52 protein-coding genes (2 of these 52 cut by a window edge) are annotated in these 56,362 nt (G+C 69.3%); 24 read left to right on the top strand and 28 right to left on the bottom strand.

What is annotated here, in order from left to right; all coding sequences use genetic code 11:
* Positions 1–233: the 3' end of a patatin-like phospholipase family protein gene (locus tag AAIL17_RS04665; protein ID WP_424681654.1), read on the top strand. 667 nt of this gene lie to the left of the window's left edge; only the last 233 of its 900 coding nucleotides appear in the window; its start codon lies off the left edge, out of view; it ends in the stop codon at positions 231–233.
* Positions 234–402: 169 nt separating this feature from the next.
* Positions 403–2,421 carry a prolyl oligopeptidase family serine peptidase gene (locus tag AAIL17_RS04660; protein ID WP_424681653.1) on the top strand — a complete coding sequence of 673 codons (2,019 nt, stop codon included), beginning with the start codon at positions 403–405 and terminating at the stop codon, positions 2,419–2,421.
* 42 nt (positions 2,422–2,463) lie between these two features.
* On the opposite strand, the gene AAIL17_RS04655 is transcribed toward AAIL17_RS04660, so the two are convergent.
* Positions 2,464–2,640, bottom strand: a complete 177-nt coding sequence (locus tag AAIL17_RS04655) for a hypothetical protein (RefSeq protein WP_424681652.1) — start codon at positions 2,638–2,640, stop codon at positions 2,464–2,466.
* A 195-nt stretch (positions 2,641–2,835) separates the two neighbouring features.
* Here AAIL17_RS04655 and AAIL17_RS04650 point away from each other — a divergent pair, with 195 nt between their 5' ends.
* On the top strand, positions 2,836–4,521 hold the full coding sequence (locus tag AAIL17_RS04650; RefSeq protein ID WP_424681651.1) for an ABC1 kinase family protein: 1,686 nt from the start codon (positions 2,836–2,838) through the stop codon (positions 4,519–4,521).
* A 149-nt stretch (positions 4,522–4,670) separates the two neighbouring features.
* Here AAIL17_RS04650 and AAIL17_RS04645 read toward each other — a convergent pair whose 3' ends face one another.
* Entirely contained in the window at positions 4,671–5,756 is a 1,086-nt protein-coding gene (locus AAIL17_RS04645) for a PA0069 family radical SAM protein (protein ID WP_424681650.1), read from the bottom strand.
* 106 nt (positions 5,757–5,862) lie between these two features.
* Here AAIL17_RS04645 and acs point away from each other — a divergent pair, with 106 nt between their 5' ends.
* The 3 genes from acs to AAIL17_RS04630 all read left to right on the top strand — a co-directional run bounded on the left by acs (position 5,863) and on the right by AAIL17_RS04630 (position 9,334).
* Positions 5,863–7,803 carry an acetate--CoA ligase gene (gene acs / locus AAIL17_RS04640; protein WP_424681649.1) on the top strand — a complete coding sequence of 647 codons (1,941 nt, stop codon included), beginning with the start codon at positions 5,863–5,865 and terminating at the stop codon, positions 7,801–7,803.
* 103 nt (positions 7,804–7,906) lie between these two features.
* Positions 7,907–8,548 carry a 4'-phosphopantetheinyl transferase family protein gene (locus AAIL17_RS04635; protein ID WP_424681648.1) on the top strand — a complete coding sequence of 214 codons (642 nt, stop codon included), beginning with the start codon at positions 7,907–7,909 and terminating at the stop codon, positions 8,546–8,548.
* Positions 8,549–8,590: 42 nt separating this feature from the next.
* A complete protein-coding gene (locus AAIL17_RS04630) occupies positions 8,591–9,334 on the top strand; it encodes a pyridoxine 5'-phosphate synthase (RefSeq protein WP_424681647.1) in 744 nt (247 codons plus the stop codon).
* A gap of 159 nt (positions 9,335–9,493) precedes the next feature.
* Here AAIL17_RS04630 and AAIL17_RS04625 read toward each other — a convergent pair whose 3' ends face one another.
* The 9 genes from AAIL17_RS04625 to dnaA all read right to left on the bottom strand — a co-directional run bounded on the left by AAIL17_RS04625 (position 9,494) and on the right by dnaA (position 19,927).
* A complete protein-coding gene (locus tag AAIL17_RS04625; protein WP_291190825.1) occupies positions 9,494–9,901 on the bottom strand; it encodes an ExbD/TolR family protein in 408 nt (135 codons plus the stop codon).
* Between the two features lie 4 nt (positions 9,902–9,905).
* Positions 9,906–10,319: an ExbD/TolR family protein gene (locus AAIL17_RS04620; RefSeq protein WP_424681646.1), complete on the bottom strand. Its 414-nt coding sequence runs from the start codon at positions 10,317–10,319 to the stop codon at positions 9,906–9,908.
* An 11-nt stretch (positions 10,320–10,330) separates the two neighbouring features.
* Positions 10,331–11,098 carry a MotA/TolQ/ExbB proton channel family protein gene (locus AAIL17_RS04615; protein ID WP_424681694.1) on the bottom strand — a complete coding sequence of 256 codons (768 nt, stop codon included), beginning with the start codon at positions 11,096–11,098 and terminating at the stop codon, positions 10,331–10,333.
* Between the two features lie 53 nt (positions 11,099–11,151).
* Positions 11,152–11,811: an energy transducer TonB gene (locus AAIL17_RS04610; protein WP_091462007.1), complete on the bottom strand. Its 660-nt coding sequence runs from the start codon at positions 11,809–11,811 to the stop codon at positions 11,152–11,154.
* Positions 11,812–12,016: 205 nt separating this feature from the next.
* On the bottom strand, positions 12,017–13,318 hold the full coding sequence (locus tag AAIL17_RS04605; RefSeq protein WP_424681645.1) for a tetratricopeptide repeat protein: 1,302 nt from the start codon (positions 13,316–13,318) through the stop codon (positions 12,017–12,019).
* A gap of 299 nt (positions 13,319–13,617) precedes the next feature.
* Positions 13,618–16,032: a DNA topoisomerase (ATP-hydrolyzing) subunit B gene (gyrB, locus tag AAIL17_RS04600; RefSeq protein WP_424681644.1), complete on the bottom strand. Its 2,415-nt coding sequence runs from the start codon at positions 16,030–16,032 to the stop codon at positions 13,618–13,620.
* Between the two features lie 66 nt (positions 16,033–16,098).
* Positions 16,099–17,178 carry a DNA replication/repair protein RecF gene (gene recF, locus AAIL17_RS04595; RefSeq protein ID WP_424681643.1) on the bottom strand — a complete coding sequence of 360 codons (1,080 nt, stop codon included), beginning with the start codon at positions 17,176–17,178 and terminating at the stop codon, positions 16,099–16,101.
* 87 nt (positions 17,179–17,265) lie between these two features.
* Positions 17,266–18,366 carry a DNA polymerase III subunit beta gene (dnaN, locus tag AAIL17_RS04590; protein ID WP_424681642.1) on the bottom strand — a complete coding sequence of 367 codons (1,101 nt, stop codon included), beginning with the start codon at positions 18,364–18,366 and terminating at the stop codon, positions 17,266–17,268.
* A gap of 229 nt (positions 18,367–18,595) precedes the next feature.
* Complete coding sequence (gene dnaA / locus AAIL17_RS04585) at positions 18,596–19,927, bottom strand: chromosomal replication initiator protein DnaA (RefSeq protein WP_424681641.1); 1,332 nt, start codon at positions 19,925–19,927, stop codon at positions 18,596–18,598.
* A 184-nt stretch (positions 19,928–20,111) separates the two neighbouring features.
* Between dnaA and rpmH the strand changes: the two genes are divergently transcribed.
* From rpmH to AAIL17_RS04560, 5 genes are all read left to right on the top strand, one after another.
* Entirely contained in the window at positions 20,112–20,246 is a 135-nt protein-coding gene (gene rpmH / locus AAIL17_RS04580) for a 50S ribosomal protein L34 (RefSeq protein WP_325163143.1), read from the top strand.
* 14 nt (positions 20,247–20,260) lie between these two features.
* Positions 20,261–20,641, top strand: coding sequence for a ribonuclease P protein component (gene rnpA / locus AAIL17_RS04575; protein WP_424681640.1), 381 nt, complete (start codon positions 20,261–20,263; stop codon positions 20,639–20,641).
* Between the two features lie 61 nt (positions 20,642–20,702).
* The gene (gene yidC, locus AAIL17_RS04570; RefSeq protein ID WP_424681639.1) at positions 20,703–22,403 is read left to right on the top strand and encodes a membrane protein insertase YidC; all 1,701 of its coding nucleotides are present in this window, start codon (positions 20,703–20,705) and stop codon (positions 22,401–22,403) included.
* A gap of 107 nt (positions 22,404–22,510) precedes the next feature.
* On the top strand, positions 22,511–23,851 hold the full coding sequence (gene mnmE / locus AAIL17_RS04565; protein WP_424681638.1) for a tRNA uridine-5-carboxymethylaminomethyl(34) synthesis GTPase MnmE: 1,341 nt from the start codon (positions 22,511–22,513) through the stop codon (positions 23,849–23,851).
* Between the two features lie 151 nt (positions 23,852–24,002).
* Positions 24,003–24,539 carry a ferritin-like domain-containing protein gene (locus AAIL17_RS04560; protein WP_424681637.1) on the top strand — a complete coding sequence of 179 codons (537 nt, stop codon included), beginning with the start codon at positions 24,003–24,005 and terminating at the stop codon, positions 24,537–24,539.
* A gap of 115 nt (positions 24,540–24,654) precedes the next feature.
* Here AAIL17_RS04560 and rbsK read toward each other — a convergent pair whose 3' ends face one another.
* Positions 24,655–25,545, bottom strand: a complete 891-nt coding sequence (gene rbsK / locus AAIL17_RS04555) for a ribokinase (RefSeq protein WP_424681636.1) — start codon at positions 25,543–25,545, stop codon at positions 24,655–24,657.
* Between the two features lie 110 nt (positions 25,546–25,655).
* On the opposite strand from rbsK, the gene AAIL17_RS04550 reads away from it, so the two are divergent.
* A complete protein-coding gene (locus AAIL17_RS04550) occupies positions 25,656–26,258 on the top strand; it encodes a cation transporter (RefSeq protein WP_424681635.1) in 603 nt (200 codons plus the stop codon).
* A gap of 70 nt (positions 26,259–26,328) precedes the next feature.
* On the opposite strand, the gene AAIL17_RS04545 is transcribed toward AAIL17_RS04550, so the two are convergent.
* The 3 genes from AAIL17_RS04545 to hslV all read right to left on the bottom strand — a co-directional run bounded on the left by AAIL17_RS04545 (position 26,329) and on the right by hslV (position 28,945).
* Positions 26,329–26,943, bottom strand: coding sequence for a hypothetical protein (locus tag AAIL17_RS04545; RefSeq protein WP_424681634.1), 615 nt, complete (start codon positions 26,941–26,943; stop codon positions 26,329–26,331).
* A gap of 36 nt (positions 26,944–26,979) precedes the next feature.
* The gene (gene hslU / locus AAIL17_RS04540) at positions 26,980–28,317 is read right to left on the bottom strand and encodes an ATP-dependent protease ATPase subunit HslU (protein WP_424681633.1); all 1,338 of its coding nucleotides are present in this window, start codon (positions 28,315–28,317) and stop codon (positions 26,980–26,982) included.
* Between the two features lie 61 nt (positions 28,318–28,378).
* On the bottom strand, positions 28,379–28,945 hold the full coding sequence (gene hslV / locus AAIL17_RS04535) for an ATP-dependent protease subunit HslV (protein WP_424681632.1): 567 nt from the start codon (positions 28,943–28,945) through the stop codon (positions 28,379–28,381).
* A gap of 404 nt (positions 28,946–29,349) precedes the next feature.
* Here hslV and AAIL17_RS04530 point away from each other — a divergent pair, with 404 nt between their 5' ends.
* Positions 29,350–32,358, top strand: coding sequence for a TonB-dependent receptor (locus tag AAIL17_RS04530; RefSeq protein ID WP_424681631.1), 3,009 nt, complete (start codon positions 29,350–29,352; stop codon positions 32,356–32,358).
* 80 nt (positions 32,359–32,438) lie between these two features.
* Here AAIL17_RS04530 and xerC read toward each other — a convergent pair whose 3' ends face one another.
* From xerC to lptM, 4 genes are all read right to left on the bottom strand, one after another.
* A complete protein-coding gene (gene xerC, locus AAIL17_RS04525; RefSeq protein ID WP_424681693.1) occupies positions 32,439–33,332 on the bottom strand; it encodes a tyrosine recombinase XerC in 894 nt (297 codons plus the stop codon).
* On the bottom strand, positions 33,329–34,015 hold the full coding sequence (locus AAIL17_RS04520; RefSeq protein ID WP_424681630.1) for a DUF484 family protein: 687 nt from the start codon (positions 34,013–34,015) through the stop codon (positions 33,329–33,331). Before AAIL17_RS04520 ends, xerC begins: the two co-directional genes overlap by 4 nt.
* A gap of 113 nt (positions 34,016–34,128) precedes the next feature.
* Positions 34,129–34,968, bottom strand: coding sequence for a diaminopimelate epimerase (dapF, locus tag AAIL17_RS04515; RefSeq protein WP_424681629.1), 840 nt, complete (start codon positions 34,966–34,968; stop codon positions 34,129–34,131).
* Between the two features lie 4 nt (positions 34,969–34,972).
* Positions 34,973–35,137: an LPS translocon maturation chaperone LptM gene (gene lptM / locus AAIL17_RS04510; protein WP_424681628.1), complete on the bottom strand. Its 165-nt coding sequence runs from the start codon at positions 35,135–35,137 to the stop codon at positions 34,973–34,975.
* Between the two features lie 63 nt (positions 35,138–35,200).
* On the opposite strand from lptM, the gene AAIL17_RS04505 reads away from it, so the two are divergent.
* Complete coding sequence (locus AAIL17_RS04505) at positions 35,201–35,884, top strand: hypothetical protein (RefSeq protein WP_424681627.1); 684 nt, start codon at positions 35,201–35,203, stop codon at positions 35,882–35,884.
* A 99-nt stretch (positions 35,885–35,983) separates the two neighbouring features.
* Here the strand turns inward: AAIL17_RS04505 and AAIL17_RS04500 are convergent, their stop codons facing one another.
* Entirely contained in the window at positions 35,984–36,457 is a 474-nt protein-coding gene (locus tag AAIL17_RS04500) for a GNAT family N-acetyltransferase (RefSeq protein ID WP_424681626.1), read from the bottom strand.
* Between the two features lie 212 nt (positions 36,458–36,669).
* On the opposite strand from AAIL17_RS04500, the gene AAIL17_RS04495 reads away from it, so the two are divergent.
* Positions 36,670–38,154 carry a RimK family protein gene (locus AAIL17_RS04495; protein ID WP_424681625.1) on the top strand — a complete coding sequence of 495 codons (1,485 nt, stop codon included), beginning with the start codon at positions 36,670–36,672 and terminating at the stop codon, positions 38,152–38,154.
* A 37-nt stretch (positions 38,155–38,191) separates the two neighbouring features.
* On the opposite strand, the gene AAIL17_RS04490 is transcribed toward AAIL17_RS04495, so the two are convergent.
* Positions 38,192–40,291: a putative bifunctional diguanylate cyclase/phosphodiesterase gene (locus tag AAIL17_RS04490; protein ID WP_424681624.1), complete on the bottom strand. Its 2,100-nt coding sequence runs from the start codon at positions 40,289–40,291 to the stop codon at positions 38,192–38,194.
* A 201-nt stretch (positions 40,292–40,492) separates the two neighbouring features.
* Positions 40,493–40,702: a hypothetical protein gene (locus tag AAIL17_RS04485; protein ID WP_424681623.1), complete on the bottom strand. Its 210-nt coding sequence runs from the start codon at positions 40,700–40,702 to the stop codon at positions 40,493–40,495.
* A 126-nt stretch (positions 40,703–40,828) separates the two neighbouring features.
* Here AAIL17_RS04485 and aroE point away from each other — a divergent pair, with 126 nt between their 5' ends.
* From aroE to AAIL17_RS04470, 3 genes are all read left to right on the top strand, one after another.
* Complete coding sequence (gene aroE, locus AAIL17_RS04480; protein WP_424681622.1) at positions 40,829–41,668, top strand: shikimate dehydrogenase; 840 nt, start codon at positions 40,829–40,831, stop codon at positions 41,666–41,668.
* A 278-nt stretch (positions 41,669–41,946) separates the two neighbouring features.
* Positions 41,947–43,707 (top strand): peptide-N4-asparagine amidase, encoded by a 1,761-nt coding sequence (locus tag AAIL17_RS04475; protein ID WP_424681621.1) that lies wholly within the window; start codon positions 41,947–41,949, stop codon positions 43,705–43,707.
* A gap of 113 nt (positions 43,708–43,820) precedes the next feature.
* Positions 43,821–44,333: a hypothetical protein gene (locus AAIL17_RS04470; RefSeq protein ID WP_424681620.1), complete on the top strand. Its 513-nt coding sequence runs from the start codon at positions 43,821–43,823 to the stop codon at positions 44,331–44,333.
* Here the strand turns inward: AAIL17_RS04470 and AAIL17_RS04465 are convergent.
* Entirely contained in the window at positions 44,318–44,848 is a 531-nt protein-coding gene (locus AAIL17_RS04465) for a gamma carbonic anhydrase family protein (protein WP_424681619.1), read from the bottom strand. The two genes, AAIL17_RS04470 and AAIL17_RS04465, sit on opposite strands and share 16 nt — an antisense overlap.
* Positions 44,849–44,942: 94 nt before the next feature.
* Here AAIL17_RS04465 and AAIL17_RS04460 point away from each other — a divergent pair, with 94 nt between their 5' ends.
* A complete protein-coding gene (locus tag AAIL17_RS04460; RefSeq protein WP_424681618.1) occupies positions 44,943–47,009 on the top strand; it encodes a M3 family metallopeptidase in 2,067 nt (688 codons plus the stop codon).
* 18 nt (positions 47,010–47,027) lie between these two features.
* On the opposite strand, the gene AAIL17_RS04455 is transcribed toward AAIL17_RS04460, so the two are convergent.
* Positions 47,028–48,812 (bottom strand): glycosyltransferase 87 family protein, encoded by a 1,785-nt coding sequence (locus AAIL17_RS04455; protein WP_424681617.1) that lies wholly within the window; start codon positions 48,810–48,812, stop codon positions 47,028–47,030.
* Positions 48,805–49,755 carry a glycosyltransferase family 2 protein gene (locus tag AAIL17_RS04450; protein ID WP_424681616.1) on the bottom strand — a complete coding sequence of 317 codons (951 nt, stop codon included), beginning with the start codon at positions 49,753–49,755 and terminating at the stop codon, positions 48,805–48,807. Before AAIL17_RS04450 ends, AAIL17_RS04455 begins: the two co-directional genes overlap by 8 nt.
* A gap of 130 nt (positions 49,756–49,885) precedes the next feature.
* Here AAIL17_RS04450 and AAIL17_RS04445 point away from each other — a divergent pair, with 130 nt between their 5' ends.
* The 5 genes from AAIL17_RS04445 (at position 49,886) to AAIL17_RS04425 (ending at position 54,427) form a co-directional block, all read left to right on the top strand.
* Positions 49,886–51,241 carry a cation:proton antiporter gene (locus tag AAIL17_RS04445; RefSeq protein WP_424681615.1) on the top strand — a complete coding sequence of 452 codons (1,356 nt, stop codon included), beginning with the start codon at positions 49,886–49,888 and terminating at the stop codon, positions 51,239–51,241.
* A 34-nt stretch (positions 51,242–51,275) separates the two neighbouring features.
* Positions 51,276–52,046, top strand: coding sequence for an exodeoxyribonuclease III (xth, locus tag AAIL17_RS04440; protein WP_424681614.1), 771 nt, complete (start codon positions 51,276–51,278; stop codon positions 52,044–52,046).
* 6 nt (positions 52,047–52,052) lie between these two features.
* A complete protein-coding gene (locus AAIL17_RS04435; RefSeq protein WP_424681613.1) occupies positions 52,053–52,733 on the top strand; it encodes a YecA family protein in 681 nt (226 codons plus the stop codon).
* A 6-nt stretch (positions 52,734–52,739) separates the two neighbouring features.
* Positions 52,740–53,495, top strand: a complete 756-nt coding sequence (locus AAIL17_RS04430; protein WP_424681612.1) for a DUF4336 domain-containing protein — start codon at positions 52,740–52,742, stop codon at positions 53,493–53,495.
* Between the two features lie 98 nt (positions 53,496–53,593).
* A complete protein-coding gene (locus AAIL17_RS04425) occupies positions 53,594–54,427 on the top strand; it encodes a pirin family protein (protein WP_424681611.1) in 834 nt (277 codons plus the stop codon).
* A gap of 38 nt (positions 54,428–54,465) precedes the next feature.
* Here the strand turns inward: AAIL17_RS04425 and AAIL17_RS04420 are convergent, their stop codons facing one another.
* The 3 genes in view from AAIL17_RS04420 to AAIL17_RS04410 are tightly spaced (at most 58 nt apart) and all read right to left on the bottom strand, a layout consistent with a single transcriptional unit that may run on beyond the window.
* Positions 54,466–54,996 carry a gluconokinase gene (locus tag AAIL17_RS04420; RefSeq protein ID WP_424681610.1) on the bottom strand — a complete coding sequence of 177 codons (531 nt, stop codon included), beginning with the start codon at positions 54,994–54,996 and terminating at the stop codon, positions 54,466–54,468.
* Positions 54,997–55,054: 58 nt separating this feature from the next.
* Complete coding sequence (locus AAIL17_RS04415) at positions 55,055–55,876, bottom strand: carbohydrate ABC transporter permease (protein WP_424681609.1); 822 nt, start codon at positions 55,874–55,876, stop codon at positions 55,055–55,057.
* A protein-coding gene (locus AAIL17_RS04410) for a carbohydrate ABC transporter permease (RefSeq protein WP_424681608.1) crosses the window boundary here: on the bottom strand, positions 55,873–56,362 show its 3' portion. It continues 389 nt past the right edge of the window; only the last 490 of its 879 coding nucleotides appear in the window; its start codon lies off the right edge, out of view; it ends in the stop codon at positions 55,873–55,875. Before AAIL17_RS04410 ends, AAIL17_RS04415 begins: the two co-directional genes overlap by 4 nt.

The following is a 56,362-nucleotide window of genomic DNA, read 5'->3' as shown; positions in this document are numbered from 1 at the left end:
TCGGCATCGTCGGCCGCGCGGTGGTGATCATGGGCCAGCACCTGGGTGCGCAGGAACTGGCGCGCGCCGACGTGGTGATCCGCCCGCAGGTCAACGGCATCGGTTCGGCCGACTTCGCGCAGAAGGACCGCGCCATCATGGAGGGCGAGAAGGCGGCGCTGGCGGCGATCCCGCTGATCCGCGCGCGCCTGGCCGCCACGCGGTTGGCCACGCCGGCCGTCGCCGTCCACTGACGCAAGCTCTTGCGGAAGCGCGTGTGCGCGACCGCGAACCCATGCCTGCCCGGAAAATCGCCAAGGCAGCCGCACGCGGGATCCCGCGGCGGCGTACGGTGTGACCCTCCGCACTGGAGGGAGTGCCAATGCGCTGCTAGCGTGGCTGCTTTCCCCGCGAGAGCAGCCCATGCCCCCTTCCCTGCGCCTTCTGCCTTTGCTCACCCTGGCCTTCGCCCCACTGGCTCTGGGCGCCACCGGCAAGGTCGACCCGCGCATCGACCAGCTGCTCGACCAGCTCGGCAAGGTCCGCGCGATCCACGCCGTGCAGCTCTCGCCCGATGGCCAGCGGCTGGCCTGGGTGGTGACCACGGACGGCAAGCCGGCGATCCAGGTCGCCCGCGCCGACGGCAGCGGCGCGCACGCGCTGGCGATGGGCGACGCGTGCCGGCAGGAGGAGATCGCCTGGGCGCCCGACTCGCACCATCTCGCCTTCCTGTCCGACTGCGGCGGCAAGGCCGGCGACATGGACGTCTATACCGCCGACGTCACCGCGACCGCCGCGCCGCGCCGGCTGGCCGACCTTCACGGCTACGCACACGACCTCGCCTGGTCCGGCGACGGCCGTACGCTGGGCTTCCTCTACGTGGAAGGCGCCACCCGCCGCGCCAGCGCGGTGGCCGCGGCCAAGCCGCAGGTGGGCGAAGTCGGCGTGGAGGGGTTGGAGATCCAGCGCGTGGCCACCCTGTCCGCCAGCGGCGGCGCGCCGGTGCTGGTGACGCCCGCGGACAAATACGTCTACGAGTTCAGCTGGTCGCCCGACGCCAGACAGCTGGCCTACGTCGCGGCGCCCGCGCCGGGCGACAACAATTGGTGGATCGCCAGGCTCTACGCCCAGGACGTCCGCGCCGGCGCCACGCCGCGCGTGCTGGTCGATCCGAAGACCGACACCGGTTCGCTGCACGGCCTGCAGTTGGCGCTGCCGCGCTGGTCGCCGGACGGCCAGCGGCTGGTCTTCATCGGCGGCCTGATGAGCGACCAGGGCGCCACCGGCGGCGATCTCTACGCGGTGCCCGCCGCGGGCGGCGCAACGATCAACCTCACTCCGGGTATCCGGGTCACGCCGTCGTGGTTCGCCTGGACCTCGCCGCGCACCCTGCTGGTCAGCCAGGTCAGCAACGGCCGTAGCCAGGTGACCGACTACGCGATCGGTACCGACCGCGCCAGCCAGCAGCATGTGCGCTTCACGCTGCCGGCCGGCATCGGCGACGGCAGCGCGTCGATGGGTCTGTCGCTGTCGACCGACCACCGGCGCGTCGCCTTTACGCAGAGTTCCTACACGGCCGCGCCGGAAGTGCACGCCGGCCCGCTCGGCGACAGCGCGCCGCCTGCGGTCACCGCGATCAACGCCGCGCTCAAGCCGAGCTGGGGCAAGGCCGAATCGGTCGAATGGGAGCACGACGGCCGCCACGTGCAGGGCTGGCTGCTGTATCCGGCGCACTACGATCCGAAGAAGAGCTATCCGATGATCGTCAGCGTGCACGGCGGCCCGGCCAGCGCCGTGATTCCGCGCTGGCCCGGCGTGGGCTACGGCAGCGTGCCGTTCTCCAACCTGGGCTACTTCGTCTTCATGCCCAACCCTCGCGGCAGCTTCGGCCAGGGCGAGGCGTACGTGCAGGCCAACCGCAAGGACTTCGGCTACGGCGACCTGTCCGACATCCTGGCCGGCATCGACGCGATCGAGAAGAAACTGCCGGTCGACGACAAGCGGCTGGGACTGACCGGCTGGAGCTACGGCGGCTTCATGAGCATGTTCGTGCCCACGCAGACGCAGCGCTTCCACGCGGTGGTGGCCGGGGCAGGCATCGCCAACTGGCAGAGCTACTACGGCCAGAACCTGATCGACCAGTGGATGATCCCGTACTTCGGCGCCTCCGTTTACGACGACCCGGCGGTGTACGCCAAGAGCTCGGCGATCAACTTCATCAAGCAGGTGAAGACGCCCACGCTGATCGTGGTGGGCGATCGCGATGCCGAATGCCCGGCGCCGCAATCGTTCGAGTACTGGCATGCGCTGCGCGCGCAGGGTGTGCCGACCTCGCTGGTGGTGTACCCGAACGAAGGCCACCATTTCGTCGACCCGGCGCACCAGCGCGACGTACTGCAGCGGGCGCTGGAGTGGTTCGCCAAGTACCTGCCCGCCAGCTGAGCGGGGTTGTCGCGGCTACGGGCCGGGACGCGCCGGCCCGGCCTATTTCGGCGGATCGCGCCGCTGCGTGTGCTTGACCGCGCCCAGGATGCCCAGCCCGAACACCACGATCACCCCGGCGCCGATCCATTGCAGCGGCACGTGCACCAGCCAGGCGACATAGGCCAGGCCGGCGATCAGCACGATGATGCCCAGCAGGTAGAGCGAGAACGAGGACATCGCCGGCCTCCGTCGGCGTGGATGGCAACGGCAAGCAGAACGGCTGGCCGATCACCGCCGCGTGAAGCGCGTCGAACTTCGCGCGCGCTGGTCATGCGGAAAATCCTACCCAGGCACACTGTGTGTCGGCTCGCCGTTGACGCCCTGTTGCCGCCGCCCGCTCCACGCTGCGTGAATGCATTGGAGCCCGAAGGCGTGAACGAAACCACTCGTCTGTCCCGCTATGCCCGGATCGGCGCCTTCCTGCTGCGCTACCGCAAGGCCGGGCTGTTCAGCGGGCTGGAACTGGACATCCAGGAAGCGGCGCTGGCCGACGAGGGCGAGGCGGTCAGGCCGGGACAGCCGAAGCAGTTCGTGGACGACCTGGAGGCGCTGGGTCCGACCTTCATCAAAGTCGGCCAGGCGCTGTCCACGCGGCCGGACATGGTGCCGGCGCCCTACATCGCGGAACTGGAGCGCATGCAGGACGACGTGGCGCCGGTGCCGGTGGCCGAGATCCGCGCGATCGTCGAGACCGAGTTGGGCGCACGCATCGGCACGCTATTCGCCCGCTTCGACGACGTGCCGCTGGCGGCGGGTTCGGTGGCGCAGGTGCACGCGGCGACGCTGCACGACGGCCGCGAGGTGGTGCTCAAGGTGCAGCGGCCGAACATCGCGCAGACCCTGCGCGAAGATCTGGCGATCCTGGAGAAACTCGCCGGCGCCGCCGACCGCATGACCGACGTGGGCCGCCGCTACGGCTTCGCCGGCCTGGTCAACGAACTGCGCCACAGCCTGGCCAACGAGATCAACTTCGAACTGGAGGCGGAGAACCTGCGCCGCTTCGCCGAGAACCTGCGCGGCTACGACACCCTGCACGTGCCGTTGCCGCTGGCCGACCTGACCACCACCCGCGTGCTGACCATGGAGCGCGTGCGCGGCATCAAGGTCACCCACGTCCCGCCGCTGCGGCGCATCGAGCATCCGCTGCACGAGCAGGCGCGCGAGCTGCTGCGCGCCTACCTCGACCAGGTGTTCATCCATGGCCTGGTGCATGCCGATCCGCATCCGGGCAACGTGCTGCTGATGGAGGATCACCGCCTCGCGCTGTTCGACCTGGGCATGGTGGTGCGGCTGGTGCCGCGCACGCGCCACCAGTTGCTCAAGCTGATGCTGGGCGCGATCTCCGGCAACGGCGACCAGGTCGGCGACATCAGCGAGACGATGGGCACGCCGCTGGAGGATTTCCGCCGCAACCAGTACCGCCGGCAGGTCGAGCAACTGGTGGCCAGCTATGTCGGCCTGCACAACTCCAGCCGGCAGTTTTCCGAGGGCCGGCTGGTGCTGGAGCTGGCCCGCGTGGGCGCTTCGTGCAGCCTGCGCCCGCCGGCGGAACTCTCCATCCTGGGCAAGACCCTGCTCAATCTCGAAGCGGTCACCAGCGCGCTCGATCCGACCATCGACACTCGTCGCGTGGTCGAGCAGCACCTGCAGAAGGTGCTCCGGCGGCAGGCGCTGGGCACGCTTTCGCCGGCCAACCTGGCCAGCGAATGGCTGGACCTGCAGGACCTGGCGCGGCACACGCCGCAGCACGTGGCGTCGATCCTGCGCACGCTGGCGCAGAACCGCCTGCGCGTGCGCGTGGACGGGCTGGAAGAGTCGCACATGATGGAAAGCCTGCAGAAGATCGCCAACCGGATCAGCACCGGGGTGATCGTCGCGGCACTGGTGATCGGCGCAGCGCTGACCGCGCGCATGACCAACGGACCGATGCTGTTCGGCCTGCCGATCCTGTCCACGCTGTTCATCGGCGCGGCGGTCGTGCTGGGGCTGGGACTGGTGTTCAGTGCGCTCAGGCGCGACGGCAAGGTGGAGCGGGCGGCGAACCGGCCACCGGATTGAAAGGTTGGGGCGGAGCCTCCCCCATCCGCCCTTCGGGCACCTTCCCCGCAGGCGGGGGAAGGATCCCAGGCTTCTCGCGTGAGGACGGCGAGCGAACGTTCCCCCGTTCGACGGGGGAAGGTGCCGACAGGCGGACGGGGAAAGGCCGCCTAGAACAGCGAGCCTTGCGGCGAAGCCTCCCGCGGCGGCACGAAGCGCGAGATGTCGAGCTGCAGCTCGCGCGCACGCCCGTAGCCATGCCTGCGGCAGGCCACCTCGAAGCGACGCTTGAGTAGCTGCGCGAACACGCCCTGCCCGCGCATGCGTGTGCGGAAGTCGCTGTCGTAGTCGCGGCCGCCGTTCATCTGCTGGATCAGGCTCATCACGTGCGCCGCCCGCTGCGGCGCATGCAGCGCGAGCCATTCGCGGAACAGCGCCTTCAGTTCGTAGGGCAACCGCACCACGGTGTAGCCGGCGCAGCGCGCGCCGGCGGCATGGGCCTGTTCCAGTACCGCCTCCATGTCGCGGTCGTTGAGCGCAGGGATGATCGGCGCCACCAGCACCCCCACCGGCACGCCGGCTGCGGCGAGCGCCCCGATCGCCTGGATCCGCCGGTGCGGTGCGCTGGCGCGCGGCTCGAGCTTGGCCGCCAGGTGGTTGTCCAGCGAGTTGACCGAAACGAACACCTGCACCAGGTTCTCGCGCGCCATGCCGCTGAGCAGATCCAGGTCGCGCTCGATCAACGCGTTCTTGGTGACGATCGTGCACGGGTGGTGGCACTCGGCCAGCAGCTCCAGCGCCGCGCGGGTCAGCCGCCAGCGCTTCTCCACCGGCTGGTAGGGGTCGGTGTTGCTGCCGATGTTGATCGGGCTGGGCACGTAGCTGCGTTTGGACAACTCCAAGCGCAGCACCTCCGCCAGGTTGGTCTTGGCGCGTAGGCGCGTTTCGAAGTCCAGCCCCGGCGAGAGGTTGAGGTAGCCGTGCGAAGGTCGTGCGTAGCAGTAGATGCAGCCGTGCTCGCAGCCGCGGTACGGGTTGATCGCCTGGTCGAAGCCGATGTCGGGCGAGTCGTTGCGGCTGATCACGCTGCGTGCGCGTTCCTCGGTGACCTCGGTGCGCGGGCGCGGCGCGGCCTCGTCCAGCAGCGCGCCCTGCCAGCCGTCGTCCTCGGCCTGGCGGCGCACGGTCTCGAAGCGCCCCTCCGGATTGGAGGCGGCGCCGCGGCCCTTGATGGCAGGCGAGGGTGGCTGGGACATCGCGCGAATCTACCGCGCCCGCGTCTCACTCGCCGCGACCGGCCCATCGTCACGCCGGCGACGCTACACTTGGACGTCCAAATCGCGCTACCGAGGAGATGTCCCCATGTCCACGCTCCATCCGGTCCAACCTGCGTTTGCCGCCAGGGCACGCATCGGCAAGGCGGACTACGAACGGCTTTACGCCGAATCGGTGCGCGATCCGGAGGGCTTCTGGGGCCAGGTGGGCAAGCGGCTGGACTGGGCCAAAACACCGACGCAGATCAAGGACGTCTCCTTCGACCCGGCCCACCTGCACATCCGCTGGTACGCCGACGGCACGCTCAACGTGGCGGCCAACTGCCTGGACCGCCACCTGGCCGAGCGCGGCGACAAGACCGCGATCATCTTCGAGGGCGACGACCCCAACGAGTCGCGCCGGATCAGCTACCGCGAACTGCATGCCGAGGTGTGCAGGTTCGCCAACACGCTCAAACACCTCGGCGTGGCCAAGGGCGACCGCGTGGCGATCTACCTGCCGATGATCCCGGAGGCGGCGGTGGCGATGCTTGCCTGCGCGCGCATCGGCGCGATCCACTCGGTGGTGTTCGGCGGCTTCTCGCCCGACTCGCTGGCCGGGCGCATCGCCGATTCGCAATGCAAGCTGGTGGTCACCGCCGACGAAGGCCTGCGTGGCGGCAAGCACATTCCGTTGAAGGCGAATGTGGATGCCGCGCTGGAGCGCCCCGGCACCCACAGCGTGGAAACCGTCGTGGTGGTGCGTCGCACCGGCGCCGCGGTGCCGATGCAGTCGCCGCGCGACCGCTACTGGCACGTACTGATGGAGGGACAGAGCGCCGATTGCCCGGCCGAACCGATGGAGGCCGAACATCCGCTGTTCATCCTCTACACCTCCGGTTCGACGGGCAAGCCCAAGGGTGTGCTGCACACCTCCGGCGGCTACCTGGTGTTCGTCAGCTACACCCACGAATGCGTGTTCGACCTGCGCGAGGACGACGTCTACTGGTGCACCGCCGACGTCGGCTGGGTCACCGGCCACAGCTACGTGGTGTATGGGCCGCTGGCCAACGGCGCGACCACGGTCATGTTCGACGGCGTACCGAGCTATCCCGACTGCAGCCGCTTCTGGCAGGTGATCGACAAGCACAAGGTGACCCTGTTCTACACCGCGCCCACCGCGATCCGCGCGCTGATGCGCGAGGGCGAGGCGCCGGTGAAGGCGACGTCGCGCGCGTCGCTGCGCCTGCTCGGCACCGTCGGCGAGCCGATCAACCCGGAAGCGTGGGAGTGGTACTGGCGCGTGGTCGGCGACGAGCGCTGCCCGGTGGTCGATACCTGGTGGCAGACCGAGACCGGCGGCATCCTGATCACTCCGCTGCCCGGCGCGATCGCGGCCAAGCCCGGCTCGGCCACGCTGCCGTTCTTCGGCGTCAAGCCTGCCATCGTCGACGCGATGGGCCAGGTGCTCGATGGCGTGGCGGAAGGCAACCTGCTGCTCACCGACTCCTGGCCCGGCCAGATGCGCACGGTCTATGGCGACCACCAGCGCTTCATCGACACCTACTTCAGCGCCTACCCGGGCAACTACTTCACCGGCGACGGCGCGCGCCGCGACGAGGACGGCTATTACTGGATCACCGGCCGCGTCGACGACGTGATCAACGTGTCCGGCCACCGCATCGGCACCGCGGAGGTGGAGAGCGCGCTGGTGGCGCATCCGAAGGTGGCCGAAGCGGCCGTGGTCGGCTGCCCGCACGAGATCAAGGGCCAGGGCATCTACGCCTACGTCACCCTGGTCGCTGGCGAGGAAGGCAGCGAGGCACTGCGTAAGGAACTGGTCGCCTGGGTGCGCAAGGAAATCGGCCCGATCGCCACGCCTGACTACCTGCAGTGGGCGCCGTCGCTGCCGAAGACGCGCTCGGGCAAGATCATGCGTCGCATCCTGCGCAAGATCGGCGAGAACCAGCCCGACCAACTGGGCGACATTTCCACCCTCGCCGATCCGGGCGTGGTGCAGAAGCTGGTCGACGAGCGGCTGGTGAAGTAGCGGGGGCCGACGGGCGGGAAATTGTCGGCACGTAGCGACCGCCTTCCACCGTGCCTGAGGTCGATGGCCCGCGGCACGGCTGGCTGATGCTACCGTTCCGCGCATGCCGACCTCGCTCACCGACGTTCCCGCCATCGCCGCCCGGCTGGACGCGAACGCGCTGCACGTGTGGCGCCTGCATTACGAGCCGCGCCACGGCCGCGCGCCCTTGCGTGCCCTGCTGGGCGCCTACCTGGGCCTGCCGCCCGACGCCATCGAGCTGGCCGCGGGTGCCCATGGCCGCCCGCAGCTGGCGGGAACGCAAGCCCGCGGGCTCGACTTCAACTGGACACACAGCGGTGATTGCGCACTGGTCGCGATCGGTCGCGAGGTGATGCCGGGCATCGATGTGGAACGCCGACGCACCCGGCCACGCGGACTGGACATCGCGCGGCGCTACTTCGCCCCCGACGAGGCGGAATGGCTGGCGTCGCAACCGCCGGAGGATCGGGACGAGGCGTTCCTCACCTTGTGGACCGGCAAGGAAGCCGTGCTCAAGGCACTGGGACGCGGCCTGGCCTTCGGCATGCACCGGCTGGCGATCGGCCGGGAGGCGGAACGACTGCAGTTGCTCCGGCTCGAGGGCGACGAGGCCGCCACCTGGCAGCTGCAGCCGCTGGACGTGGACCGCGACCACGTGGCGGCGCTGGCCTGGCGCGGGGCACCCCGCCGCGTCGCGCAATGGGTACTTGCCGGCGGCGGCTGATCGGCGCACTGTTGCCGGTCCCGTTCCAGCTTGGGGCCGTACATGACCCTGCTCAGCGTCAACCTCAACAAGATCGCCGTGTTGCGCAACTCGCGCGGCGGCAACGAACCGGACATCTTGCGCGCCGCGCATACCTGCATCGAGGCCGGTTGTGGCGGCATCACCGTACATCCACGCCCCGACCTGCGTCACGTGCGGCCGGACGACGTGCGTGCGCTGGCGGCGATGCTCCGCGGCAAGGTCGAGTACAACATCGAAGGCAATCCGTTCGCGCCCGCGCGCGGCCCCTATCCGGGGCTGATCGCGCTGGCGCGCGAGGTACGCCCGACCCAGGTCACGCTGGTGCCGGACAGCGACGGCCAGATCACTTCCGATCACGGCTTCGACCTGGCTGCCGATGGCGAGCGCCTGCGTCCGCTGGTGGCCGAACTGCGCGATCTCGGCTGCCGCGTGAGCCTGTTCGTGGACGCCGGCGCCCAGAGTTTCGGACAGGCGCTGGCGATCGGCGCGGAACGCATCGAAATCTATACCGGGCCTTATGCCGAAGCGTTCGTCGAGGGCGATGCGCGCGCGGCGCTGGCGGCCTGCGCAGAGACCGCGCGGCGCGCCCAGCAGGCGGGGTTGGCGGTCAACGCCGGGCACGATCTCAACCAGGCCAACCTGGGCGGCTTCAAGGCGGCGATTCCAGGTCTGGCCGAGGTCTCGATCGGTCACGCGCTGATCGGCGAGGCGTTGTACGACGGCCTGGCGCCGACGGTAAGGCGCTACCTGCAGATCCTGCGCTGATCGCTGCCGGGTCCGTAAGGGGGTTTCAACCCACCGGAGTTCGCAGTGCTATCGGGAGCGGTGGGCTGAAGCCCACACCCTACGGATACTGAGGCTGGTTCCATAAAGCAAAACCCCCGCTTGCGCGGGGGTTTGCCGGTAGCGTTGATCCGCCTGAGATCATTGCCCTTCGGTAAAGCCGATCTTGGTCAAACCGTAGCTCTTGGCATCAGCCAGCACGCGGGCCACCGCCTCGTAGGCCACGCCGTCGTCCGCGTTGATCTGCAGCTCCGGCTGATTGGTCTGCTGGGCGATCACCGCGATCTGCGCCTTCAGGCCCAGCTCGTCGACCGGCGTATCGTTCCAGTACAGCGCGCCGGCGCGGTCGATCTTGAGCCGGATCGGTTCCAGCGGGTTCTCTGGCTGCACGATGTTCGGGTTCGGCTGCGGCAGGTCGACCTTCACCTTGTGGGTGAGCATCGGCGCCGTGATCATGAAGATGATCAAGAGCACCAGCATCACGTCGACCAGCGGCGTGACGTTGATGTCGGCCATCGGGCCGCTGGTGTTTCCGGAACTGAAAGCCATCGTCTTACTCCTTGCCGGTCGTCATGAAACCGACATGGACCATGCCTGCCGCCTTGGCGTCGCCGAGGATCTTGCGGACGTACCGGTATTCGGTGTCCTTGTCCGCGCGCAGCTGGATCTCCGGCTGCGGCGTCTTGGACGCCGCCACCGCGAACTGCGCCTTCAGCTCCGCCTCGGTCACCTCGGCATCGTTGAGGTACATCGTGCCGTCCTGCTTCAACGCCACGTCCATCGGCTCGACGTATCCCGTGTCAGGCGTCTTGGGGTTGGCATTGGGCAAGGGCACCGTGATCCGGTGCGACATCAGGGGTGCGGTGATCATGAAGATGATCAGCAGCACCAGCATCACGTCGACCAGCGGCGTGACGTTGATCTCCGACATCGGGCCGCCGGAATTGCCTCCGGTACTCATCGCCATGGCTCAAGCCCTCACTTCTGGGTCGGCGCCACGCCTTCGACACGCGAACCGGTGGCGAAGAAGTCGTGCAGGTCGTGCGCGAACTCGTCGAACTGCGCGTAGGTCATGCGGTTCGAGCGGTTGAAGAAGTTGTACGCGAGCACGGCCGGGATCGCGGTGAACAGACCGAACGCGGTCATGATCAGTGCCTCACCCACCGGGCCGGCGACCGCTTCCATCGAGGCGTTGCCGGAGGCGGAGATCTTGATCAGCGCGTGGTAGATGCCCCACACGGTACCGAGCAGACCGATGAACGGCGCGGACGAGCCGACCGTCGCCAGCAGGGTCATGCCGGTTTCCAGACGCAGGCTCTCGCGGGCCACGGCCTGACGCAGGGCGCGGTCGATGAACTCCGAGCGGCTCAGCGACTCGGCCAGGCGGCCACCGCCGGCAGCGGCCGCCGTGGCCTGCTGGTGGTGGGCGACCGCCGAGGCGGCGTCCAGCGCGATCTTCGAGAAGGGTTCGCCCTTGGGCTGGGCTTCCAGCTCACGGATCGCTTCCTGGGTGGAGGCGGTGCTCCAGAAGCCCTGGATCACCTTCTCGGCGCGCGAACGCACCATCGCGTTGCGGATCGCGTTGGCGATGATGAAGTACCAGGAGGCGAACGACATCACCACGAGGGTGACGAAGACGATCCAGCCGAGCGGGTCGAAGTTGTGGATCAGGTCCCCGAAGCCCATGTGCTTCATGGCTTCGGCGTTGGAGGTGCCGCCCTGGGTCGGTGCAGTTTGTAGGAACATCATGACGCTACCTTTAGAGATGTCAGGCGTGAACTGGTGGACTGTAACTCGCGTTACAGCTGGTTGAGATTCCAGGCGACGGGAACGCGCACGTAGCCTTCGGTCTTCTGACCATTCTTGATGGCCGGATTGAAGCGCCATTTCCTGGCCGCTTCAATGGCTGCGCGATCCAGCTCGCGATAGCCACTGGAGGTCTCGACCTTGATGTCCTTCGGCGTGCCGTCCGCGGCCACCAGGATCAACAGGGTCGTCGTGCCCTCGTGACGCTGGCGGATAGCCTGCGGCGGATAACGGGGCTGGATGCGACTGTTGTAGCTGATGTCCTGGCTCGCCGTGATGTCCGACGGCGGCGCAGGCGGCGCAGGCGGTGCCGGCGGCGGCGCCGGAATCGCGTTGGTCGACTGCTCCTCCACGGCCGGCGGCGGTGCCGGCGGCGGCGGGGTCGGCGGCGGCGTCACCTGCTGGATGATCTTCGGCGGCGGCTGCTTCGGGGGTTCCGGCGGCGGCGGCGGGGGCGGCGGCGGGGGCGGCGGCGGCTCGATGAAGTTCACCTGGACGATGCGCTCTTTCTTCGCCTGTTCCTGCTTCGGCGGCGCCGGCGGCGCGATCAGCAGCAGGAATGCAAACGAGTGCAGCGCGATGGCAACAGCCAACGCCCAGGTGCGCCTCCAACTGAACGGCGCGCGGCCGGTTTCTTCGTTACTCGAGGCCATCTGTCACTTTCTGGAGCTAGTCAATCGGGAAAGCGGGGTCGCAGCACCAATCGGCAAATCTCGCCCCGTAGGGTGACATCTGCCACTGGACATGCGCGGGAAAAGGGTTCTCAACGGTACAACAGGCCATGGCGTTTGTATAGCACCCGTGAGGCCGGCAAATGGACGTCCATCCGGCCTCGCGGGCGCCTGCACCTGGCGCTTCTTACTTGCCGGCTCCTGCCTGCTTGAGCCAGGCCTTGGCCTTGGCTGCGGTGTCGGGGTCCTGCGCCGCCTGTTTCATGGCTGCGATGGCACCCGCCTTGTTCTTCAGGCCGCGCTCGGCTTCGGCGAGCAGCATGTAGGCCGTGCCCTTGTGCTGCACGCCCTTGTCGATGCCCTGCTTGATCAGCGTCTTCGCCTCGCTGTACTTCTGCTGGCTGATCAGCAATTGGCCGGCGCGAATGGCCGCTTCGCCATCCTTGGCCATCGGCATGGCTTTCTTGTAGCTGGCGATGGCCTTGCTTTCGTCGCCGGCGATATAGGAAGCGTCGCCAAGCAGCTTGAGGTTGCCGTAGCTGGAGGACACGATGCCCTTGGCCATGCCGTCATCCAGCACGCCCTCGGCCTTCTTGGCGCTCGGCTTGGGGTCGTCGCTGTTCTGGCCGGTGATCAGGTAGAGCTTGGCCAGATTCACGTACGACTTCTCGTCCTTGAGGGCACCGCTGGCGCGCGCCTGTTCCATCAGCTTGATCGCCTCCGGATACTTCTGCGCCTGCATCATCACTGCGACCGCATTGCTGAGCGCCGTGGTGTCGTTCGGGTTGGCGGCGAGCTGCTGCTGGGCGAGCTGGGCTGCCTGGTCGGCCTGACCGGACTCCGAGTAGGACGCCATCAGGATCTGGTTCCACGAGCTTTCCGGCTTGTCGGTCATCGACACCGCCTTCTTCATCGCGGTGATCGCCTCGGGGTACTTTTCCAGGCGGTAGTACGCATTGCCTTCCAGCGCGTAGGACTCGGCGGTTTCGCGCTTGCCCTCGCTGCGCCATTTCTCGATGGTGTCGATCGACTGCTGGTACTGCTCGTCGGCCAGGTAGAACTGGGCCAGTTCGTACTCGAGCTGGAAGTACGTGTCGTTGGGCATCACGCCGATGTCGAGCGACTGTTTCAGCGAGGCGATGGCGCCCTTGAGGTCGCCGTCGTTGTACTTGAGGTTGGCGATGCCCTGAAGCGCGAGGGAACGCGCGTACTTGCTGTCTGCTTCCTGGGCGAGCGGCTGCAGCAACTGCATCGCCTTGTCCTTGTCGCCCGCGTTGACCGCATCGAGGCCGTCGTTGAGCTTCTTCTGCTCTTTCTGGCTGCTTAGGTCGAGCTTGGGTTCCTTGCGGGTGGCGTTCGGATAGAGCGCCTGCTTGGTGTCCTTGGAGCCCTGGTCGCCATGCCGGTCGCGGGCGATCGCCGGGCTGCTCACCAGGGCGAGCGCGAGCGCCGCACCGCTCAACAGCTTGAGGAAGGGAGCATGCTTCATGGCAGTCCTCATGTAAGGTTTTTCGCACAAGCTGTGCGGGGGATCGCTGAGCGTACCGCGAGCAGGCAGGCGATAACAAGTCGCACTGCCGCATGGAAGCTTCATGCAAATCAAGGGCTTGCGGGCAAGTTGCCATGCCGCGTGCAAATTTTCCGGCAAATCCATGTCATGGCGGGCAAACGGCAGGGGCTGTTACGACACCTGGGTGCGCGCCTGCGCTCTCGTTCTAATGTATTAGTGCAATAGATCGAGACTGCAAAATAAAACGCTGCCGCCCCTGCAGGCGCGGCAGCGTCCGGTCAGATGTCCAGGTTGGCGACCTTGAGCGCGTTGGCCTCGATGAAATCGCGGCGTGGTTCGACCGCCTCGCCCATCAGCATCGAGAACATCTGGTCGGCGGCGATCGCATCCTCGATGCCTACCTGCAGCATGCGGCGGGTTTCCGGATTGACCGTGGTTTCCCACAACTGTTCCGGATTCATTTCACCCAGGCCCTTGAAGCGCTGGATGCTGCGGCCCTTCTTGGCCTCGTCCAGCAGCCAGCCGCGGGCCTCGGCGAAACTGGTCACGCCGCGCGATGCATTGCCCCGACGCACCACCGCCTCCGGCTGGACCAGGCCTGCCAGTTGCTGGCTGACCGCCAGGATCGGCCGGAACTCGGCGCCGTTGAAGAACGGTTGCGGCAGCAGCCACGTGTGCGACAGGCCATGCTGCTCGCGCACCACCTCCACCGCGGCCGGTTGCTGCTCGTTCGCCGGGCGCAGGGCCAGCCGGTAGCGCGGCTTGCCCAGGCCGCTGGCGGCCAGGCGGCCGGCCAGGGCATCGAGCCAGTCCTGCATGGCGGACGCGTCCGCCCACAGCGCAGCCTCGATCGGCGGATGCTCGAGCATGGCCGAGAGCACGTTGGCGTCGAAACGATGGCCCAGCCGCTCGATCTGGTCGAGCGCGTTCTGGTAGTCGCGCAGCAGCTTCTCCAGCGCCTCGCCGGTGATCGCCGGGGCATGCGGGTCGTACTCGAGCCCCGCGCCGTCGACCGCACTGGAGATCAGGTAGGCGTTGAGCGCCGCGTCATCCTTCAGGTACAGCTCCTGCTTGCCCTGCTTGAGCTTGTACAGCGGCGGCAGGCCGATGTAGACGTGCCCGCGCTCGATCAGCTCGGGCATCTGCCGGTAGAAGAAGGTCAGCAGCAGGGTGCGGATGTGTGAGCCGTCCACGTCCGCATCGGTCATGATGATGATGTGGTGGTAGCGCAGCTTGTCCGGGTTGTACTCCTCCTTGCCGATGCCGGTGCCCAGCGCGGTGATCAGCGTGCCGACCTCGGCCGAGGACAGCATCTTGTCGAAGCGCGCCTTCTCGACGTTGAGGATCTTGCCCTTCAGCGGCAGCACCGCCTGGGTCTTGCGGTTGCGGCCCTGTTTGGCCGAGCCACCGGCCGAATCACCCTCGACCAGGAACAGTTCGCACAGCGCCGGATCCTTCTCCTGACAGTCGGCGAGCTTGCCGGGCAGCCCGGCGATGTCCAGCGCGCCCTTGCGGCGGGTCATCTCGCGCGCCTTGCGCGCGGCCTCGCGGGCGCGCGCGGCGTCGACTACCTTGGAGGCGATCGCCTTGGCCTCGTTGGGGTGCTCCAGCAGGAATTCGCCCAGCTTCTCGTTGACCGCCTGCTCCACCGCCGTCTTGACCTCGGAGGAGACCAGCTTGTCCTTGGTCTGCGAGGAGAATTTCGGATCGGGCACCTTCACCGACAGCACCGCGATCAGGCCCTCGCGCATGTCGTCGCCCGATAGCGCGACCTTGGCGTTCTTGGCCAGGCCTTCCTTCTCGATGTAGTTCTGCAGCGAGCGGGTCAGCGCGGCGCGGAAGCCGGTCAGGTGGGTGCCGCCGTCGCGCTGCGGGATGTTGTTGGTGAAGCAGAACATCGTCTCCTGGTACGAGTCGGTCCACTGCATCGCCAGCTCGACCGTGATGCCGTCCTGCTCGGCCGACAGGCTGATCACGTTCGGGTGCAGCGCGGTCTTGAGCTGCGCCAGGTGCTGCACGAAGGAGCGGATGCCGCCCTCGTAGGCGTAGGTGTCGTGGCGGCCTTCGCCGCGCTCGTCCTTCAGCTCGATAGTGACCCCCGAGTTGAGGAACGCCAGCTCGCGCAGGCGCTTGGCGAGCACGTCGTAGTGGAACTCGATGTTGGAAAAGGTTTCCGGGCTGGGCAGGAAGCGCACGGTGGTGCCGCGGCGGGTGGACGCGCCTGCTTCCTTCAGCGGATACAGCGGCTCGCCCAGCGAGTACTCCTGCTGGTACTCCTTGCCGTCGCGATGGATGGTCAGCCAAAGGTGCGAGGACAACGCATTGACCACCGACACGCCCACGCCATGCAGGCCGCCGGAGACCTTGTACGAGTTGTCGTCGAACTTGCCGCCCGCATGCAGCACGGTCATCACCACCTCGGCGGTGGAACGACCCTCCTCCGGATGGATGCCTACCGGGATGCCGCGGCCGTTGTCGTCGACGCTGACCGAGCCATCCTCGAGGATGGTGACGGTGACATGGTCGCAGTAACCGGCCAGAGCCTCGTCGATCGCGTTGTCGACGACCTCGAACACCATGTGGTGCAGGCCGGTGCCGTCATCCGTGTCGCCGATGTACATGCCCGGGCGCTTGCGCACCGCTTCCAGGCCTTTTAGAACCTTGATGTTGCTCGAATCGTAGGATGCGTTCATGCCCTGCCCGTTGCTGCGCCAACCCGCACTCCGGCAGGCGCCGGCGCAGGAAAAGCCATCCGGCAATTATAGCAGAGGGCGGATTTGCCCCTGTTCCACGTGGAACATGCGGTGCGGGCGTGGCTGCAGGGGCACCGGGCACTCGGTACCCGTGACCAGCACCTGGGCGCCCACGGCAGCCAGGCGCTCGACGACCGCCGCCTGGTGCGCCAGGTCGAGCTCCGAAGCGAGGTCATCCAGGCAAACGATGGGCCATTCGCCACGGCGCTCGGCGTGAAGCTCGGCCTGGGCCAGCAGGCAGGAAAGCGCCGTCAGCTTCTCCTGGCCACGCGAAAGGTGCTCGCGCAAGGGCGCATGCTCGAAAGCCAGCGACCAGTCGGCCCGATGGGCGCCCATCGTGGTGTGTCCTCGCGCGAGATCCCTGCCCCGTTGCTCGGCCAACACCCCAGCCAGGTCGCGATCGTCGGCCCAACCGCGGCGGTAGCGCAGGGCAACCGACCCCAATTCGGGCAGCAGGAAGCCGGCGCTTGCCGCGAGCACCGGCGACAACCGATCGAGATACGCCCGGCGGTAGGCATCGATGGCCGCGCCCGTCTCGCCAAGCTCGTGCTCCCAGGGCGCATAAAGTTCGTCCGGGCCAGCAGCGCCCGTCCGGAGCAGCGCATTGCGCTGTTTCAACGCACGCTGGTACCGGCGCCATGCGCCGATAAAGCCGTGTTCCACGTGGAACACACCCCAATCGAGAAAGCGCCGGCGTTGCTCTGCCGCACCCGCGATCAGTTCGTGCGAACCCGGCTCGAAACACACCACGGCGCAAGCTTGCACCAGCACACCCAGCGGCACGTCGACGCCATCCACCCGGGCTTCCCATCGCGGGCCGTTCCGACCGAGTCCCAGACGCCGCCGGGCATCGTCCGTACTGCGTAGTTCCGCGAACACGGCCAACGAGGGGCTCCCCCGTTGCACCAGCGCCTCGCGCGCGCCGCTCCGGAACGAGCGCCCATGCGACAGCAGATAGGCCGCCTCCAGCACGCTGGTCTTGCCGGCTCCGTTCGGGCCGACGAACACGTGGATCCCCTCGCCCAACTCCACCGCGACGTCGGTCAGGCAGCGCAGTCCCTGGATGCGCAGGCGCTCGAATCTCATGCGGGCGCCCTCAACGAACAACGCCGGAGCGTCTCGCGACGGCTCCGGCGTTTCGGGGCGACTTCACGTCGTCCGCACCGCATGGAATCACAGCCGCAGCGGCATGATCACATGGCGCGATTGCTCGCTGTCGTCTTCCTGCACCAGGCAGCTGGACTGGGCATCACGTAGGTTCAGGCGTGCGCGCTCGCCCTTCAGCGCTGCCAGCGCATCGAGCAGGTAGCCGACGTTGAAACCCACCGCCAGGTCGGAAACCACCGTGTCGGCTTCAACCTCCTCGACGGCCTCTTCCTGCTCCGGATTGTGCGCCACGATGCGCAGCTTGCCCGGCGAAAGTTCGAGCTTCACGCCGCGGTACTTCTCGTTGGACAGGATCGCCGCACGCTGCAGGGCACCACGCAACACTTCGCGATCCAGCGTGGCGCGCTTGTCGGCGCCCAGCGGAATCACCGCCTCGTAGTCCGGGAAGCGGCCGTCGATCAGCTTGGAGGTGAACACCACATCGCCCCGGCGCACCCGCAGGTGGTTGCGCCCGAATTCCAGCTCCACCTGGCCGTCGCCGGTCTCGAACAGGCCGACCAGCTCGTTGACGCCCTTGCGCGGAATGATGATCTGGCGGCGGGCGGCGACCTTGCTTTCCAGCTTGGTCTCCTTCAGCGCCAGGCGGTGACCGTCGGTGGCCACGCAGCGCAGGGTGTGCTCCTGCAGATCCAGCAGCATGCCGTTCAAGTAATAGCGCACGTCCTGGTTGGCCATGGCGAACGCGGTGCGTTCCATCAGGTCGCGCAGCACTTCCTCGGGCAGGCTCACGCGCTCGACCAGTTCGATCTCGTCGATGGTCGGGAACTCGCTGGCCGGCAACGTGGCCAGGGTGAAACGGCTGCGACCCGCATTCAGTGCCACACGGTCGCCGTTGAGCTTGAGGTCGATCCGCACGCCGTCCGGCAACGCCCGCACGATGTCAAACAGCTTGCGCGCGGGGATGGTGATCTCGCCGTCGCCGAGTTGGTCGGCCGCCGTCGTGGCGACCATTTCCACTTCCAGGTCGGTGCCGGTCAGCGAAACACGGCCGTCGGCGACCTTCACCAGCAGGTTGGCCAGAACCGGCAGGGTCTGCCGCCGTTCGACCACGCCCACCACCTGCTGCAGCGGCTTGAGCAAGGCTTCTCGTTGGATGCTGAATTGCATGTGTGGGCTTCCCCTAACTGCTGTTCTGTTTTTTTAAAAGAAGTGCGGTTGTTGTTGTTGGCGCGGTGGATATCTCGTTTCTGCCAACTTTCTATTTCAAATCAATAGGTTGCGCCCCAGGTCGGCTGTGTCCAACCGGGTTGGGCGGCTGTGGGCCGATTGTGGATAAAGTTCGGCCCCGAGTCATCCACCTATTATCCACAGCTTGGGCAGCCCCTTTTCAAGCGTTTCAGCCCGTCAGCACGCGGATCAGCTGTTCCCAGTCCTGCCGCATGCGCGCATCGGTCTCGCACAGCTTCCTGATCGTGCGGCAAGCGTGCAGCACGGTGGTGTGGTCGCGCCCGCCGAAGGCCTCGCCGATCTCGGGCAGGCTGTGTTCGGTCAGCTCCTTGGACAAGGCCATGGCGATCTGCCGCGGCCGCGCCAGTGAACGCACGCGCCGCTTGGACAACAGATCCTGCAGGCGCACGTTGAAGTATTCGGCGGTGATCTTCTGGATGTTGGGCACCGTCACCGCCTGGGCGTGGGTGGCCAGCAGGTCGCGCAGGGTTTCCTCGGCGAAGTCGGTGGTGATCGGCTTGCCATAGAAATTGGCTCGCGCCGCCAGCGTGTTGAGCGCCCCTTCCAGGTCGCGCACGTTGGAGCGGATGCGCTTGGCCAACAGCATCGCCACGTTCTCGCTTACCGCCACGCCCTTGTCGTGCGCCTTGGACAGGAGGATCGCCGCGCGCGTCTCGAAATCGGGCGGCTCGATCGCCACCGACAAGCCCCAGCCCAGGCGCGACTTCAGCCGCGGCTCCAGCTTGTCCACTTCCTTCGGGTAGCGGTCGCAGGTCAGGATAATCTGCTGCTTGGATTCGAACAGCGCGTTGAAGGTATGGAAGAACTCCTCCTGCGTGGTGTCCTTGCCGGCGAAGAACTGGATGTCGTCGATCAGCAGCGCGTCGACCGAACGGAAGCGCTGCTTGAACTGGTCCATGTTCTTGGTACGCAGCGCCTCGATCATCGCGCCGACGAACTGCTCCGAGCGCAGGTACAGCACCTTGCAGCTGGCGTTGCGCTCGCGCATCAGGTTGCCGGCCGCGTGCATCAGGTGGGTCTTGCCCAGGCCGGTGCCGCCGTAGAGCAGCAACGGGTTGTAGGCGCGGCCGGGGTTCATCGCCACCTGCATGGCGGCGGCCTTGCCCAGCTGGTTGGACTTGCCCTCGACGAAGGTCTCGAAGGTGTAGTGCGGATCCAGGTTGTGCGGGAACGCCGGCACCGGCGGCGCCGCTTCCGCGGCAGCGGCCTTCGGGGCGGCGGCCGACCGGGCTGCACGCGGCGCACTGGAACCGACCTCCAGCCGCACCGGGCAATCGCGTCCGGCGAGCTGCCCCAGTACTGTCTCGATCCGCGGCAGGTAGCGCTCGCGCACGGTGTCCAGCGTGTAGGGGTTGGGCGCGAACAGCTGCACGCCGGTGTCGTCCTCGCGCGCCTGCAGCGGCATCAGCCAGGTATGCAGCTCCTCGGCGCCCAGCTCGCTTTCCAGACGCTCAAGGCAGCGCCGCCACAAATCACTCATGGGATAGTTCTTGACCAACGCAGGGGCGCTCTGAAGCGCAGGGTGGACCGGCAAGTCTAGCAGCCAACCCCCAGCATATCCCCAGCGATGTCCACAGGCCGCATGGCGGGACGTTTGACAGCTCCTGCACGCAAGCTCCATAATTTCCAACCTTTTTGTTGACTTATCTTCTGGAGCCACAGCCATGAAGCGGACCTACCAGCCGAGCAAGCTCAAGCGCGCCCGCACCCACGGCTTCCGTGCCCGCATGGCGACCGCCGACGGCCGCAAGGTGCTCAATGCCCGTCGCGCCAAGGGTCGCAAGCGCCTGATCCCGTAAGCGGCGTAGCTGTCGTGCCTGCCGCCGGCCTGCCGCGCGATGCGCGGGTTCGCCGTGCCGGCGACTTCGCCGCCTTGCGTCAAGCCAGCGGCCGCTTCGGCGGCCGCTGTTTTTCTGTGCGCTGGCGTCCCAACGGGCTGGACCACGCTCGCCTCGGCCTGGCCATTTCCAAGCGCGTGTCCAAGCGCGCGGTCGAGCGCAACCGGATCAAGCGCCTGGTGCGCGAATCGTTCCGCCGCGTCCGCCCTGGATTGCCGCCGGTCGACCTGGTCGTGATGGCGCGCGAAGCGGCCGCCGGCGTGCCAGGCACCGAACTGCTCGTCGAACTCGACACGTTGTGGCGTCGGCTGCCGCCGTTGAAGCCCACGGAAGGCACCGGCACAATCGCGTGTTGATTCCCCTTTTCTCCTGTCCTTCCGCGGCTCGAGCTCGCGGTGCCACCGGAATTGCCCCGCGATGAACCAGACGCGCACGTTTCTCCTGTTTGCCCTGCTGGCCGTGGCCTACCTGCTGTGGATGGCCTGGGAAAAGGACTACGCGCCGGCACCGGCGCAGACCACCCCGGTCGCCGCGGCCAGCACGAACGCGCCGGCGGACAACACCGTGCCTGGCGCTGCCAGTAGCGCCACCCCGGCGATCGCCAGCAGTGCACCGGCCAGCGTGACGGCGGCGGCCGGCCAACTGATCACCATCAGCAACGACGTGCTGCGCCTGACCGTCGACACCCGCGGCGGCAGCGTGGTGCGCGCCGATCTGCTGGGCTACCCCGCCGAGCCGGTCACCCGCAAGCATCCCAACCCGCCGCCGGTGCGCCTGCTGGACGACGCGCAGAGCGACTACTTCGTGGCGCAGAGCGGCCTGGTCAGCGCCGGCAGCCCGGCACCGGACCATCGTGCGCTGTTCCAGTCCGCGCAGAGCCACTACGAGCTGGCCAGCGGCACGCCGGAGCTCAAGGTCGACCTGACCTGGCAGCAGGCCGGCATCAAGGTCACCAAGACCTACACGCTCAAGCGCGGCCAGTACGTGGTCGAGCTGGACCAGCGCATCGACAACACCGGCAGCACGGCCTGGCAGGGCAACGCCTACGAGCAGTTGCAGCGCGCGCCGCGCACGGCGCACACCAGCTGGCTGCAGAACATGACCGACCCGTCGGCCGCCAGCTTCTTCGGCGCCGGCTGGTACAGCCCGGACGATCACTTCCAGTCGCTGAAATTCGAGAAGTTCCAGGAGGACGCGCTGCGGCAGTCCTTCGCCGGCGGCTGGGCCGCCATGCTGCAGCACTACTTCTTTGCCGCGTGGATTCCGCCGGCGCAGCAGAAGGCCAGCTACAGCACCGACGTGGTCAATGCCGGCGGCGAGCATCCGACCTACCTGATCCGCACGGTCAGCCCGGCGCTGACCGTGGCGCCGGGGCAGAGCCAGACCACCGGCGCGCGCCTTTACATCGGCCCGAAGCTCGTCGGCACGCTCGATTCGGTGGCGCCGGGCCTGGCGCTGGCGACCAACTACGGCGTGTTCACCGTGATCGCCCAGCCGATGCACGCGCTCTTGTCGTGGCTGGAGAAGGTCAGCGGCAACTGGGGCGTGGCGATCATCCTGCTGGTGCTGATCATCAAGGGCCTGACCTGGAAGCTCACCGCCGCGCAGTACCGCTCCAGCGCCAAGATGCGCAAGCTGCAGCCGCGCGTGACCGCGCTGAAGGAGCGCTTCGGCGACGACAAGCAGAAGATGCAGATGGCGATGATGGAGCTGTACAAGAAGGAGAAGGTCAATCCGATGACCGGCTGCCTTCCGGTACTGATCACCATCCCGATCTTCTATGGCCTGTACGAAGTGCTGCGCGAGAGCGTGGAGCTGCGCCAGGCGCCGTTCATCGGCTGGATCCACGACCTGTCCGCGCCCGATCCGTTCTTCGTGCTGCCAGCGGCGTACACGCTGGTGATGCTGGGCCAGCAGTACCTGATGCCGGCCACCGGCATGGACCCGACCCAGGCGAAGATGATGAAGTTCATGCCGCTGATCTTCGCGGTGCTGTTCGCCTTCTTCCCCGCCGGCCTGTGCCTGTACTACGTCGTCAACGGCATGGTCAGCCTGGGCCAGCAGTGGTACATCACGCACAAGGTGGAGAACGGCGAGGTCAAGGCGAAGGCTGCCTGACCGAAGGCGGGCGCAGGGCTTGCGTCCATCCCCGCTTCCATCTCCCCGTGGACTTGCGGTGGGCTGAAGCCCACCCTACGGTTTGCGGCGGTCCTTCAGGTTCCCGCATGGCCGACACCGACACCATTGCCGCGATCGCCAGCGCCCCCGGCGCCGCCGGCATCGGCGTGGTGCGAGCGTCAGGGCCGCAGGTACCGGCGATCGCGCAGGCGTTGCTCGGTCGCGCGCCACAGCCACGGCATGCGCATCTGGGCGCATTCCGCGACGGCGACGGCACGCTGATCGATCGCGGCCTGCTGCTGCACTTCCCCGCGCCGCATTCCTATACCGGCGAACACGTCCTCGAACTGCAGGGGCACGGCAGCACCGTGCTGCTCGACCGGCTGTTGCGGCGTGTCTGCGCGCTCGGCGCGCGGCTGGCGCGGCCGGGCGAGTTCACCGAGCGGGCGTTCCTCAACGGCAAGCTCGACCTGGTCCAGGCCGAGGCGGTGGCCGACCTGATCGCTGCGCGTTCCGAAGCCGGCGCGCGCGCCGCACTGCATTCGCTCGACGGCGCCTTCTCGCAGCGCGTGCATGGGTTGCTCGACGCGTTGATCGCGTTGCGCGTGCACGTGGAGGCGGCGATCGATTTCCCGGAAGAGGAAATCGACTTCCTCGCCGATCCGGCGATCGGCCGGCAACTGGAAATGCTGCGCATGCAGCTGGCCGAGCTGCTCGCCGAAACCCGCCGCGGCGTGCGCCTCACCGACGGCCTCAAGGTGGCGATCGTCGGCCGCCCCAACGCCGGCAAGTCCAGCCTGCTCAACGCGCTCGCGCAAAGCGAGCGCGCCATCGTCACGCCGATCGCCGGCACCACCCGTGACGTGCTGCGCGAAGCGGTCGACCTGGATGGCGTGTCGCTGGAACTGGCCGACACCGCCGGCCTGCGCCACACCGAGGACGAGGTCGAACGCGAAGGCGTGCGACGCGCGCGCGGCGAGCTGGCGCGCGCCGACCTCGCCCTGCTGGTCACCGAGGCTCCGCACGCCGATGCCGACCTCGCCCTGCTCGCCGAGCTGCCGGCAGGCGTCGCCCGCCTGGTGCTGGTCAACAAGATCGACCTCGACGGCAGCGCGCCGCACGGCGAAACCCGTGGCGGCCTGCTCCACCTGTGGCTCTCCGCGCGTACCGGCCAGGGCCTGGACCTGCTGCGGGCGGAACTCAGGACCCGCGCCGGCGCGGCCGGCGGCGAGGGCGCCTTCAGCGCGCGCCGCCGTCACGTCGTGGCGCTCGAGCGCGTGCAGGCGCACCTCGACCATGTGGCCGGCGCGCTCGCCGCGACCCGCGCCGGCGAACTGGCCGCCGAAGACCTGCGCCAGGCCCAGCATGCATTGGGCGAAATCACCGGCAGCTACACCAGCGACGACCTGCTTGGCGCCATCTTCGGCAGCTTCTGCATCGGCAAGTAGCGGCCGGGCCGGCGGCGTGCGACGAACTGCGTCCGGACCCCTGGGCGTCCCAATGCCCGGGCCCGGTTGCACCGGTTCCTGACAGCGGGGTCCCTAAGGTGGGCGGGCGCCGCGAGACACCGGCGCATCCGACCGACACGGGGAGGTGCCTATGACCATCAAGTCCATGCAGGATCTTTTCATCCACGAGCTCTCGGACATCTACAGCGCCGAGCACCAACTGGCCAAGGCCTTGCCGCGCCTGTCGCGCGCGGCGGACAACCCGGACCTCGCCAAGGCCTTCGACCAGCACCTGGAGGAGACCCGCGGGCAGATCGAGCGCATCGACACGATCGCCGAGCAGCTGGACATCCGGCTCAAGCGCATCAAGTGTCAGGGCATGGAAGGACTGGTCGACGAGGCGCGCGAGATCATCGAAACCGTGCCGCAGGGCGCCTTGCGCGATGCCGCGCTGATCGGCGGCGCGCAAAAGGCCGAACACTACGAGATTGCCTCCTACGGCACCTTGTGCGTGCTGGCCCGACAGATGGGCCACCAGGACGCCGCACAGCTGCTCGAGCAGACGCTGCAGGAGGAGAAGGCCACCGACCAGAAGCTCACGCAACTGGCCGAGCAGGGCGGCGTCAATCGGCAGGCGTCGCAGCAGGGCGGCGAAAGGCACGCGCCTACTTCCGAAGCGCGCCATTGAGCTCGCCGCAACCGCGCGTCATGTCGCCCGTGCCTTGCGGGGCGCACCCAGTGTGCGTGACGGCGTCGCCGAATGCGGCATGCGGTCGCTCCTGCACCCGGACTTGGAACAATCTCTAGCGGGCGAGGAACGCATCCAGTTCCCGCGCGCGCGGCATGCCTTGCTGCGCGCCCAGCCGGGTCACCGACAACGCGGCGGCGGCGCAGGCTTTGCGCACTGCTGTTGCCAGGCCTTCGTGCAGGAACACCGCCAGCGCGGCATTGAAGGTGTCGCCGGCGCCGGTGCTGTCGACCACCTCGACGGCGAAGCTCGGCTGGTGCGCCGGCTCGCCGTGTTCGCGGTACCAGGCGCCTTCGCTGCCGCGGGTGAGCACCACCGGCGTGGGGGCACGGCGCATCAGGGCCCGGAAATCCTCGGCCGGATCGGCACCGAGCAGCACCGCCAGCTCGTGCTGGTTCGGCGTGAGGTAGCGCGCCAGGGTGAGCCAGTCGGTCGGCAGCGGCCGGGCCGGGGCCGGGTTGAGGATCACCGGCACGCCGAGCCGCTGGCCCAGGCGCAGGGTCGCCTCGATCGCCTCCAGCGGGATTTCCATCTGCACCAGCACGGCGTCCGCGCGGGCGAGGGCTGCATGCGCGGCTTCCACGTGCGCGGGCGTGACGCCGGCGTTGGCCGCCGGCACCACGACGATCTGGTTCTCGCCGGCGGCGACGGTGATCGAGGCGGTACCGCTGGCCTGGTCGTCCAGTCGCTGCACGTGCTGCAGGTCCACGCCTTCGCCGAGCAGGCCCGCCTGCAGCTGGTCGCCGAAGGCGTCGCGGCCCAGCGCACCGACCAGCGCCACCTCGGCGCCGAGGCGTGCCGCCGCCACCGCCTGGTTGGCGCCCTTGCCGCCCGGCACGGTGACGAAACCGTCGCCCAGCAGGGTCTCGCCCGGCTGCGGGAAGCGCGGCGCCTGGGTGACCAGGTCCATGTTGATGCTGCCGACGACGACGATGCGGCGGGTCATGCGGGGTTCCTTGCCCGGGATGATCGGCAAGCATAGCGGCATGGCGGCCATCACCCGGCGCGCGGTGCGGCCGTGCGAGGATGCTGCGTTTCCGTTCAGCGGAGTCGCCCGTGTTCCCGCTTCCCGGTTCCGCGGCCACTGCCCTGCACCGTGCGGTGCGGCTGGTCGCCTTGCTCAACCTCGCCTACTTCGGTGTCGAGTTCGCGGTGGCGCTCGCCATCGGTTCGGTATCGCTGTTCGCCGACAGCATCGACTTCCTGGAGGACGCCTCGGTCAACCTGCTGATCGTGCTGGCGCTGGGTTGGTCGCCGGTGGCGCGGGCGCGGATGGGCATGCTGCTGGCGGTAATCCTGCTGCTGCCGGCGCTGGCCCTGCTATGGGCGCTGTGGCGGAAGCTGCAACTGCCGTTGCCGCCGGCGCCGCTGCCGTTGTCGGCGACCGGACTGGGCGCGCTGGGCGTGAACCTGGTGTGCGCGGGGTTGCTGGTGCGCTTCCGGCATCACGCCGGCAGCCTCACCTGCGCCGCGTTCCTGTCGGCGCGCAACGATGCCTTCGCCAACGTGGCGATCGTACTGGCGGGCGGCGTGACCGCCTGGACCAGTTCGGTCTGGCCGGACGTGGTAGTCGGCCTGGGGATCGCCGCGATGAATGCGGACGCGGCGCGCGAAGTGTGGACGGCGGCCCATGGCGAGCATCGCCGGGCGCGCGCGTAGGGTGGTTTCAGCTCAGCGGGGTCTTGTGGAGGGCTGGTGGGCTGATGCCCACCCTGCGTACGGGATCGGGTCAGTGCGCGCGGCCGATGCCCGAGTCGCCCTGCTCCAGCGGCGGCGGCGTACCGGCGACGGCCAGCAGCGCCTGTGCGTAGCCGTCTTCCATGCTGATCGTGGAGACCTCGTCCCAGGCGAAGAACGACGCCTCGCGCAGCCATTCGGCGTCGGGGCTGATCTCCTGCAGGGTGAAGCCGTCTTCCTCCACGCCGACCAGCCGGCCGATGTAGCAGACCTCGGCTTCTTCCTCGCTGTCCACGTGCACGCCGATCACCGGCGCCAGCTTGCCGGCGGCCTGCACCACCTCACGGATCGAGTCGAGCGGGAAGCCGCGCGGCGTGCGTGGCAGCAGCTGCTTGTGCTTGAGCGCCTTTTCCATGAACTCGTGGTGCTTGTCCGGCGCCTCCAGCTCGGAGACGTCGCGGTGGCGCATCACGTACATGCCGTCGTAGGTGATGCCGTCGCCGACCACCCACAGCAGGAAGAACTCGCGGCCCACCCCGCCGACGTAGCCGCAGAAGCTGCCGTGTTCGAGTTCGGCGCGCCACAGCCGGACCAGTTGCTGCTCCTGCTGGGCCTCGCGCAGCTGCGCGCGCTGGCCGGTGGTCTTGAGTTCGATGATCTTGCCCATGACAGGAATTTTACCAGAGGGCCCCATGGGGCTTGTTCAGAGGATGTAACGGCTGAGATCCTGGTCCTTCACCAGCGAACCCAGGTTCTTGTCTACCTGTTCGGCGTCGATCAGGTACTTTTCGCCGGACTTGTCCGCGGCCTCGAACGAGATCCTCTCCAGCAGGCGCTCCATCACTGTGTGCAGGCGGCGGGCGCCGATGTTCTCGGTGCGCTCGTTCACCTGGCAGGCGACCTCGGCCAGGCGGTCGATTCCCGAATCGGTGAACTCGATCGCCACGCCCTCGGTGCCCAGCAGGGCCACGTACTGCTTCGTGAGTGCGTTGTGCGGCTCGCGAAGGATGCGTTTGAAGTCGTCGACCGACAGCGCCGACAGCTCGACGCGGATCGGCAGGCGGCCCTGCAGTTCCGGGATCAGGTCCGAAGGCTTGGACAGCGAAAACGCACCCGAGGCGATGAACAGCATGTGGTCGGTCTTGATCGGCCCGTACTTGGTCGCCACGGTGGAGCCCTCCACCAGCGGCAGCAGGTCGCGCTGCACACCCTCGCGGCTGACGCCGGCGCCGCCCCATTCGGAGCGCTGCGCCACCTTGTCGATCTCGTCGATGAAGACGATGCCGTTCTGCTCGGCCGCCTCGACCGCCTGCGCGCGCACCTCCTCGTCGTTGAGCAGCTTGCCGGCCTCCTCGTCGACCAGCAGCGGACGGGCGGTCTTGATCGGCAGCTTGCGCGACTGCGTGCGCGCGCCGCCGATGTTCTGGAACATCTGGCGCAGCTGCTGGCCCATCTCTTCCATGCCCGGCGGCGACATGATCTCCACGCCCACGTTCATGGCGAAGTCCAGCTCGATCTCGCGGTCGTCCAGCGCGCCCTCGCGCAACTGCTTGCGCAGCTTCTGGCGGGTGTCGCTGTCGGCGGAGGAAACGGTGAGGTCATGCGACCAGTCGGTCGCGGTCTGCCGCCGCGGCAGCAGCGCGTCGAGAATGCGATCCTCGGCGCGGTCCTCGGCCTGCGAGCGCACGCGCCGGGCGGCCTGCTCGCGGGTGAGCTTGTAGGCCACGTCGGCCAGGTCGCGGATGATCGACTCGACGTCCTTGCCGACGTAGCCGACCTCGGTGAACTTGGTCGCCTCCACTTTCACGAACGGCGCGTTGGCCAGCGTCGCCAGGCGGCGCGCGATCTCGGTCTTGCCCACGCCGGTGGGCCCGATCATCAGGATGTTCTTCGGCGTCACCTCGTTGCGCATCTCCGGGTCCAGCTGCATGCGGCGCCAGCGGTTGCGCAGGGCGATCGCCACGGCGCGCTTGGCGTCGTTCTGGCCGATGATGTAGCGGTCGAGCTCGTTGACGATTTCGCGGGGAGTGAGTTCGCTCATGGGGTAGCCGGGGTGGGGAACAGGGGAAAAGGAAGCGGCGGATATGCGGTAACGGACAGGCTCACGTTCCCGCTTCCCCGTTCGCCGTGCCCGCCTCCAGCTCTTCGATCGTGGTGCTGTGGTTGGTGTAGATGCAGATGTCGCCGGCGATCTTCAGCGCCTTCTCCACGATCTGGCGCGCGCCCATGTCGGTGTTTTCCAGCAGCGAGAGCGCGGCGGCCTGGGCGTAGGGGCCGCCGGAGCCGATCGCGATCAGGCCGTGCTCGGGCTCCAGCACGTCGCCGTTGCCGGAGATCAGCAGCGAGGCGTCCTTGTCGGCCACCGCGAGCATCGCCTCGAGCTTGCCGAAGCGCCGGTCGGTGCGCCATTCCTTGGCCATCTCCACTGCGGCGCGGGTGAGGTTGTTGCCGTGCTTGTCCAGCTTCTGCTCGAACAGCTCGAACAGCGTGAACGCATCGGCGGTGGCGCCGGCAAAGCCGGCCAGCACGTCGCCCTTGCCGAGCCGGCGGATCTTGCGCGCGTTCGACTTCATCACCGTGTTGCCCAGCGTGACCTGGCCGTCGCCGCCCAGCACGACACGCCCGCCGCGGCGGACCGAGAGAATGGTGGTGGCGTGGAACGATTCCATGCGGTGATGCCTGTGGCTGCGTGAATCACCGGATGTGGGGCGCGGCGGCGCCGAACCCAAGGGACGACCGGTTCGGCAGAACGGCCGGCAGACGGTTGACAAGGGCCGGTTCGCAAGTTTCTACTGCCCGGGAGGGCCCGGCGCAGCGCATGCGCGGCGGGCAGGCGCCGCCAAGGGAGGTGTTCCCGCAGGAACACGAGGCGCCAACACCCAGTGGAGCCATCGACGGAAGACCGCAGGACACGCCTTATGGCGTGCAGTTTGGATCGATCTAGCTGCTTCGTATTTAGATCGATCTAAATTCCTGATTCGATCTGCCGTCATGCACCGGAGCCCTCGCCAGCCGGCGCTGCGATGCGCAGTCGCCGAACCGCCCAGTCGGGCATTGAGGGGAGATTCAAAGCATGTCGAGCAGTCGCAAGTCGAACAGGCCACCGTTGTCCCACCCGTTGCGGCTGAGCGCCCTGGCGCTCGCGCTGGGCGGCAGCCTTGGCGCCGGCGCCGTGCTGGCGCAGACCAACGCCTCCGGCGCCATCTTCGGCCGCGTCGAGGCGGCACCGGGCGCGATCGTGCACATCGAGAGCACCGCCACCGGCTTCAGCCGCGACGTGCCGGTCAGCCAGGACGGACGCTATCGCGCCGCCTCGCTGCCGGTGGGCCGCTACCGCGTGACCCTGCAGCAGGACGGCCAGACCGTGCAGGCGCGCGACAGCGTGCAGGTCAACGTCGGCAGCAGCACCGACGTGTCCTTCGCCGCCGCCGCGGATGCGGCCAACGCGACCAACCTGGGCGGCATCAACGTGGTCGCCAGCGCGCTACCGGCGATCGACGTGTCCTCGGTGGACACGCGCACCGTGCTTACCGCCGCGCAGCTGCAGCGCCTGCCGCTGCCGCAGAGCGTCAACGCGGCGGTGCTGCTGGCGCCCGGCTCGGTCAACGCCGATTCGCGCTACGGCAACGCCGTTTCGCTGGGCGGCTCCTCGGCGGCGGAGAACCAGTACTACGTCAACGGCTTCCCGGTGACCAACCCGCTCACCGGCCTGGGCGCGACCACGCTGCCGTTCGCTTCGATCGAGCAGGAGCAGGTGTTCACCGGCGGCTACGGCGCCGAGTACGGCCGCTCCACCGGCGGCGTGGTGAACCTGGTAACCAAGCGCGGCACCAACCACTGGCAGGGCGGCGCGCAGGTGCTCTACACCCCGGCCGGCCTGCGCGAATCCGAACGGGCGACCTACCGTCCCGCCGACGGCGAGCAGATCACCGGCCGCGACAAGCATTCGGCCAAGCTGTGGGAAACCCAGTACAGCGCCTACGTCGGTGGCCCGCTGATCCAGGACAAGCTGTTCTTCTTCGGTTCGGCCGAGACGATCAAGTCGGAGAACAACACCTACACGCTGGGCGAGAACGTCACCCGCTCGTACAACACCAACAAGACCGACCGCTGGCTGGCGAAGGTCGACTGGAACATCACCGACAGCCACATCCTGGAACTGACCGGCCTGGGCGACACCGCCTCGACCTATGCCACGCAGTACAACTACGACGGCGTCAACGACATCCAGGGCTCCTACAAGGGCTGGCGCAGCCAGAAGAACAAGGGCACGGCCGGCACCTCGCCCGGCGGCAAGGTCTACATCGCCCACTACACCGGCTACATCACCGACAACCTCACGGTGGATGCGCTCTACGGCAAGGAGCACACCGACCACGTCGACCTGACCTCCGGTTCCGACTGCGTCTACTTCGCCGACAACCGCGACAGCGTGCCGCCCTCGCAGCGCCTGCAGGGCTGCAACATCAGCAGCAGCATCGCCGCGCCGGGCGCCTACGATGACACCCGCGGCTGGCACCTGAACGTGGAGTACCGCCTGGGCGACCACGACCTGCGCGCCGGCGTGGACCGCTACGAGGTCGAGTCGCTCAACGGCTCGGACACCTCCGGCGGCGTCGGCTGGTTCTACTACGACAACCCGCCGAGCGGCGTGATCGAGACGCGCGGCAACCTGCCGGTGCCGCCCGGCCACACCGGCATCGTCGAACGCTACGTGTTCACCGCCATCGGCAAGGCGCGCGTGCAGCAGGAAGCGCAGTACCTCGAAGACCACTGGCAGGTCAGCGACCGCTGGCTGGCCTACCTCGGCCTGCGCAACGAACAGTTCTCCAACCTGAACTCGGTCGGCGAAGTGTTCGCCAAGCAGCGCCATCAGCTCGCGCCGCGCCTGGGCCTGACCTGGGACGTGATGGGCGATTCCAGCTTCAAGGTCTACGCCAACGCCGGCCGCTACCACCTGGCCATTCCCAACAACGTCGCCGTACGTGGCGCATCGGGCTCGCTCTACGAAACCCAGTGGGGCACCTACGACGGCGCACCCAATACCAACGGCACGCCGCCGAACTGGAATCCGATCGAGAACACCGTCTACGCCAACGGCGCCGACGGCACGCCGCCGGACCCGCGCTCGATCTCCGCGCGCAACCTCAAGGCCTACTACCAGGACGAGTTCATCGTCGGCTTCGACAAGCAGCTCGCCGAGAACTGGACCTACGGCGCCAAGGTGCGCTACCGCAAGCTGCGCAGCATCATCGACGACTGGTGCGATTCGCGCCCGTTCGTGGCCTGGGCCGCGGCCAACGGCGTGGACTACCCGGATCCCTCGCCCAACTGCTACATCATCAATCCGGGCCAGTCCAACCGCTTCCTGATCGACCTCAACGGCGACGGCACGCTGGAAGACATCAAGCTGAGCGCCGCCGACATCGGCCTGCCCGAGGCCAAGCGCGCCTACTACGCGCTCGATGCCTACCTGGAACACCGCTTCGACGAGCACTGGTTCGGCCGGCTCGACTACACCTTCTCGCGCAGCTACGGCAATTCCGAAGGCCTGCTCAAGTCCGACATCGGCCAGCTCGATCCGTCGGTCACGCAGGACTGGGACCACAAGGAACTGATGATCGGCTCCAACGGTCCGGAGGCGAACGACCGCACGCACCAGATCCGCGCCTACGGCTACTACCAGGTCAATCCGGAGTGGCTGCTCAGCGCCAACGTGCTGATCGAATCGGGCCGTCCGAAGAACTGCATCGGCGTGTATCCCGGCGACATCCCGCCCGAGATCAACTACGGCAACTCGTACTTCTACTGCGGCGGGCAGCTCACGCCGCGCGGCAGCAAGGGACGCCTGCCGTGGACCTACCGCCTCGACCTGGGCGCGCAGTACCGGCCGGCGTTTGCCGACCACAAGCTCGCCTTCACCGCGACGGTGGTGAACGTGTTCGACACGCAGACGGTGATGAGCATCAACGAGCTGGGCGAGACCGGCAGCGGCGCGCCCAACCTGAGCTACCAGCAACCGTTGTCCTACCAGACGCCGCGCTACTTCCAGTTCGGCGCCCGCTACGACTTCGAGCTGTAACGGCAAGGTGCGGCGGCAGGGATGCCGCCGCAGGATCTCCCCGTTCGCCACCGGCGCACCTGCCCGGTGGCGCTTTTTTTTCAGCCCTTGCGCCGCGCGCGCGGGTGCGCCGCGTCGTAGACCTTGGCCAGGTGCTGGAAATCCAGGTGGGTGTAGATCTGCGTGGTGGCGATGTCGGCGTGGCCGAGCAGTTCCTGCACCGCGCGCAGATCGCCGGACGATTCGAGCATGTGGCTGGCGAAGGTGTGCCGCAGCAGGTGCGGGTGCACGCGCTTGGCGAAGCCCTGCGCCAGCGCCAGTTGCTTCAGCCGCGCCTGCACGGTGCGCGGACTGACCGGCGCGCCCGCCCGCCCGCGGAACACGGGCGCCATCGGCAACGCGCCCTCGGCCTGTCCGAGCGCGCGCAGCGCGGCGACCGCGTGGCTGCCCACCGGCACGATGCGCGTCTTCGATCCCTTGCCGAGCACGCGCACCTCGCCCTCCTCCAGGCTCAGGTCACCCCAGCGCAGGCCGGTCAGTTCCGACAGGCGCAGGCCGGAGGAATAGAACAATTCCAGCATCGCGCGGTCGCGCAGCGCCAGCGCGCCCGCGCCGGTGTTCTCCACCAGCGCGCCGGCCTCGTCCACGTCCAGCACCTGCGGCAGCTTGCGGTGCACCTTGGGACCGCGCACGCCGGCCGCCGGGTCGTGCGCCAGCAGGCCTTCGCGGGTGAGCTGGCGGAACAGGCTGCGGCAGGAGGAGAGCAGCCGCTGCAGGCTCTTCGGCGACAACCCCGCCCGACGCTCGGCGGCGACGAAGGCGCGCAGCCGGTGCGGACCCAGCGCGGCGAAATCGGCGACGCCCTGCGCTTCCATCCAGTGCAGCAGCTTGTCCAGGTCGCGGCGATAGGCGGCGACGGTGTGGGCGGAGGCCTGGCGCTCGCCAGCGAGCCGGCCGAGCCAGGCCTCGACCTGCGCGCGCGGCGTGGCGTTCAGGCCAGGTCCTGCGAGCGGGTCAGCGCCGCGCTCACCGTAGCGGCGAGCATCTTCAGGAACAGCGTGCCCATGCCCGGCTGGAAGTGGCCAGCGTCGGCGCTGCCCAGCGCCAGCAGGCCCAGCTCGCCCAGCGGCATCACGGCAGCCGAATGGACTTCCGGCGCATGGTCGCCGAACAGGCGGTACAGCCGCTCGGCGGAGAGCCGGCCGACCAGCGGCTCGTGGTTGGCCTGGAAACCGGCGAACTCCGCCAGCGCGGCGCGGCCGCCCGGCTCGACCACCAGCCACTCGGCCTGCGGCAGGCCATAGGCATGGCCGAACAGCAGCAGCCGCACCTGGTCGATGCGAAAGTCGCTGGCCAGCCGGCTGATCACGCTGCGCGCGGCCAGCGCGGGCGTGGCTGCGCGCAGCATGGTCACGTGCAGCTCGTGCACGCGCTGCATCAGACGCTCGTTCTCCGCGGCGATGGTGATCAGCTCGGCCAGGCGCCGCTCGAGCTCGGCGTTCTTCTCGCGCAGTTGCTGCAGCTGGTACATCGCCAGCGACGCGACCGGCCCTTCGCTGCGCGGCAGCGTGAGCTGTGCGGCGAGGTCCGGATAGTCGGCGAGGAAGTGCGGATGGCGCTTGAGGTACGCGGCCACCGCGGTGGCGCCGGGGATCTCGTCGAGCAGGGTGTCGGGCATGGAACGACCTAGGGAAACGTCAGGCAGCGGATCGGCCTGGCCTGAGTGTGCGACGCGCGCGCCCGCGCATCAATCGCCGGCGCAGGCTTTGTCGCGATTGCGCGGGGCGGACGTCAGCGTCCCGTGTCCTGCAGCCAGTCGCCCTCGAAGGCGAACGCGGCCGGGCCGGTCATCCACAGCGCGTGGCCGGGGCCGCGCCAGTCGATCTGCAGGCGGCCGCCGGGCAGGTCGACCTGCACGCGCTCGTCGACCTGGCCACGCCGGCGCAGCACCGCCATCGCGGCGCAGGCGCCGGTGCCGCAGGCCTGTGTCCAGCCCGCGCCGCGTTCGTGCACGCGCAGGCGCAGGTGGCCGCGTTCGAGGATCTGCACGAAGCCGGCGTTGGCGCCTTCGGTAAAGCGCGGGTGGCCGGTGACCTGCGGGCCCAGCCGCTCCAGCGCGGGATCGGCCAGGTCGTCGACCACCATCACCGCATGCGGGTTGCCCATCGACACGACGCCGATCTGGACGTCGCCAGCAGCCAACGCCAGCGGATAGGACGTACCGGGAGCCTCGGCCAGGAACGGGATCCGCGCCGGCTCGAACGCCGGCTCGCCCATGTCCACGGTGACGCGCTGCGCGTCGAGCACGCGCACGCCGACCGGGCCGGAGGGGCTTTCGATGCGCACCGGCACGTCCAGCGCCAGCGCGCCGGCGCGGTGCAGCCATGCCGCCACGCAGCGCACGCCGTTGCCGCATTGGCCGGACGGGCTGCCGTCGGCATTCCAGATGCCGTAGTAGAACGCGCACGACGGATCACGCGGCGCCTCCACGCTCAGCAGCTGGTCGCAGCCGATGCCGGTGTGGCGGTCGGCCATGGCGCGGATCCGCTCCGGCGCGAGCGCCAGCGGTGCCCGTCGTGCATCGATCACGACGAAATCGTTGCCGATGCCGTGCATCTTCGAGAAGCGCATGGCGTCAGTTGGGCAGCGGCGTGCTCGTGTCCGGGGCCGGCACGGAGGCGGCCGACGGCGGTGCGCTTCCCGGCTGCGCGCGCGGGAGCACCAGCGGGCCCTTGTTGCCGCAACCGGCGAGCAGGCACGCGGCCGACAACAGGGCAGTGCACAGGATGGATCGGCGCATCGGGCTTCCTCGACGGAGCGGCAGCTATGATGCGCGCATCATAACGTCGCGGGATCGCCTTCGATGGACTGGGCCACGTCGCTGCAGCTGCCGAGCACCCTCCTGTGGATCCTCGCCGCGCTGGCGCTGCTGTTCGCGCTGGTGCAGCTGTTCACGCTGCGCCGCCGGCTGCAGGCGCGCCGCCCGGTCGCGGCGCTGCTGCGCATGCTGTTCCTGCTGGTCGGGCTGGGTCTTGCGCTGCTGCTGGCCGGCGCCGGCTGGAGCCTGCGCGGCTACCGCCTGCTCGGCGAGGAAGCGCCAGTGGCCACGCTGGATGCGCGCATCCTGTCGCCGCAGCGCTGGGCGATCACGCTGACCTGGCCCGAGGGCGACCGTCGCGAAGTGAACCTCGCCGGCGACGCCTGGCGCGTCGAGGCGCTGGTGCTGAAGTGGAAGCTGCCCGCGGTGCTCGCCGGCCTGCCGCCGCTGTACCGGCTCGACCGCCTGTCCGGCCGCTATGACGACGCGGCCGACGAAATGAATGCGCCGCGCACGGTGATCGACTTCCGTGCGCCCGGCGGCTGGGACCTGGTCACGCTGGCGCGCGAGCATCCGGACTGGCTGCCGATGGTCGACACGGTCTACGGCAGCGGCACCTACCTGCCGCTGGTCGACGGCGGCCACTACACAGTGAGCCTGATGCGCACCGGTGCGCTGGTGGCCAGGCCGGACGACGAAACCGCCGAGCGGATCGCCCACCCGCTGTAAGGCGTTTGCCAGGATGCCGCGGCCTGGGCTTTCACCCTTCGCCCGGGGCGCCGGCCCGCACCGCCTGGATCGAAGGGTTTCGCGCGGACAGGGCGGTTCTCAGGAAGCCGCCAGGCTCTTCTCGTACCGCCAGGCGTCGGCGCCGTCCTCGTAGTAATCAGCATACCGCCCGATGCGCCGGTAGCCGGCGCGTTCGTAAAGCGCGATGGCCGCCGCGTTGTCCACGCGCACCTCCAGCCGCAGCGCGCGGCAGCCGCGATCGCGGGCGGCACCTTCGGCAGCGGCCAGCAGTTGCGCGCCGATGCCGCGCCCGCGCGCCGCCGGTGCGGTGGCGATCGAGTACAACCGCGCCAGCGTGCCGCCCCTGCGGAAGAACACCAGCGCACTGCCGAGCAGCTCCTCGCCCGGCGCGTCCGCGACCAGCACCGCGGCGCCGGCGCTGGCGAGATGGCGCCGGTACTGCGCGCGGCTCATGCGGTCGCCGCTGAAGGCACGCAGCTCCAGCGCCACCAAGGCGTCGAGATCGGCCGGCGTGGCGGCACGCACGGATGGGGAAAACGGATTCGGAACCAAGCGCGATGCTCCGGTGGGCGTGCCTCCGTAGCGTGGGCCGGAAGCCCGCCGTCGCGCAATGGACCGCGCCGGCCCGCGGCGTACGGCACGCTGAATGCCGTGGCGCGTCGCCGTTGCGCGCCGCCGCGCCTATGGCCACACTGCGCGACTTGCGCCCCTGCCGCCTCGTCCGCCGCGCGACGGCATCCCCTCCTGCGTGTAGCTGAGGTGCCATGACCCGCCTGGTGATCGTCGTCGAGAAAGCCTCCGACTGGAGCGCCTACTACCCGTCCGTGGACGTCATGAGCGCAATGGACTACCTGCGCGAACCGGTCGGCCGCGACGACGAACGCACCCACGTGATCAACCTGTGCCGCAGCTACAAGTACCTGGGCACCGGCTACTACGTCTCGCTGCTGGCCGAGGCGCGCGGGCACAAGGTGCTGCCCTCGGTGCGCACCATCAACGACCTGCGCCGCCGCTCGCTGTACGGCCTGGACATCGAGGACCTCAACAGCAAGCTGACCCACTTCCTGCCCGCCGGCGGGCGCGACACCACCGACTTCGGCATCCTGGTGTACTTCGGCGAGACCGCCTATCCCGCACTGCAGGACCTGGCGCGGCAGCTGTTCGAGATGTTCCCCTGCCCGCTGCTGCGCATCGAGTTCGAGCGCGAGCGCGTGTGGCAGGTCGCCTCGATCAAGCCGGTCGGCCTGCATACGCTGGACGACGCGCAGGAAGACGCCTTCGCCACGGAGCTGGACCGCTTCTCGCGCAAGCTGTGGCGCAAGCCGCGCACGCGCAAGCTGTACCGCTACGACATCGCGATGCTGGTCGACCCCAACGAGGCGATGCCGCCGTCGAACCGCAAGGCGCTGAAGAGCTTCATCGCCGCCGGCAAGGAACTGGGCATCGAGGTCGACCCGATCGGCAAGAACGACTACCCGCGCCTGGCCGAGTACGACGGCCTGTTCATCCGCGAAACCACGGCCAGCGACAACCACACCTACCGCTTCGCCCATCGCGCGGAGAAGGAAGGCATGGTGGTGATCGACGATCCGACCTCGATCCTGCGCTGCACCAACAAGATCTTCCTCAACGACCTGATGGTCTCGCGCAAGCTCGCCGTGCCGCGCACCGAGATCCTCTACCGCGACCACGCCAAGGCGTGGAAGGACACCGCCGCCAAGCTCGGCTTCCCGCTGGTGCTGAAGATCCCCGACGGCTCGTTCTCGCGCGGCGTGGTCAAGGTCGAGAGCGAGGACGCGCTGGAAAAGGCCGCCGGCGAGCTGTTCTCGCACAGCGCGCTGCTGCTGGCGCAGGAATTCGTCTACACCGAGTTCGACTGGCGCGTCGGCGTGCTCAACCGCGAACCGCTGTACGCCTGCAAGTACTACATGTCGCGCGGGCACTGGCAGATCTACAACCACGGCGCCAAGGGCACGGCCAAGTCCGGGGGCTTCGAAACGGTGCCGGTGCGCGACGCGCCGGCCGAAGTGGTCAAGCTCGCGCTCAAGGCGACGCAGGCGGTGGGCGACGGCCTGTACGGCGTGGACCTCAAGCAGGTCGGCAACAAGCCGGTGGTGATCGAGGTGAACGACAACCCGTCGATCGATGCCGGCGTGGAGGATGCCTACCTGGGCGCGGACCTCTACCGCCGCATCATGCAGGAGTTCCTGCGCCGGATGGAGCACAAGCGCCTGGGCATCGGCCGCTAGGAGCCCGGGCGGCTTCTACGCCCCAGGCTCTTAGCTCCTAGCCGCTGGCGGCCTCGTTCGGCACGTGCGCGGCCGCGCGCAGCAGCAGCGCCGGCACCTGGTCCGGCGGCAGCGGCGGCACGAACAGGAAGCCCTGGCCGACGCCGCAGCCGGCCTCGCGCAGCCACGCCGCCTGCGCCTCGGTCTCGATGCCCTCGGCCACCGTGCCCAGCCGCAGCTTGTGCGCCAGCGCGATGATCGCCTCGGTGATGTCGCGGTCGGCCGGGTTGCGGGCGGCACCCTGCACGAAGCTCTGGTCGATCTTGATCGTCTGCGTGGGCAACTGGCGCAGGTGGCTCAGGCTGGAAAAGCCGGTGCCGAAATCGTCGATCGCCATGCGGAAGCCGATCGCCTCGAGCTGGCGCAACTGGCGCAGGGTGTGCTCGGCGTTCTTCATCGCCGCCGACTCTGTGATCTCGAATTCGATCAGGCTCGGGTGCAGGGCGAACTCGCGCAAGGTGCCCAGCAATCCGGTGACGAAATGGCCGTCCTGGATTTCCTGCAGCGACACGTTGATCGCCACCGGTACCAGCGGCAATCCGCGCGCGCGCCACTGCGCCATTTGGCGCGCCACCTGGCGCAGCACCACCTCGCCCAGCCGGCCGACCAGCCCGCTGCCTTCGGCCAGCGCCACGAAACTCTTGGGCAGCAGCAGGCCGCGCTGCGGATGCGGCCAGCGCGCCAGCGCCTCCAGCCCGACCACGCGGCGGCCTTCGAGCTCCACCTTGGGCTGGTAGTAGACGACGATCTCCTCGCGCTGCAGTGCCTCGCGCAGCTCGGCCGAGAGCAGCAGCCGGTCGCGCGCCTGCTCGCTCATGCGCGGCTGGTAGAAGCAGTAGCCGGCCTTGCCGTGTTCCTTGGCGCTGTACATCGCCAGGTCGGCGTGGCGCAGCAGGCTGGCCGAGTCCTCGCCGTCGCGCGGGAACATCGCCACGCCGATGCTGGGCGTGGCGCTCACGCCGTGCCCGGCCACCGTCACCGGCCGGCTGACCAGGCTCAGGATCTTCTGGCAGATCGCGGCAAGGTTGGCCTCGCTGCGGAAGCGCTCCAGCACCACCACGAACTCGTCGCCGCCGAAGCGCGCCACCGTGTCGCGGCTGCGCACGCTGGCGCGCAGCGCGTCGGCGACCGAACGCAGGAACTCGTCGCCCACCTCGTGGCCGAGTGTGTCGTTGATCGACTTGAAGCCGTCCAGGTCGATGAACATCACCGCCACCTCGAAGCGCTCCTCGCGCGCCAGCGGCAGCAGCCGGTCGAGCAGATCGAGCACGTTGGCGCGGTTGGGCAGCGCGGTCAGCTCGTCGTGGTAGGCCAGCCAGGACAGCGCGTCGCGCGCCTGGCCGAGCTCGCGCGCGATCGCCTCGGTATGCCGCTGCAACTGGCGGTGCGCCAGGCTCACGCCCAGCGTCAGCAGCAACAGCACGCCCGAGACCAGGCTGATCGCCAGGCCCAGCCCGAGCCCGTGCAGGCCGCTGTGCGCCTGCAGGCTCGTCGCGTCAGGGGCGAAGCGCATCGCCGCCATGCCCAGGTAGTGCACGCCGGCGGCGGTGCCACCCATGACCCATGCGGCGAGCACGCGCAGCCACCAGCGGTGGCGCCGCTCGCTGCGCCAGATCAGGCTGTGCAGCCAGAGCGCCGCGACCGAACCGCCGACGCCGAGCAGCAGAGAAGCAGCGGTCCAGGGCAGCCGCCAGGCGATCGCCGGCTGCATCTGGAGGGCATGCACGCCCAGGTAGTGCATGGCGACCATGCCCAGGCCAAGGATGCCGCCGGCCATGACCGCACCAGTGTGGGTCGCGCGGCGTGCCAGCAGCCACAGCGTGGCGCCGGTGGCCAGTACCACGGGCACCGCCGAGAGGGTGGTCAGCCGGCTCTCGTAGCCCAGCGGGATCGGCACCTCGAGCGCGAGCATGCCGATGAAATGCATCGCCCACACGCCCGAACCCATCGCCAGCGCGCCGAAGGCGGTCCACAGCACCGCGGCCGGCCCACGCGAACGCGCGATGCGGCCGACCACGCTGAAGGCGACGTAGGCATCCAGCGCGGCCAGCGCGACCGACAGCGTCACCAGCCACGCGTTGTAACTCACCGCCATCATGCTCGGCTTGCCGGCCCCCTGCCGCCAGACGTCCGCGCGTCGCGGAGCGAGCGCGACTTGTAGCACAACGGGCGGCCGGGGCGGTGCCTGGCCAGACCTGCAGGCGCCCGTCATCCAGTGGTGGTGACACCGGCGAGTGGCGCGTATCGCGACCGACGACCGTCCAGCACTACGCCGGTGGCGGACACAGCCGGTATTCGTTCAGGAGATTTCCGACGCCAGCCGCCGCAGCCGCAGTCCCGCCAGCACGCACAGCGGCGCCAGCAGCAGCCAGTACAGCGGGCCCCAGCCGAGCGCGTCGGTATGCGCCGGCAGCGGCGTGAGGGCAAGCAGGAAGCCGCCCAGCAGCAACCACAGGCCGGCGCCGGCGGCCAACTGGAAGGCAAACGCGTGCGAACGGGAAACAGGCATGGCGGAGCTCCGCGGGAACGATGCGAAGCAGCCTGCGGGACGCCCATCTCAGCGCCTGCGACGTGGCACCCGCACGCCGGCAAAGGCCCCTAGAATGCGCGCACGCTGCCAACGACGGGACCGCCCATGCCCCACGGTACTGCCCTTCCCGCCCGCTACGCGGTGTTCGGCCATCCGGTGAGCCATTCGCTGTCGCCAGCCATCCATCGGCTGTTCGGCGAGCAATGCGGCATCGCGCTGGAGTACGCCGCGATCGATGCCGAACCGGAAGGCTTCGCCGACGCCGTGCACCGCTTCCTTGCGGGCGCGCATGGCGTCAACGTCACCCTGCCGCACAAGGCCGCGGCGTTCGCCCTGGCCGACGAGCGCAGCGCCGAGGCCACGCGCGCCGGCAGCGCCAACGTGCTGACCCGTCGGCCGGACGGTCGCCTGGCCGCACACAACACCGATGGCGCCGGGCTGGTGCGCGACCTGGTCGAGCGCCAGCAGTGCGCCTTGCAGGGCCGCCGCGTACTGCTGCTGGGCGCCGGCGGCGCCGCCCGCGGCGTGGCCTGGGACCTGCTCGACGCCGGCGTGGAGGAACTGACCATCGCCAACCGCACCGCCGACACCGCCGCCGCGCTGGCCGGCGCGCTGGGCGTGACGCGGGCACGGGCGCGCTACTGGGAGGACCTGGCCGAACTGGGCAGCTTCGACCTGATCGTGCACGCCACCTCCGCCGGCGTGCTCGGCCAGCCACTGCGGCTGCCCTACGGGCTGGTCAACCCGCAGACGGTCGGCTACGACCTTTCCTACGGCGCCGGCGCGCAGGGTTTCCTGCGCTGGGCGCACGAGGCCGGCGTGAAGACCGCCCGCGACGGCCTGGGCATGCTGGTCGAGCAGGCTGCCGATGCGTTCGCGCTGTGGCACGGCCCGCGCCCGCAGACCGATCCGGTGTACACACACCTGCGCGCCTCGCTGGCCTGACACCCACCCGCGCGCCGTTGGCGGCGCGTGCGCCAGCACCTTGCCGATCGGCATGCTGGCGCCCGGCACACCGGCCGACATGCACCGTGTGCGGCCCGGTCTACCGTCGCCGGCCATGCGGTTCGAACCACACCGATGCGATGGTCTGGCCAGCGCCGCCGGGAGCAACCACTGGCCGTGGCCTCGCGCCCCTGCTGCGGCGCGGTTCTCACGCCGGGCGCGCGGGCGCGTGCTAGCCTCGCCGGCGCAGGGGGGTACTCGCACAGCGGGAGTCACCCATGGCGCAGAAAGGGAGGGTTGGCCGCGGCCTTTGCGGGCTCGGCCTGGTCTGGTTGCTGGCTGGCGTCGCGCAGGCCGCGACACCGGCAACGCAGTTCACCATCGGCTCGCCGGACGTGGCGGTGGCCGATCCGGGCGTGCCCAAGCCGCCTGGCAAGGCCTGCGTGGTCGAGCTGTTCAACGACGTCACCTTCGACGATTTCGGCACGCGGCCCTACAGCTACGCGCCGCCCACCGGTTGTGGCACGCACTGGAAGAAGGTGGTGCTGCAGGCGGACTTCTCGGTCACCGCCGGGCGCCAGTACGACCGCACCGCCACATTCTGGCTGGGCGGCGTGAACCTCTACTTCGGCACCACGCAGGAACCCTCCGCCACGGTCTCGCCGCACTGGCGCGTCGAGCGCGACTTGACCGACTACAGCGCCCTGCTGCGCAACGCGGGGCAGGGCCAGGCGATCATCGGCAACCTGGTCAACGACACCTACACCGGAGTGATCCACGGCAGCGCGCGGCTGCTGTTCTATCCCGGCGGCGGCAACGGCGACGTGCCGGACGCGGTCTATCCGCTGGGCGCCGATCCGGTCGGCAACACCACGGTGCTCAACACCGGCACCGACCAGCTCGCCAGGACGCTCACCCTGCCGCGCAACGTGGTGCGTGCCTACCTCGACGTGTTCACCCAGAGCCAGGGCGGCGACGAGTTCTGGTACACCTGCGTGCCCGACGAATACGCCGCGCAGACCTTCGAATGCGGCGGCGGCAACTTCCGCGAGGCACAGGTCAGCATCGACGGCCAGCCTGCCGGCGTGGCGCCGGTGACGCCATGGATCTTCACCGGCGGCATCGATCCCTACCTGTGGCGTCCCACGCCCAGCGTGCAGACGCTCAACTTCATGCCCTACCGGGTCGACCTGACGCCCTTCGCCGGCCTGCTCAGCGACGGCGCGCCGCACCAGGTGGCGGTCAGCGTGGCCGGCGCGCACGGCTACTTCTCGGCCACCGCGGCGCTGCTGGTCTATCGCGACCCGCACGCGGCGCAGGTGACCGGCCAGGTGGTGCGCAACACGCTGGTCGGCCAGCCGCCCACGCCGGCCATCGGCAGCACGCTGGCGACCGACGCCGACGGCAACCTCAGCGGCGACATCACCACGCGGCTCAGCCGCGAGTTCACCATCGAGGGCTACGCCGACACCTCGCGCGGCCGCGTGCACAGCACGGTCAGCCAGACGGTGGGCTTCGACGACACGCAGGGCTTCCTGATCGACGCCGCCACCTACGAGCAGCACACCCGGCAGCTGACCCGCGTGGACAGCGTCAGCACGCAGCGACGCGGTCCGCTGGTCCAGTCCTACAGCCAGCACGTGCGCTACCCGCTGGACCTGGACTACCGCCAGGTGGTGGCCGATGACGGCAGCTTCAGCCTGGCCACCACGCTCAGCCAGGGCATCGAGCAGCGCACGGCGCGCGGCCTGGAAGGCGCCACGCTCTACGCCACGCAGCTTGCCAACCATGTCGAAGCGGCCGACGCGCTCCAGTTCGACGCCAGCGGCGCGCTCACCGGCCACAGCGGCCAGCAGAACACGCAGCGCTACCGCTTCGACGACACCCGCGGCAGCTGCTACGAGGCCTCGGTGAGCAGTACGGGCGGCGTGCTTTCCGCGTACACGCTCGGCCAGGGCTGCCCGGGCGGGCGCAACCACCTCAACGTCTCCAGCCGTCCGGACGGCGCGCCGGATTCGCGCACCCTGGCGCCTTTCTGATCCGCCGCGAGGGGCGAAGGACCGCCCCTCTGCCGCGCCGGTCACGCCGTTGCAACACGCGCCCGCTACGGTGCGCGCGCCGCGCCCGAGCGCGGGTCACTGGCGATGCCTGCATGTCGACGATATCTGCGCCCAACCGCCGTGCCTGGGGGATGGCGGGCGCTGGCCTGGTCCTGGTCCTGGCGTTGCTGGGCCTGCGCACCTGGCGTTCTTCGGCCGCAGCTTCCGCCGCGCCGTCCGACGACAGCGGGCGCGGCATCCTGCTCGGCCTGGCCGACGAAGCCCTGCGCGACCATCGCCTGGTCGCCCCGCAGGGACGCAACGCCTGGGAGTTCTACCTCAGCGTGCTCGAGCTGGAACCCGACGACGCGCCGACGCGCGAGACGCTGCATCGGCTGTTCCCTGCCGCCACCCGGGCGGTGGAGCAGGCGATCGACCGCGGCGAGCTGGACCAGGCCGAGCGCGAACTGCGCCTGCTGCGGGACTTCGACAGCGGCAACTACATCGTGCTCCTGCTGGCCGGCAAGCTCGACGCGCAACGCCAGTTGCGGGTGCGCCGGCACGAGGCGCGCGCGGCGATCCTCCAGGCGCGGCAGGCGCGCCAAGCGGCTCAGCCGGCGAGGTAGTCGTCCTTCAGCCGCATGTAGTGCTCGGCCGAGTAGTGCAGCTGCTCGACCTGGCTGTCGCTGAGCAGGCGCACGCACCGGGCCGGATTGCCCAGCCACAGCTCGCGCTCGCCCACCACCTTGCCCGGCGGAATCACCGCGCCGGCGCCGACGAAGCCGTGCTTCTTCACCACCGCGCCGTCGAGCACGGTCGCGTGCATGCCGATCAGGCAGTAGTCCTCGATCGTGCAGGCGTGCACCACCGCGGCGTGGCCGATGGTGACGCCCTCGCCGATCAGGCAGGGAAAACCCGGGCCGTAGGGCCCTTCGTGGCTCACGTGCACGATGGTGCCGTCCTGGATGTTGGTGCGCGCGCCGATGCGGATGAAGTGCACGTCGCCCCGCAGCACCACGCCCGGCCACACCGAGGCATCGTCGCCCAGCACCACGTCGCCGATCACGCTGGCGGCGGGGTCGACGTACACGCGCTGGCCGAGGGTGGGCGTGATGCCCTTGTAGATACGCAGATTGTTCATCCGCCGGATTGTAAGTGAGCACGTACGGCGGCGCTGGCGCGGCTTGATTTCGCCCAGTCCGGTCGCCACGCTGAAGCATCCCAAGGAGCGTTTCATGGACCAAGCCAACCCGCTGCTCGCCGACCAGCCGCTGCCCGCCTTCTCGCAGATCAAGCCCGAGCACGTCACGCCGGCGGTCGACGCCCTCCTGGCCGATTACCGCGCCGGCATCGAGGCGCTCACCGCATCCGGCGCGCCTAAGGATTTCGCCACGGTGATGCTCACCCAGGAGCGGCTGGAGCAGCGCCTGGCGCACGCGTGGGCACCGGTCGGCCACCTGCACGCGGTGGCCGACAGCGAGGCGCTGCGCGCAGTGTACGGTCCGGCCGAGGAAAAGCTCACCGAACACGCCATCGAGCTGGGCCAGAACCGCGACCTGTACGCCGCGGTGCAGGCGCTGGCCGATGCGCCCGGGTTCGCCGCGCTGCCGCGTCCCGAGCGCGCGCTGGTCGAGCACGCGTTGCGCGACTTCAGGCTCTCCGGCGTGGCGCTGGAGGAACCGGCGCGTTCGCGCTACCGCGAGATCGGCGTGGCCCTCTCGCGCCTGTCCACCGAATTCGCCAACGCGGTGCTGGACGCCAGCGAGGCCTGGCACGAGCACATCACCGACGAGCGCGACCTGGCCGGCGTGCCCGAGTCCGGCCGGGCGGTGCTGCGCCAGTACGCCGCCGAGCAGGAGCTGGAAGGTTTCCTGGTGACGCTCAAGCAGCCGAGCGTGCAGGCGGTGCTCACCTACGCCGACAACCGGGGCTTGCGCGAGCGGGTCTACTGGGCCTACCAGACGCGCGCCTCCGACCAGGGTCCGGACGCGGGCAAGTTCGACAACAGCGAGCGCATCGAACAGATCATGAAGTTGCGCCACGAGGCTGCGCGGTTGCTCGGCTTCGCCAACGCCGCGGAGGAATCGCTGGCCACCAAGATGGCCGCCTCGCCCACCGAGGTGATGGAGTTCCTGCACGACCTCGCCGAGCGCGCGCGCCCGGTCGCGCAGCGCGAGCTGGACGAGCTGCGCGCGTGGGCGCAGGCCGAGCTGGACCTGGACAACCTCGAGCCGTGGGACGTCGGCTACGCATCGGAAAAGCTGCGCCAGCAGCGCTACGCGCTGGACGAGGAACAGCTCAAGCCCTACTTCCCGCTGCCGGCCGTCATCGACGGCCTGTTCGGCCTGGTCGGCAGGCTCTACGGCATTACGCTGGCACCGCGCGAGGGCGTCGACGTGTGGCACCCGGACGTGCGCTACTACGACGTGCGCGATGCCGGCGGGCGCGTGTTCGCCGGCGCCTACGTCGACCTGTACGCGCGCAACGGCAAGCGCGGCGGCGCGTGGATGGACGTCTGCCGCGCGCGCTTCGACGACGAGGCGCAGCACCAGTTGCCGATCGCCTTCCTCACCTGCAACTTCGCCCCGCCCACCGAGGGCCGGCCGGCGCTGCTCAAGCACGACGACGTGCTGACCCTTTTCCACGAGTTCGGCCACGGCCTGCACCACCTGCTCACCGAGATCGCGCTGCCCTCGATCGGCGGCATCGACGGCGTCGAGTGGGATGCGGTGGAACTGCCCAGCCAGTTCATGGAGAACTTCGGCTGGAACCGCGAGGCGCTCGACCTGTTCGCGCGCCACTGGCAGACCGGCGAGCCGCTGCCCGACGAGCTCTACCAGCGCATGCTCGCCGCGCGGCATTACCACGCCGGCTTATTTCTCGTGCGCCAGCTCGAGTTCGCGCTGTTCGATTTCCTCATGCACCTGGAATACGACCCGGCGCGCGGCGCGCGCACCATGGAGGTGCTGGAAGAGGTGCGCAACCAGGTCGCGGTGCTGCACCCGCCGGCATGGCAGCGCTTCCCGCACGCGTTCACGCACATCTTCTCGGGCGGCTACGCGGCCGGCTACTACAGCTACCTGTGGGCCGAGCTGCTGAGCGCGGACGCCTTCGGCGCGTTCGAGGAGCTCACCGAGCACGGCGGCAGCGCGATCGACCAGGCCACCGGCGAGCGCTTCCGCCGCGAGATCCTCGCCGTCGGCGCCAGCCGCCCGGCATTGGAAAGCTTCATCGCTTTCCGCGGCCGCAAGCCCGAGCCGGAGGCGCTGCTGCGCAGCCATGGGCTGCTGGAATCGCACTGAGCGGGTCGCCCTGAACGATCAGCGGACGGGCGCCACCTTGCACCACAGGTACGGCACCGACGAGCGGCCGATCCACGAGCCGAGGCGGCGGCAGCCGGCCGGCGCGAAGCGCAGGCGGTAGGGCGCGAGCGCCTGCAGCGCCTGCGCCTGCGTCGCGCGGTCCAGCGGCGCGAGGTCGACGCGGTCCTCCTCGCGCAGCGTGAAGCGGCAACCGCCCCCCGGCGTCGCCGTCAGCGCCGCACGCAGGCGGAAGCGCACGCGCAACCGGTCGAGCCGCGCACAGCCGGCCGCGTCGTCGTTCCAGCCGAGCCAGCCGGCGCCGTCGTTGAGCTTGGCGACGTAGTTGCCGCGCGGATAATCCGCCGCGGGAAGCATCGCCCACACCTCTCCGCCGCGCTCACGCAGGATCGCCTGCACACGCGGCCGGTAGGCCGGCCCGGCCGGGAAGTTGGTGCCGATGCCGACATAGGCCAGCGCACCCGGCAGGAACGGAATGCGCCAGGCCATCGGCTCGGTGCCGACCAGCAACACCGTGCCGTGCGCCAGGGCCGCCGGCGGCAGCGGCGGCTGTTCCACCCGGAACGCGGTGTCGGCCCAGCCGGCGTGGCCCCAGGTATGGCGATAGCCACCCAGGCCGACGACCGCGATGGCGGCCACGACCACCACCGCAACGCGCGCCGGCCACCGCGACGGCAGCAGATGCCGCAGCAGCACCCAGCACAGCAACGGTGCCAGCAGCTCGATCGGCACCAGGTAGCGGTAGATGCTGAAGACCGCCATCCAGATAATGAAACCCAGCCCCACGAAGCTGGCCAGGCAGCGCGCAGGCCAGGGCAGCGGCGTGGATTCGAAGGCGCGCCAACGGTGCCAGGCCCAGCACGCGCCCCACGCCAGGAACAGCACATAGAGCACCGGCCAGGCCAGTTGCGGCAGCGGCACTTCGCTGACGCGGGACGGCTCGAGCGCGATCAGCAGCGGCCAGGCCAGTCGCTCCCACGGCGTGCGCGGCAGGAAACGCAGGTCGGCCACGCCCGTGCCGGCGGCCAGCGGGTTGGGCCACAGCGAACCGAACTGCGGAAACAGCGGATTGCCGAACAGCTGCCACAGGTGCCAGAACCAGTAGCCGGAGGTCAGCGCCAGCCCGGCCACGCCACCCACGCCCAACCACAGCGCCGGCAGCAGCCGGCGGCCCTGCCGCGCGGGCACCAGCAGCAGGGTGACGCCCAGGCCGAGGGCGTAGAGGGCGTTGGTCAGCTTCAGGCCGGTGGCCAGGCCGACCAGCACGCCTGCGGCCAGGAGTCGGCGCCGTTCGTGGGTCCCGTCCGAGCCCAGTACCAGCAGGAACCCGCCGAGCACCAGCAACGCCGTGAGGTTGTCCCCCATCGCGTTGCCCAGCTCCGACAGGAACCCGGCGGCCATGCAGCCGGCGGCAGCCAGGCCGACCACGGTCCTGGCCGCGGTGCCGGAGGGCAGCACGCGCCGGCCGATGGCGATCAGCAGGATTGCGTTGAGGCCCTGCAGCCAGCCGAGCAGGAAACCCACCAGCGGCGCGGGCAGAGCGCGGTACAGCCCGGCCTGGAACACGTCGAGCAACGGGTTGAAGTAGCTCTGCATGCCGGCCGGCGCGAGGTCCGTGCCGATGCGCCCGTGCAGCCAGGCGTACGGGTTGTACAGGTGGTAGTTGCGCAGGTCCCAGTTGCTGTCCTGGCCCAGCGCCAGCGAGGCCAGGCCCAGCAGCAGCGGCAGCCAGAGGAAGGCGCGCCGGTACGCGCGGGCGTCCTCTTCGTTCGGACGGCTATGCACGGCCAGGCGGAGCGCGCGGCGCCGGCTGCGCCAGGTAGGCCAGCCGCTTGGTCTCCACCCGGCCGCGCGTCACGGTGTCCAGAATCAGCCCGCAGGCCAGCAGGATCGCGCCCAGCAGCACCAGCGACGCGCACAGGATCGCGGTGGGAAAACGCGGCACCAGTCCGGTCGCAAGATAGGTCTGGAAGATCGGCACCGCCAGCACCCCCGAGACCAGCAGGCAGGCGAGCGTGCCCACGCCGAAGAAGGCCTGCGGCCGCTCGGACTTCACCAGTCCCAGGATGGTCATCAGGATGCGCCAGCCGTCGCGCCAGGTGCTGAGCTTGCTGGCCGAGCCTTCCGGGCGTGCCCGGTAGGGCACGTCCATCTCGTCCACTGGCATGTGCAGTTCCAGCGCGTGCACGGTCAGCTCGGTCTCGATCTCGAAGCCGACCGCGTCGCTCGGAAAGGTCTTGGCGTAGCGCCGCGAGAACACGCGATAGCCCGACAACATGTCGGTGAAGCTGCTGGCGAAGATGGTGCGCACGCAGGAGGTCAGCAACCAGTTGCCGAAGCGGTGGCCGCGCCGGTAGGCCGCCTCCGGCGCCTCGACGCGGCGCGCGACCAGCATGTCCAGGCGGCGCTCGAGCAGTGCATCGACCATCGCCGGCGCCGCCTCGGCCGGGTAGGTGTCGTCGCCGTCGACCAGCACGTACACGTCCGCGTCCACATCGGCGAACATGCGTCGCACCACTTGGCCCTTGCCCTTGAGCGGCACCTGCCCGACGTGCGCGCCGGCCGCGCGCGCGCGCTCGACCGTGGCGTCGGTGGAGGCATTGTCGAACACCCACACGGCCGCCTGCGGCAGCGCGCGGCGGAAGTCGGCCACGACCTTGGCCACGGTGGCTTCCTCGTTGTGGCAGGGCACGATCACCGCGATCGTCGCCACCGTTGCCTGTTGCATGTGCCGTCCCTGTGCCGGGGTCGTAAAGAGACCGGCATCTTAGTGCACCGGTGCGCCCGTCCGGCCCTTCATGCCGTCACGATGCCTGCGCCGCGACCATGCGCGGGCACGCCGGCTGACTGGAACCGACATGGGCTTTCTCGGATGGATGGCGGCCATCGGCGCACTGCTGCTGGGCATGTCGCTGGCGGCCGGGTGGATCCGGCCGCTGCCGCTGACGCAGTTCGCGGTGTACCTGCTGGTGGGCGTCGTGGTGGGCCCGTGGGGCCTGCATCTGCTGGACGTCGATTTCCTGGCCGACGCGCCGTGGCTGGAACGGCTGACCGAGGTTGCGCTGGCGATCTCGCTGTTCGCCGGCGGGCTGAAGCTGCGCGTGCCCTGGCGCGCGCGGCCCTGGCGGGTGGCGCGGCGGCTGGCGTTTCCGGCGATGGCGCTGTCGGTCGCGGGCACCGCGCTGGCGGCGCACCTGCTGCTGCGGCTGGACTGGCCGCTCGCCCTGCTGCTCGCCGCGATGCTGGCGCCGACCGATCCGGTGCTGGCCAGCACCATCGCGGTGGACAGCGCGGCCGACCACGACGGCCTGCGCGTGGCGATCTCCGGCGAGGCCGGGATGAACGACGGCAGCGCGATGCCGTTCCTGCTGCTGGGGCTGATCTGGCTGCAGGGGCCGCTGTCGTGGGCGACGTTCGGCCACTGGGCGCTGGTCGAACTGCTGTGGGGCGTGGGCGCGGGCGTGGCGCTGGGCTTCGGCCTGGGCTGGCTGGTCGGCAGCCTCGGCACGCGGCTGGTCGGCATCGGGCGCGATCCGGGCCCCGGCGCGTTGCTCACCGCCGGGCTGATCGCGTTGAGCTACGCCGCCGCCGAAGCGATCGGCGCACTCGGCTTCCTGGCCGTGTTCGCCGCCGGCGTGGGCATGCGCCGGGTGGAGGTGGGCGTGGTGCGCGAGCATTCGCACCCGCGCCTGCGCCGCGAGCACGACATCACCCGCATGCCGCCGGCCGAGTTCGTGGTGCGGCCGGCGCTGGACGGCGGCATCGACCGCGACGAGCCGGTGGAGGCGGTCGGCCACGTGGTCGCCGAGGCGCTGACCTTCGGCAGCGTGATGGAGCACCTGCTCGGGCCGCTGCTGGTGCTGCTGCTGGGCATCGCGCTGGCGCGCCACTGGGAGCCGCAGGCGCTGGGGCTGGCCGGCGTGCTGTTCGTGCTGGTCCGCCCGCTCGCCACCTGGCTGACCACCGCCGGCATGCGACTCCACTGGCGGCGCCGGCTGCTGCTCGGCTGGCTGGGCATCCGCGGCATCGGCGGGCTCAACTACCTGGCCTACGCGCTGGTGCATGGGCTGGACGGCCGCGCCGCGCCGCTGATCGCCGGCGTGGCGGTGACCACGATCACCCTGAGCGTGGTGGTGCACGGCTTCAGCGCGCAGCCGCTGCTGGCCTGGCGGCACCGGCGCCTGGCGGCCGCACGCAAGGCCGGCACCGACTGACCGTCGCCCGCGGCGCATCCCCTACAATGCGCCGATGAAGATCGCCTCCTGGAACGTGAACTCGCTGAAGGTGCGGCTGCCGCAACTGACCCAGTGGATGGGCGAGGCGCAGCCGGACATCGTCGCGCTGCAGGAAACCAAGCTGGAGGACGCGAAGTTTCCGGTCGACGAACTGGCCGCCGCCGGCTACCGCGCGGTGTTCTCCGGGCAGAAGACCTACAACGGCGTGGCCATCCTCGCGCGCGGGCACGAGCCCACCGACCTGGTCACCGACATCCCCGGCCTGGACGACCCGCAGCGGCGCATCCTGGCCGCCACCGTCGGCGACCTGCGGGTGATCGACCTGTACGTGGTCAACGGCAAGGCGGTGGGCGATCCGAAGTACGACTACAAACTCGACTGGCTGGCCAAGGTGCGCGAATTCATTGCGCGCGAGCACGAACGCCATCCCAACCTGGTGGTGCTGGGCGACTTCAACATCGCACCGGACGACCGCGACGTGCACGATCCGGCCGCCTGGCGCGACTCGGTGCTGTGTTCGGTGCCCGAGCGCGCCGCGCTTTCCGCGATCACCGGGCTGGGCCTGCACGACAGCTTCCGCCTGTTCGAACAGGACGCCGGCCACCACAGCTGGTGGGATTACCGGCAGGCCGCCTTCCGCCGCAACCTAGGGTTGCGCATCGACCTGATCCTGCTCGGCGATGCGTTGAAAGGCACGGCGCGCGCAGGCGCCATCGACCGCGTGCCGCGCACCTGGGAGCGGCCGTCCGATCACACCCCGGTGACGCTCGATCTGGATATCTGAGGAACGATGAACACCCCTTCCACCGAATGGCCAAGCTCCCTCACCGACGAGGAACTGGACGAGCTGGACCGCTACCTGCGCGGCCACGCCGACGAGGGCCGTCTGCTGCTCGACGGCGTGCACGGCATGCTCTCGGCGATCGCGGTCGGCCCGCTCGAGGTGCTGCCGGACGAATGGCTGCCCGAGGTGCTGCACGACCCCTTCGCCGACGAGGCCGAGGGCAACCGCGTGCTGGAACTCCTCGCCAAGTTGAACGACTCGATCCGCGTCGAGCTGGACGTCGACGCCTACGAACCGATCCTGGGCGAAGTCGACACCGACACCGGCCCGACGCTTTCGGCGGCCGGCTGGTGCGAAGGCTTCAGCCGCGGCATCGACCTGCGCGCGGCGCTGTGGGAGAAGCGCCTGGCCGAGGATCCGCAGCTGATGGAGATGCTCGGTCCGGTGATGGCGCTGGCGGTCGACGAGGGCATCCTCAGCGCCGAGGCCGAGTTCGAGAAGCTCACCGACGAGGAATACGACGAGTGCCTGGCGCAGGTGGCGCCGGTGCTCGGCGCGGTCGACCACTACTGGCACGAGCACCCGGCCACCGAGGCCGAGCTGTCGGCGCTCGCCCGCGCCCCGGCGCCCGAGGGCGAGGAAGCGCCGCCGCCGCCGCGCCAGCGCAGCGGTCACTGGGTGCACTGAACCGGCGTGGCCGCGACGGCGCTCTACGAGCCCATCGACACGCTCAAGCCGGTCGCGCCGGAGCTGTGGATCGTCGACGGCCCGATCGTGCGCATGGCCGCGCCGCTGGGCATGAGCGCACCGTTCCCGACCCGCATGACGCTGGCGCGCCTGCCCGACGGCGGGCTGTGGTGCCACTCGCCGATCGCGCCGGATGCGGGCCTGTTCGATGCCGTCGATGCACTGGGTCCGGTGCGCCACCTGGTCTCGCCGAACAAGCTGCACTACGCGCACATCGCCGCGTGGAAACGGCGCTACCCGGAGGCCATCGCCTGGGCCTCGCCCGGCGTGCGCGAGCGTGCCGCCAGCCAGCGCATCGAGGTGGCCTTCGATGCGGAGCTGGAGGATTCGCCACCCGCGGCCTGGGCCGGCACGCTCGACCAGTTGCGCTTCAAGGGCAGCCGCGCGATCGAGGAAGTGGTGTTCCTGCATCGTCCCAGCGCCACGCTGGTGCTGGCCGACCTGATCGAGAACTTCGAGGCCGACCGGCTCGACGCGCCGATGCGCTGGATCGCCCGCCTCGGCGGCGTGCTGGCGCCCGACGGCAAGACGCCGCTGGACATGCGCCTGACCTACCTGGGCCACAAGGCCGAGGCACGTGCCTGTTTCGAGCGCATGCTGGCCTGGCGGCCGCAGCGGATCATCCTCGCCCACGGCCGCTGCTTCATGCAGGACGGCGAAGCCGAACTGCGCCGCGCCTTCGCCTGGCTGGATCGCCGCTAGAAGCCTGCGGCGAACAATCCGTTCACGCCCTCGTGCTTGGCTCGGCCCTCGGGCGGCCGCATGCTCATGCACGTCCCTTCCCAGCCGGAGGCGTTTCCATGAGCCAGCGCACCATCACCCGCCGCGTACGCGGCATCGACACCAACGACGGCGCCGGGGTGAAGCTCAAGCGCATCATCGGCCAGCCCAACCTGGACATGCTCGATCCGTTCCTGCTGCTGGACGAGTTCCGCTCCGACCAAGCCGGCGACTACATCGCGGGCTTTCCCGAGCATCCGCACCGCGGCTTCGAGACGGTCACCTACATGCTCGCCGGACACATGCGCCACGGCGACAACCACGGCAACCAGGGCGACCTCGGTCCCGGCAGCGTGCAGTGGATGACCGCCGGCCGCGGCATCTTGCATTCGGAAATGCCGCAGCAGGAAAACGGCCTGATGTGGGGCTTTCAGTTGTGGGTGAACCTGCCCGCCACCGACAAGATGGCCGCGCCGCGCTACCAGGACATCGCGCCGGAGCGCATCCCGCAGATCGAACCGGCGCCAGGCGTGCAGGCGCGGGTGATCGCCGGCCGGCTGGGCGACGCGGTCGGCCCGGTGCAGGGCGTCGCCACCGAGCCGCTGTACCTGGACATCACGCTGGGCGCCGGTGCGCGCTTCGAGCTCGACCTGCCGGCCGGGCACCATGCCTTCGCCTACGTGTTCGAGGGCGCATCGGCCGAGGTGGGCGGTGCGCCGCTGGCGCGCGGCGAACTGGCGGTGCTGTCCGACGGCGACGGTCTGACCCTGGGCGCCGGCGCCAACGCGGCGCGCCTGCTGGTGGTCGCCGGCCGGCCGCTCAACGAGAGCGTCGCGCGGTACGGCCCGTTCGTGATGAACACGCCCGAGCAGATCCACGAAGCCATCGCCGACTTCCGCGCCGGGCGCTTCTGACGCGTTGCCGAAATTCGTAGGGTGGGCTTCAACCCACTCTACGATTGCGGCGCGGGCAGGCCCTGCTGCGCAAGGGCGTCGAGTGCCTGCGCTACCGTCGCCTCGATCGTGCCGTTGGCGTCGATGCGCAGTGCCGGTTCGTCGCCGGCCGGCTCCTCCAGCGTCGCCAACTGGCTGCCCAGCAACTCCGGCGGCATGAAGTGTTCGCGCCCGCGCATGCGTCGCGCCAGCTCCCGGTGGTCCACCTCCAGGTAGACGAACCACACCGCCGGCCCCGCCCGGCGCAAGCGTTCGCGGTAGGCCCGCTTCAGCGCCGAGCACGCCACCACCGCGCTGCGGCCGGCGGCCTGCTGCGCTTCCATCCAGCGCGCGATCCCGTCCAGCCAGGCCGCGCGGTCGGCGTCGTCCAGCGGCACGCCGGCGCTCATCTTGGCGATGTTGGCCGGCGGGTGCATCTCGTCGCCTTCCAGGAATGCGTAGCCCAGCGCGTCGGCCAGCCGGCGTCCGATGGTGGACTTGCCGGAGCCGGAGACGCCCATCACCACCACCGCCGTCGGGTGCTTGCTCACCGCCGCTCCTTGCAGGATCGTCCGCCGACCTTAGCGGCTTGCCGCAGTGCGTGCGATCTCACCCCTTCACGCTGCCCAGCAACAGCCCCTGCAGGTAGTGCCGCTGCAGCGCCAGGAACAGCACCAGCACCGGCAGCACGGTGACCACCGAGCCGGCCATCATCAGTTCGGTGTCCTGCGCGTGCTCGCGCGAGAGCGAGGCCAGCGCGATCGGCAGCGTGTAGTGCTCGCGCCCGGTCAGCACGATCAGCGGCCACATGAAGTCGTTCCACGCGGTGAGGAAGGTGAAGATCGCCAGCGTCACCATGATCGGCTTGAGCAGCGGCAACACGATCTGCACGAAGATGCGCGCCTCGCCCGCGCCGTCGATGCGCGCTGCCTCCAGCAGCTCGTCGGGAATGCCGCGCGCGTACTGGCGCACCAGGAAGATGCCGAAGATCGTCGCCATGCCCGGCACCACCACGCCGGCGTAGGTGTTGACCAGGCCCAGGTACTTGAGCAGCAGGAACAACGGCAGCATGGCCACCTGCGCGGGAATCACCAGCGCGCCGATCAGTCCCTGGAACAGCCGCTCGCGGCCGCGGAACTTCAGCTTGGCGAAGGCGTAGCCGGCCATCAGGTTGCAGGCGAGCGAGAGCAGCGTGATCGCGCCGGAGATGGCCAGGCTGTTGAGCAGGTAGCGCCCCATGCCGGCGTTCGCGAACAGCTCGCGGTAGTTGCCCCAGGTGCCGTGCGCGGGCAGCAGCGGCGGCGGCAGCGCGCTGGCCTCGCCCGGCGCCATGAACGATGCCGACAGCATCCACAGCAATGGCAGCACGGCCACCGCCGCGCCGCCCAGCAGCAGGCCGTTGACCAGCGCCTTCGCCACGCGCGGGTTCACAGCGCCTCCCGCCGGCGCGCCACGCGCAGCATCAGCGCGGTCACCGCGAACGTGACCAGGAACAAGAGGAACGCCATCGCCGAGGCGGAGCCGAGGTTCCACCACTTGAAGCCCTCGTCGTACATCAGGTACAGCACGCTGGTGGTGCTCTGCAGCGGCCCGCCCTCGGTCATCACGTAGGGTTCGGCGAACAGCTGGAAGTAGCCGGCCACGGTGAGGATCGCCACCAAGAACAGGGTCGGCCCGAGCATCGGCCAGGTGATGTGGCGGAAGCGCCGCCAGGCCGAGGCGCCGTCGATGCGCGCGGCTTCGTAGAGCTCGCCCGGGATCGCCTGCAGGCCGGCCAGCAGGATGACCATGTTGTAGCCGAAGTTCTTCCACACGGCGAACAGGATCACCGCGGGCATCGCCCAGTGCGGATCGCCCAGCCAGTCCACCGGATCGATGCCGACCAGGCCCAGCAGGTAGTTGATCCAGCCGTACTTG

It is taken from the genome of Frateuria sp. YIM B11624 (genome assembly GCF_049727805.1).
Taxonomy (GTDB): domain Bacteria; phylum Pseudomonadota; class Gammaproteobacteria; order Xanthomonadales; family Rhodanobacteraceae; genus Frateuria_A.
This window is presented reverse-complemented; position numbering and strand designations above follow the sequence as displayed.

Coding starts and splice junctions, on each gene's coding strand:
- AAIL17_RS04660 (WP_424681653.1), top strand. CDS start 403: ATGCCCCCTTCCCTGCGCCTTCTGCCTTTGCTCACCCTGGCCTTCGCC.
- AAIL17_RS04655 (WP_424681652.1), bottom strand. CDS start 2,640: ATGTCCTCGTTCTCGCTCTACCTGCTGGGCATCATCGTGCTGATCGCC.
- AAIL17_RS04645 (WP_424681650.1), bottom strand. CDS start 5,756: ATGTCCCAGCCACCCTCGCCTGCCATCAAGGGCCGCGGCGCCGCCTCC.
- acs (WP_424681649.1), top strand. CDS start 5,863: ATGTCCACGCTCCATCCGGTCCAACCTGCGTTTGCCGCCAGGGCACGC.
- AAIL17_RS04635 (WP_424681648.1), top strand. CDS start 7,907: ATGCCGACCTCGCTCACCGACGTTCCCGCCATCGCCGCCCGGCTGGAC.
- AAIL17_RS04630 (WP_424681647.1), top strand. CDS start 8,591: ATGACCCTGCTCAGCGTCAACCTCAACAAGATCGCCGTGTTGCGCAAC.
- AAIL17_RS04625 (WP_291190825.1), bottom strand. CDS start 9,901: ATGGCTTTCAGTTCCGGAAACACCAGCGGCCCGATGGCCGACATCAAC.
- AAIL17_RS04620 (WP_424681646.1), bottom strand. CDS start 10,319: ATGGCGATGAGTACCGGAGGCAATTCCGGCGGCCCGATGTCGGAGATC.
- AAIL17_RS04615 (WP_424681694.1), bottom strand. CDS start 11,098: ATGTTCCTACAAACTGCACCGACCCAGGGCGGCACCTCCAACGCCGAA.
- AAIL17_RS04610 (WP_091462007.1), bottom strand. CDS start 11,811: ATGGCCTCGAGTAACGAAGAAACCGGCCGCGCGCCGTTCAGTTGGAGG.
- AAIL17_RS04605 (WP_424681645.1), bottom strand. CDS start 13,318: ATGAAGCATGCTCCCTTCCTCAAGCTGTTGAGCGGTGCGGCGCTCGCG.
- gyrB (WP_424681644.1), bottom strand. CDS start 16,032: ATGAACGCATCCTACGATTCGAGCAACATCAAGGTTCTAAAAGGCCTG.
- recF (WP_424681643.1), bottom strand. CDS start 17,178: ATGAGATTCGAGCGCCTGCGCATCCAGGGACTGCGCTGCCTGACCGAC.
- dnaN (WP_424681642.1), bottom strand. CDS start 18,366: ATGCAATTCAGCATCCAACGAGAAGCCTTGCTCAAGCCGCTGCAGCAG.
- dnaA (WP_424681641.1), bottom strand. CDS start 19,927: ATGAGTGATTTGTGGCGGCGCTGCCTTGAGCGTCTGGAAAGCGAGCTG.
- rpmH (WP_325163143.1), top strand. CDS start 20,112: ATGAAGCGGACCTACCAGCCGAGCAAGCTCAAGCGCGCCCGCACCCAC.
- yidC (WP_424681639.1), top strand. CDS start 20,703: ATGAACCAGACGCGCACGTTTCTCCTGTTTGCCCTGCTGGCCGTGGCC.
- mnmE (WP_424681638.1), top strand. CDS start 22,511: ATGGCCGACACCGACACCATTGCCGCGATCGCCAGCGCCCCCGGCGCC.
- AAIL17_RS04560 (WP_424681637.1), top strand. CDS start 24,003: ATGACCATCAAGTCCATGCAGGATCTTTTCATCCACGAGCTCTCGGAC.
- rbsK (WP_424681636.1), bottom strand. CDS start 25,545: ATGACCCGCCGCATCGTCGTCGTCGGCAGCATCAACATGGACCTGGTC.
- AAIL17_RS04545 (WP_424681634.1), bottom strand. CDS start 26,943: ATGGGCAAGATCATCGAACTCAAGACCACCGGCCAGCGCGCGCAGCTG.
- hslU (WP_424681633.1), bottom strand. CDS start 28,317: ATGAGCGAACTCACTCCCCGCGAAATCGTCAACGAGCTCGACCGCTAC.
- hslV (WP_424681632.1), bottom strand. CDS start 28,945: ATGGAATCGTTCCACGCCACCACCATTCTCTCGGTCCGCCGCGGCGGG.
- AAIL17_RS04530 (WP_424681631.1), top strand. CDS start 29,350: ATGTCGAGCAGTCGCAAGTCGAACAGGCCACCGTTGTCCCACCCGTTG.
- AAIL17_RS04520 (WP_424681630.1), bottom strand. CDS start 34,015: ATGCCCGACACCCTGCTCGACGAGATCCCCGGCGCCACCGCGGTGGCC.
- dapF (WP_424681629.1), bottom strand. CDS start 34,968: ATGCGCTTCTCGAAGATGCACGGCATCGGCAACGATTTCGTCGTGATC.
- lptM (WP_424681628.1), bottom strand. CDS start 35,137: ATGCGCCGATCCATCCTGTGCACTGCCCTGTTGTCGGCCGCGTGCCTG.
- AAIL17_RS04505 (WP_424681627.1), top strand. CDS start 35,201: ATGGACTGGGCCACGTCGCTGCAGCTGCCGAGCACCCTCCTGTGGATC.
- AAIL17_RS04495 (WP_424681625.1), top strand. CDS start 36,670: ATGACCCGCCTGGTGATCGTCGTCGAGAAAGCCTCCGACTGGAGCGCC.
- AAIL17_RS04490 (WP_424681624.1), bottom strand. CDS start 40,291: ATGATGGCGGTGAGTTACAACGCGTGGCTGGTGACGCTGTCGGTCGCG.
- AAIL17_RS04485 (WP_424681623.1), bottom strand. CDS start 40,702: ATGCCTGTTTCCCGTTCGCACGCGTTTGCCTTCCAGTTGGCCGCCGGC.
- aroE (WP_424681622.1), top strand. CDS start 40,829: ATGCCCCACGGTACTGCCCTTCCCGCCCGCTACGCGGTGTTCGGCCAT.
- AAIL17_RS04475 (WP_424681621.1), top strand. CDS start 41,947: ATGGCGCAGAAAGGGAGGGTTGGCCGCGGCCTTTGCGGGCTCGGCCTG.
- AAIL17_RS04470 (WP_424681620.1), top strand. CDS start 43,821: ATGTCGACGATATCTGCGCCCAACCGCCGTGCCTGGGGGATGGCGGGC.
- AAIL17_RS04465 (WP_424681619.1), bottom strand. CDS start 44,848: ATGAACAATCTGCGTATCTACAAGGGCATCACGCCCACCCTCGGCCAG.
- AAIL17_RS04460 (WP_424681618.1), top strand. CDS start 44,943: ATGGACCAAGCCAACCCGCTGCTCGCCGACCAGCCGCTGCCCGCCTTC.
- AAIL17_RS04450 (WP_424681616.1), bottom strand. CDS start 49,755: ATGCAACAGGCAACGGTGGCGACGATCGCGGTGATCGTGCCCTGCCAC.
- AAIL17_RS04445 (WP_424681615.1), top strand. CDS start 49,886: ATGGGCTTTCTCGGATGGATGGCGGCCATCGGCGCACTGCTGCTGGGC.
- xth (WP_424681614.1), top strand. CDS start 51,276: ATGAAGATCGCCTCCTGGAACGTGAACTCGCTGAAGGTGCGGCTGCCG.
- AAIL17_RS04435 (WP_424681613.1), top strand. CDS start 52,053: ATGAACACCCCTTCCACCGAATGGCCAAGCTCCCTCACCGACGAGGAA.
- AAIL17_RS04425 (WP_424681611.1), top strand. CDS start 53,594: ATGAGCCAGCGCACCATCACCCGCCGCGTACGCGGCATCGACACCAAC.